Annotated in this window: 37 protein-coding genes; 26 read left to right on the forward strand and 11 right to left on the reverse strand. The window is 68.2% G+C overall.

Going from position 1 to position 41,352, the window contains the following annotated elements; genetic code table 11:
- Positions 1 to 185 precede the first annotated feature (185 nt).
- Complete coding sequence (locus H0X91_RS28980) at positions 186 to 1,451, reverse strand: SGNH/GDSL hydrolase family protein (protein WP_196433567.1); 1,266 nt, start codon at positions 1,449 to 1,451, stop codon at positions 186 to 188.
- 200 nt (positions 1,452 to 1,651) lie between these two features.
- Between H0X91_RS28980 and paaA the strand changes: the two genes are divergently transcribed.
- The 8 genes from paaA (at position 1,652) to H0X91_RS29020 (ending at position 7,905) form a co-directional block, all read left to right on the forward strand.
- The gene (gene paaA, locus H0X91_RS28985; RefSeq protein ID WP_034201096.1) at positions 1,652 to 2,650 is read left to right on the forward strand and encodes a 1,2-phenylacetyl-CoA epoxidase subunit PaaA; all 999 of its coding nucleotides are present in this window, start codon (positions 1,652 to 1,654) and stop codon (positions 2,648 to 2,650) included.
- A 35-nt stretch (positions 2,651 to 2,685) separates the two neighbouring features.
- Positions 2,686 to 2,970: a 1,2-phenylacetyl-CoA epoxidase subunit PaaB gene (paaB, locus tag H0X91_RS28990; protein ID WP_006482881.1), complete on the forward strand. Its 285-nt coding sequence runs from the start codon at positions 2,686 to 2,688 to the stop codon at positions 2,968 to 2,970.
- Between the two features lie 10 nt (positions 2,971 to 2,980).
- Positions 2,981 to 3,784 (forward strand): 1,2-phenylacetyl-CoA epoxidase subunit PaaC, encoded by an 804-nt coding sequence (paaC, locus tag H0X91_RS28995; RefSeq protein WP_196433568.1) that lies wholly within the window; start codon positions 2,981 to 2,983, stop codon positions 3,782 to 3,784.
- Between the two features lie 25 nt (positions 3,785 to 3,809).
- Entirely contained in the window at positions 3,810 to 4,364 is a 555-nt protein-coding gene (gene paaD, locus H0X91_RS29000; protein ID WP_006482879.1) for a 1,2-phenylacetyl-CoA epoxidase subunit PaaD, read from the forward strand.
- Positions 4,365 to 4,366: 2 nt separating this feature from the next.
- Positions 4,367 to 5,455, forward strand: coding sequence for a 1,2-phenylacetyl-CoA epoxidase subunit PaaE (gene paaE / locus H0X91_RS29005; protein ID WP_048992256.1), 1,089 nt, complete (start codon positions 4,367 to 4,369; stop codon positions 5,453 to 5,455).
- Between the two features lie 127 nt (positions 5,456 to 5,582).
- Entirely contained in the window at positions 5,583 to 6,404 is an 822-nt protein-coding gene (locus tag H0X91_RS29010) for a DUF1835 domain-containing protein (RefSeq protein ID WP_012492290.1), read from the forward strand.
- A gap of 13 nt (positions 6,405 to 6,417) precedes the next feature.
- The gene (locus tag H0X91_RS29015; RefSeq protein ID WP_006482923.1) at positions 6,418 to 7,023 is read left to right on the forward strand and encodes a TetR/AcrR family transcriptional regulator; all 606 of its coding nucleotides are present in this window, start codon (positions 6,418 to 6,420) and stop codon (positions 7,021 to 7,023) included.
- A gap of 234 nt (positions 7,024 to 7,257) precedes the next feature.
- Entirely contained in the window at positions 7,258 to 7,905 is a 648-nt protein-coding gene (locus tag H0X91_RS29020; protein WP_006497421.1) for a GNAT family N-acetyltransferase, read from the forward strand.
- Between the two features lie 66 nt (positions 7,906 to 7,971).
- On the opposite strand, the gene H0X91_RS29025 is transcribed toward H0X91_RS29020, so the two are convergent.
- Positions 7,972 to 8,496, reverse strand: a complete 525-nt coding sequence (locus H0X91_RS29025; protein WP_006482889.1) for an Lrp/AsnC family transcriptional regulator — start codon at positions 8,494 to 8,496, stop codon at positions 7,972 to 7,974.
- 214 nt (positions 8,497 to 8,710) lie between these two features.
- Here H0X91_RS29025 and hppD point away from each other — a divergent pair, with 214 nt between their 5' ends.
- Positions 8,711 to 9,808, forward strand: coding sequence for a 4-hydroxyphenylpyruvate dioxygenase (gene hppD / locus H0X91_RS29030; protein ID WP_058902223.1), 1,098 nt, complete (start codon positions 8,711 to 8,713; stop codon positions 9,806 to 9,808).
- A gap of 132 nt (positions 9,809 to 9,940) precedes the next feature.
- Here hppD and H0X91_RS29035 read toward each other — a convergent pair whose 3' ends face one another.
- Positions 9,941 to 10,135: a hypothetical protein gene (locus H0X91_RS29035; protein WP_006482893.1), complete on the reverse strand. Its 195-nt coding sequence runs from the start codon at positions 10,133 to 10,135 to the stop codon at positions 9,941 to 9,943.
- Positions 10,136 to 10,464: 329 nt separating this feature from the next.
- Here H0X91_RS29035 and H0X91_RS29040 point away from each other — a divergent pair, with 329 nt between their 5' ends.
- Positions 10,465 to 14,055 carry an indolepyruvate ferredoxin oxidoreductase family protein gene (locus H0X91_RS29040; RefSeq protein WP_196433569.1) on the forward strand — a complete coding sequence of 1,197 codons (3,591 nt, stop codon included), beginning with the start codon at positions 10,465 to 10,467 and terminating at the stop codon, positions 14,053 to 14,055.
- 148 nt (positions 14,056 to 14,203) lie between these two features.
- Here the strand turns inward: H0X91_RS29040 and H0X91_RS29045 are convergent, their stop codons facing one another.
- Entirely contained in the window at positions 14,204 to 16,474 is a 2,271-nt protein-coding gene (locus H0X91_RS29045; protein WP_006482927.1) for an NADP-dependent malic enzyme, read from the reverse strand.
- A 460-nt stretch (positions 16,475 to 16,934) separates the two neighbouring features.
- Here H0X91_RS29045 and H0X91_RS29050 point away from each other — a divergent pair, with 460 nt between their 5' ends.
- From H0X91_RS29050 to H0X91_RS29080, 7 genes are all read left to right on the forward strand, one after another.
- Complete coding sequence (locus H0X91_RS29050; protein ID WP_006482887.1) at positions 16,935 to 17,621, forward strand: orotate phosphoribosyltransferase; 687 nt, start codon at positions 16,935 to 16,937, stop codon at positions 17,619 to 17,621.
- 240 nt (positions 17,622 to 17,861) lie between these two features.
- Positions 17,862 to 18,458, forward strand: a complete 597-nt coding sequence (locus H0X91_RS29055) for a YbhB/YbcL family Raf kinase inhibitor-like protein (protein ID WP_006482912.1) — start codon at positions 17,862 to 17,864, stop codon at positions 18,456 to 18,458.
- 214 nt (positions 18,459 to 18,672) lie between these two features.
- Positions 18,673 to 19,245 carry a flavodoxin family protein gene (locus H0X91_RS29060; RefSeq protein ID WP_006497426.1) on the forward strand — a complete coding sequence of 191 codons (573 nt, stop codon included), beginning with the start codon at positions 18,673 to 18,675 and terminating at the stop codon, positions 19,243 to 19,245.
- Between the two features lie 191 nt (positions 19,246 to 19,436).
- Positions 19,437 to 20,387, forward strand: a complete 951-nt coding sequence (gene argC, locus H0X91_RS29065) for an N-acetyl-gamma-glutamyl-phosphate reductase (RefSeq protein WP_006481596.1) — start codon at positions 19,437 to 19,439, stop codon at positions 20,385 to 20,387.
- Positions 20,388 to 20,821: 434 nt separating this feature from the next.
- Positions 20,822 to 22,252, forward strand: coding sequence for a DUF2957 domain-containing protein (locus tag H0X91_RS29070; protein ID WP_012492289.1), 1,431 nt, complete (start codon positions 20,822 to 20,824; stop codon positions 22,250 to 22,252).
- Positions 22,253 to 22,400: 148 nt separating this feature from the next.
- Positions 22,401 to 23,642 (forward strand): DUF2957 domain-containing protein, encoded by a 1,242-nt coding sequence (locus tag H0X91_RS29075; protein ID WP_006481600.1) that lies wholly within the window; start codon positions 22,401 to 22,403, stop codon positions 23,640 to 23,642.
- 18 nt (positions 23,643 to 23,660) lie between these two features.
- Complete coding sequence (locus tag H0X91_RS29080; RefSeq protein ID WP_196433570.1) at positions 23,661 to 24,494, forward strand: OmpW/AlkL family protein; 834 nt, start codon at positions 23,661 to 23,663, stop codon at positions 24,492 to 24,494.
- 184 nt (positions 24,495 to 24,678) lie between these two features.
- On the opposite strand, the gene H0X91_RS29085 is transcribed toward H0X91_RS29080, so the two are convergent.
- Positions 24,679 to 25,608, reverse strand: coding sequence for a LysR family transcriptional regulator (locus H0X91_RS29085; protein WP_058902220.1), 930 nt, complete (start codon positions 25,606 to 25,608; stop codon positions 24,679 to 24,681).
- Positions 25,609 to 25,705: 97 nt separating this feature from the next.
- On the opposite strand from H0X91_RS29085, the gene H0X91_RS29090 reads away from it, so the two are divergent.
- Positions 25,706 to 26,989, forward strand: coding sequence for an MFS transporter (locus H0X91_RS29090; protein ID WP_058902219.1), 1,284 nt, complete (start codon positions 25,706 to 25,708; stop codon positions 26,987 to 26,989).
- Between the two features lie 91 nt (positions 26,990 to 27,080).
- Here H0X91_RS29090 and H0X91_RS29095 read toward each other — a convergent pair whose 3' ends face one another.
- Both H0X91_RS29095 and H0X91_RS29100 read right to left on the reverse strand, forming a co-directional pair.
- Positions 27,081 to 27,716: a LysE family translocator gene (locus H0X91_RS29095; RefSeq protein WP_006489505.1), complete on the reverse strand. Its 636-nt coding sequence runs from the start codon at positions 27,714 to 27,716 to the stop codon at positions 27,081 to 27,083.
- Between the two features lie 75 nt (positions 27,717 to 27,791).
- Complete coding sequence (locus tag H0X91_RS29100; RefSeq protein WP_256097636.1) at positions 27,792 to 28,868, reverse strand: NAD(P)-dependent oxidoreductase; 1,077 nt, start codon at positions 28,866 to 28,868, stop codon at positions 27,792 to 27,794.
- On the opposite strand from H0X91_RS29100, the gene H0X91_RS29105 reads away from it, so the two are divergent.
- Entirely contained in the window at positions 28,758 to 29,528 is a 771-nt protein-coding gene (locus H0X91_RS29105) for a Mut7-C RNAse domain-containing protein (protein ID WP_062884169.1), read from the forward strand. The genes H0X91_RS29100 and H0X91_RS29105 overlap by 111 nt on opposite strands.
- 80 nt (positions 29,529 to 29,608) lie before the next feature.
- On the opposite strand, the gene H0X91_RS29110 is transcribed toward H0X91_RS29105, so the two are convergent.
- Positions 29,609 to 29,842, reverse strand: coding sequence for a hypothetical protein (locus tag H0X91_RS29110; RefSeq protein ID WP_006494172.1), 234 nt, complete (start codon positions 29,840 to 29,842; stop codon positions 29,609 to 29,611).
- Positions 29,843 to 30,202: 360 nt separating this feature from the next.
- Between H0X91_RS29110 and H0X91_RS29115 the strand changes: the two genes are divergently transcribed.
- From H0X91_RS29115 to H0X91_RS29130, 4 genes are read left to right on the forward strand one after another with little or no spacing between them, the layout of a single operon-like run.
- Complete coding sequence (locus H0X91_RS29115) at positions 30,203 to 31,408, forward strand: efflux RND transporter periplasmic adaptor subunit (protein WP_062911058.1); 1,206 nt, start codon at positions 30,203 to 30,205, stop codon at positions 31,406 to 31,408.
- A 5-nt stretch (positions 31,409 to 31,413) separates the two neighbouring features.
- Entirely contained in the window at positions 31,414 to 32,112 is a 699-nt protein-coding gene (locus H0X91_RS29120) for an ABC transporter ATP-binding protein (RefSeq protein WP_006484506.1), read from the forward strand.
- Positions 32,113 to 32,133: 21 nt separating this feature from the next.
- A complete protein-coding gene (locus H0X91_RS29125) occupies positions 32,134 to 33,288 on the forward strand; it encodes an ABC transporter permease (protein WP_058902217.1) in 1,155 nt (384 codons plus the stop codon).
- 8 nt (positions 33,289 to 33,296) lie between these two features.
- Positions 33,297 to 34,463 (forward strand): ABC transporter permease, encoded by a 1,167-nt coding sequence (locus H0X91_RS29130; protein ID WP_006484505.1) that lies wholly within the window; start codon positions 33,297 to 33,299, stop codon positions 34,461 to 34,463.
- Positions 34,464 to 34,476: 13 nt separating this feature from the next.
- Here the strand turns inward: H0X91_RS29130 and H0X91_RS29135 are convergent, their stop codons facing one another.
- The 3 genes from H0X91_RS29135 to H0X91_RS29145 form a co-directional block, all read right to left on the reverse strand.
- Positions 34,477 to 35,814, reverse strand: a complete 1,338-nt coding sequence (locus H0X91_RS29135) for a carotenoid oxygenase family protein (protein WP_069353190.1) — start codon at positions 35,812 to 35,814, stop codon at positions 34,477 to 34,479.
- Positions 35,815 to 35,829: 15 nt separating this feature from the next.
- Positions 35,830 to 36,462, reverse strand: coding sequence for a DUF2239 family protein (locus H0X91_RS29140; protein WP_006497438.1), 633 nt, complete (start codon positions 36,460 to 36,462; stop codon positions 35,830 to 35,832).
- A 125-nt stretch (positions 36,463 to 36,587) separates the two neighbouring features.
- Positions 36,588 to 37,319: a glutathione S-transferase family protein gene (locus H0X91_RS29145; protein WP_077055693.1), complete on the reverse strand. Its 732-nt coding sequence runs from the start codon at positions 37,317 to 37,319 to the stop codon at positions 36,588 to 36,590.
- 40 nt (positions 37,320 to 37,359) lie between these two features.
- On the opposite strand from H0X91_RS29145, the gene H0X91_RS29150 reads away from it, so the two are divergent.
- The 3 genes from H0X91_RS29150 to H0X91_RS29160 all read left to right on the forward strand — a co-directional run bounded on the left by H0X91_RS29150 (position 37,360) and on the right by H0X91_RS29160 (position 41,349).
- On the forward strand, positions 37,360 to 38,334 hold the full coding sequence (locus tag H0X91_RS29150; protein WP_048986450.1) for a LysR family transcriptional regulator: 975 nt from the start codon (positions 37,360 to 37,362) through the stop codon (positions 38,332 to 38,334).
- Positions 38,335 to 38,548: 214 nt separating this feature from the next.
- Positions 38,549 to 39,889, forward strand: coding sequence for an MFS transporter (locus H0X91_RS29155; RefSeq protein ID WP_006497441.1), 1,341 nt, complete (start codon positions 38,549 to 38,551; stop codon positions 39,887 to 39,889).
- A gap of 62 nt (positions 39,890 to 39,951) precedes the next feature.
- On the forward strand, positions 39,952 to 41,349 hold the full coding sequence (locus H0X91_RS29160; RefSeq protein ID WP_196433571.1) for an enolase C-terminal domain-like protein: 1,398 nt from the start codon (positions 39,952 to 39,954) through the stop codon (positions 41,347 to 41,349).
- Positions 41,350 to 41,352: the final 3 nt, after the last annotated feature.

Raw genomic sequence — 41,352 nt, forward strand, 5'->3', positions numbered from 1 at the left:
GTTTCCGTTGGCGCGAAAGAGGCGTGATTCTAAGCACCTGTCCCCATCCATGCAAGCGCTTTTGTGAAGAAAGTTTGAAAAAGCCTCCGTGCGCTCACGCGCACGGAGGCTTTGGGCTCGACGGGCCGGGAAGCGCGGACGATCCACCAGCCGTCGGCAACGTTCCTTTCTATATATAGAACGTGTCAGTTGCCGCCCGCAGCAGCCTGCAGTCGCTCAATCGGCACCGCGTCGGCCATCGCCGTGTAGCCGGCGTCGCTCGGATGGATACCGTCGCCGCTATCGTATCGGCGTTGCAGCACGCTCGGGCGCGCCGGATCGCGCAGCGCCGCGTCGAAGTCCACGACGCCGTCGAACCCGCCGCCGCTGCGGATCCACCGATTCACCTCGAGCCGGATCGCCTCGCGCCCGGCCGGCAGCGCCGCCGGCGTGAGTGTCGCGCCGAAGACCTTCACGCCCTGTCGGTGCGCCGTCTCGATCAGCCGGCGATAGCCATCGATCAGCGATGCAGCCGTCACCTGCGTATGCGGGTAATCGCAATCGAGCCCCGCGCGCGGCGGCATCGCCGCGAAATTGATGTCGTTGATCCCGATCAGCACGATCGCCGCCTTCACGCCCGATCGCGACAGCGCGTCACGCTCGAACCGCGACGCCAGCGACGTGCCGTAGCACGCGGAATCGCTGAGCAGCCGGTTCCCGCTGATGCCGAGATTCACGACGCCGACCGAATCGGCACCCGCTGCCGCCAGCCGGCGTGCGAGCGCGTCGGGCCAGCGGCGGTTCCGGTTCACGCTGGAGCGCAGCCCGTCGGTGATCGAATCGCCGATCGCCGCGACGCTGGCGTGTGCGGGACCAGCTTCGACGGCCAGTTCGGTCACCCACGCATATTGGGTGAAGCGGGTGCGAAACGTCGCGGCGCCCGGATCGTTCACGTGATCACCCGGCCCGGACACATAGTTGAACTGGTTCGACACGCGATGCCAGACCGTCATCCGCTGGTTCGGCCCCATCTGGAGGCTGATCGCATACGGCTGCGCGGCCGTCACGCCGATCGCCACCGGGTCGCTTTCGAGTTCCTGGCCCGGCGCGAGCGTCACCGACGCCTTGCCGCCGAACCGGACCGGCACCGCCGCACCACCGGCGAGCGCGGCCCCTTCGCCGGCGCGCGCGAGACTCGCGGCCACGACGACCAGCGGCGCGCGACCGTATGCGTTGCTCACGCGAATCCGCGCCGCCCGCCCCGACACGGTCGGGTAGACGATCTGACGCACGGTTCGCCCGGCCACGTCTGGCGCGCGGTAGAGCGGCGGCGGTGCGGCGAGGTCGGGAATCGGCTGCAGCGCGGTCGCCCACGCAGCGACCCACCCGGCCGGCGCGGCCGACGCTGCAAGCGGCGACACGAGAACGGCCGCACCCAGCACAGCCGCGGCGAAACTGCTTCGAAATGACATCGGCAAAATCCTCATCGGAAAGCGGGCATTGTGCCGCAGAAGATGCCGGCCCCACGTGCGGGGCCGCACTTGCTCCGCTTGATCGCGCCCCGATGTCCCTCGTTTACCCGAGTCCCGCCGCAAATCCACAAGAAATTTATTAACCGACCGGTCGGTTGGTTTATACTTCGCACACACTCAACCGGACGAGAGCCTTCGCCATGTACACGCAATCCCTCGACATCCCCGGCAACGTCGCGCCGCTCGACGCCGCAGCCGAGTCGCCCGAGCAGGCGCGGTTCGATGCGGTGATGGCCGCGGACGGCAAGATCGAACCGCAGGACTGGATGCCCGACGCGTATCGCAAGACGCTGGTGCGCCAGATCTCGCAGCACGCGCACTCCGAAGTCGTCGGCATGCTGCCGGAAGGCAACTGGATCTCGCGCGCGCCGAGCCTGAAGCGCAAGGCGATCCTGCTCGCGAAGGTGCAGGACGAAGCCGGCCACGGCCTCTATCTTTATAGCGCGGCCGAAACGCTCGGCGTATCGCGCGATTCGCTGATCGACGCGCTGCACGCCGGCAAGGCGAAATACTCGAGCATCTTCAACTACCCGACGCCGACCTGGGCCGACGTCGGCGTGATCGGCTGGCTGGTCGACGGCGCCGCGATCATGAACCAGATCCCGCTGTGCCGCTGCACGTACGGTCCGTACGCGCGCGCGATGATTCGCGTGTGCAAGGAGGAGTCGTTCCATCAGCGCCAGGGTTTCGACGCGTTGCTGTCGATGATGAAGGGCACCGACGCGCAGCGCGCGATGGTCCAGCAGGCCGTGAACCGCTGGTGGTGGCCGGTGCTGATGATGTTCGGCCCGAGCGACGCCGATTCGGTCCACAGCAGCCAGTCCGCCAAATGGGGCATCAAGCGGATCTCGAACGACGATCTGCGCCAGAAATTCGTCGACGCGACGGTCGACCAGGCGAAGGTGCTCGGCGTGACGCTGCCCGACCCCGACCTGAAATGGAACGAAGCGCGTGGCCACCACGACTACGGCGCGATCGACTGGGACGAATTCTGGCGCGTGGTCAACGGCGACGGCCCGTGCAACAAGGAACGCCTCGCGACGCGCGTGAAAGCCCACGAGGATGGCGCCTGGGTGCGCGAAGCCGCGCTCGCGCACGAAGCGAAGCGCCGCGCCCGCGCCGAACAGCAGGCCGCCTGAGCGGCCCCCTCGAATTCAGGAATCAGGAGAAAACGATGAACAAGGAATGGCCGATCTGGGAAGTGTTCGTGCGCAGCAAGCAGGGCCTCGACCACAAGCATTGCGGCAGCCTGCACGCGGCCGACGCGACGATGGCGCTGCGCATGGCGCGCGACGTCTACACGCGTCGCCAGGAAGGCGTGAGCATCTGGGTGGTGCCGTCGTCGGCGATCACCGCGTCGGACCCGAGCGAGAAGGCCGAACTGTTCGAACCGGCGGGCGACAAGATCTACCGTCATCCGACGTTCTACACGCTGCCCGACGAAGTCAACCACATGTAACGCCCGCGCCATGACGATCACGCCCGAACACCTCTCCTACGTGCTGCGCCTCGCGGACAACGCGCTGATCCTCGGTCAGCGCAATGCCGAATGGTGCGGCCACGGCCCGATCCTCGAGGAAGACATCGCGCTCACCAACATGAGCCTCGACCTCATCGGCCAGGCGCGCATGCTGTACACGCACGCGGCCGAGCTCGAGCGCCAGCTCACCGGCGCGACGAAGACCGAGGACGACTACGCGTACTTCCGCACCGAGCGTGAGTTCGCGAACTTCACGCTCGCCGAACTGCCGCACTACGGCCCGGTCTCCGGCACCGCGCACGCCGACAAGGACTACGCGGTGACGATCGTGCGCAACTTCCTGTACGCGGCGCTGATGCTGCACATATGGAGCGCGCTGGAGACGTCGACCGACACGCAACTGGCGGCGATCGCCGCGAAATCGGTGAAGGAAACCCGTTATCACGTCCAGCATGCGCGCGAGTGGCTCGTGCGCCTCGGCGACGGCACCGACGAATCGCACCGCCGCGCGCAGGCCGCGCTCGACTACCTGATGCCGTACACACGCGAATTTTTCGCCGCCGATGCGATCGACGACGCGATCGTCGCACCGGGCATCGGCCCGGCGCCGGCCGCGATCGAGGCCGCGTGGCGCGCGGACGTGGATGACGCGCTCGCGGAAGCCACGCTCACGTTGCCGGCGCCGGTGAAGCATGTGACGACCGGCAAGCAGGGCGAGCACTCGGAGCACATGGGCTACCTGCTCGCCGAAATGCAGAGCCTCGCGCGCCAGCATCCCGGCGCGAGCTGGTAACCGGCCCACGCCACGGAGCCCGACGATGTCCGCCCAGACCGCCGCCCCTGCCCCCGCCGCGCACCGCGACGATCCGTTGCTCGCCCGCGCGTGGGACGTGCTCGAAGCCGTGCCCGATCCGGAGATCCCGGTCGTGTCGATCCGCGAGCTCGGCATCCTGCGCGACGTCCGCCGCGCGGATGACGGCCAGCTCGAAGTCGTGATCACGCCGACCTACTCGGGCTGCCCGGCGATGTCGCAGATCGCCGAGGACATCGCCGCCGCGCTGCAGGCCGCCGACTTGCCGCCGCACCGGATCGAGACGGTGCTCGCTCCCGCGTGGACGACCGACTGGATTACGCAGGAAGCGCGCGACAAGCTGCGCGCGTACGGTATCGCGCCGCCGGTCGGCCAGTGCGGCAGCGCCGCGCCGCGGGAGAACGTCGTGCGCTTCGTGCCGCGGCCGGTCGCGGCACCCACCTGCCCGCGCTGCGGCTCCGCGCGCACCGAACGTCTCGCGCAATTCGCGTCCACGGCCTGCAAGGCGCTGTATCGCTGCGTCGACTGCCGCGAACCCTTCGACTACTTCAAACCCTACTGAATATGGCGACCCCGCAATTTCACCCGCTGCGTATCCGCGACGTGCGGCCCGAGACCGCCGACGCCGTGACCGTCTCGTTCGACGTGCCGCCCGAATTGCGCGACGCGTACCGCTTCACGCAGGGCCAGTTCGTCACGCTGAAGACCCACATCGACGGCGAGGAGACGCGCCGCTCGTATTCGATCTGCGTCGGCACGACGGACTACGACCGTGACGGCGAACTGCGCATCGGCATCAAGCGCGTGCGCGGCGGCCGCTTCTCGAACTTCGCGTTCGATACGCTGAAGCCCGGCCACATGATCGACGTGATGACACCGGATGGCCGCTTCTTCACGCACCTGAACGCCGACCACGGCAAGCAGTACGTCGCGTTTTCCGGCGGCTCGGGGATCACGCCGGTGCTCGCGATCGTGAAGACGACGCTCGAACTCGAGCCGCGCAGCACGTTCACGCTGATCTACGGCAACCGCAGCGTCGACGCGATCATGTTCGCGGAGGAGCTCGAGGACCTGAAGAACCGCTACATGAACCGCTTCGTCCTCTACCACGTGCTGTCGGACGATCTGCAGGACGTCGAGCTGTTCAACGGCGTGCTCGACCAGGCGAAATGCGCGGAATTCCTCGCCACGCTGACACCGGCCGACGCGATCGACGAGGCGTTCATCTGCGGCCCGGCGCCGATGATGGACGCCGCCGAAGCCGCGCTGAAGGCGGCCGGCGTGCCGCAGGCGAAGGTGCATGTCGAGCGCTTCGGCACGCCGCTGCCGCAGGCCGGCGCACCGGTCGTCGAGATCACCGACCAGACGCCGGCCGCCGATCTCGAGATCGTGCTCGACGGCAAGAAGCGCAAGCTGCGCTTGCCGTACGAAGGCGTGAGCCTGCTCGACGTGGGCCTGCGCGCGGGCCTCGCGCTGCCGTATGCGTGCAAGGGCGGCGTGTGCTGCACATGCCGCGCGAAGGTGGTCGAAGGCGAAGTGCGGATGGAGAAGAACTACACGCTCGAGGAGCACGAGGTGAAGGATGGTTTCGTGCTGACGTGCCAGTGCCACCCGATCAGCGACAAGGTCGTCGTGAGCTTCGACGAACGTTGAGCGGCATCGCGTCGCGGCGCCCGACGGTTTCTCGCCGTCACACATCTCGCTTACACTAGGGGCCGCCGGCCGGCTGGACATCGCAACGTCCGCCCGTCGGCGGTTTTCTTTTGTTGACGACAGGCCGATGAGTACCATTCATGTGATTCAGGGCGGCACCGCCGCCGCGTCGCTGCGCGAGGCTCTCGTGCAAGCCGGACGCGACGAGCGCGTCGTCGGTTTGCTCGACGATCTCGGCGTCGGGCCACTGAAGGGCGCCGACGAGACGCCCGACACGCGCGCCGCTTTCTGGCAGCACGTGCTCGGCGACCAGATTCCCGACTGGAACGCGGAAATCGAAGGCGAATTCGCCCGCCTCGACCAGCTCGCGATGGATACCGGCCAGGTCGTCGTGTGGCATGCGCCGAGCGTCGGCGACAAGCTGCTGCTGCGCCGCGTCGCCTATCACCTGCGCAACGTGCCGCAGCGCCTGAACGAGGTACGGCTGTCGGCCGCCGACCTCGACGCCGCGCAGCGCGCATCGCTGTCGCGTACCGACCAGGCCTGCGCGACCGGGATGTTCTCGCCCGCGGAACTGGCGCGCAAGCGGCCGGTGGCCGCGCCGATCTCGGTCCTGCGCATCGGCCGCCTTGCGCTCGAGTGGCAGGAGGCGAAGCACCTGAACGCCGAGCTGCGTTATTGGGTCAGCAACACGATCAAGAGCGGCCACTACGCCGATCTCGACGCGCTGATCGTCGCGCGCGCGGAAACCGACTGGCAGCCCGCGCGGCGCCTCGTCGGCAGCATCATGGCCGCCGCCGACCGCGGCGGGCTGTTCGTCAGCGACTCGATCGCGTGGTGGCGCTGCCGCGAACTCGCGGCCACCGGCCGACTCGAGCTGCAGGACGACGCGCCCGCGGCCCTCTCTTCCACGCAGGTGCGCGCGGCCCCGGCCGCCGCGCACCGCTAATCTTCCTTCGACCATGGCCCGAACCCGAGCGCCCGACCACGAATCCCAGCGCGAGCAGATCCTCGACCTGGCCGCCGAGAAATTCGCGCAGACGAGCTACCCGAGCACGTCGATGTCCGATCTCGCGACCGCGAGCGGTACGTCGAAGGCGCGGCTCTATCACTATTACGAGAGCAAGGAAGCGATCCTGTTCGACCTGCTCGATCGCTACACCAAACGGCTGATGCTGATCATCGCCGAGGTCGAGGGTGCGAGCCAGCGGCGCGGCCTCAGCGAGCGCGACGCGTTCGCCGAGCTCGTGCGCGCGTTCCTCGCCGAATACGAGACGTCGCACAGCCGCCACGTCGCGCTGCTCAACGACGTGAAGTATCTGGAGGATGCGCAGCGCGAAATCGTGCTCGACCGCCAGCGCGACATCGTCGCGGCGTTCACGCGGCAGCTCGCGCGCGCGTATCCCGACCGCATCTCGAAGGAAAACCAGACCTCCGTGACGATGATGGTGTTCGGGATGATCAACTGGACCTTCACATGGCTGAAGCCGGGCGGGCGCCTCGGCTACCGCGACTTCGCCGAACAGGTAATCGACCTGATCGAACGCGGGCTGTCGACAGCGGCCTGATGCCGCGCAGCAGCATGCGTTGCGCGGCGGGCACAGTGCGACCGCCCGTCGCGCGTTTCATATGATGAATTTTAAATCCATTAAAAATCAAATAGATAGACGAATAATTAAGCGGATTTAGAATTCACCCTCGGCACAAATAACGTCAAATGCGGGTTTTCCCTTACCTCGGTCGGGTAGAATGCTGTTGCATTGCACAAGCCGCTTGTGCAGCCACACACTGAGGAACCCACGATGAACACGCGATCCAACCGCCGTGCCGATGCTGTCGGCCACGCCGGTACTGCGCCGGTTCTCGTCAGGGAACTGGCTTCCAAAGACCGTGAGCAGATGCTCACCCACTTTCTCTCGCTCGACGAAGAGGACCGCCTGCTGCGCTTCGGCCAGATGGTGCCCGACCACGTGATCGAGAACTATGTCCGCACGATCGATTTCGGTCGCGATACCGTATTCGGCGTGTTCGACCACGATCTCGAACTGATCGGCGTCGGCCACCTGGCCTATCTGCCGGCCGAAGGCGACAAGCGCACGGCCGAATTCGGCGTGTCGGTGCTCGAAAGCGCACGCGGCCGCGGCGTCGGCTCGAAGCTGTTCGAGCGCGCGGCGATCCGCAGCCGCAACACGCACGTGACGATGCTGTACATGCACTGCCTGTCGCGTAACGCGACGATGATGCACATCGCGAAGAAATCCGGGATGCGGATCGAGTACGCGTACGGCGAAGCCGATGCGTACCTGTCGCTGCCGCCCGCCGACCACTCGACGATCATCGCCGAGATGCTGCAGGAACAGGCCGCGGTGTTCGACTACGCGATGAAGCGCCAGGCGCGCCGCACGACGAAGTTCATCGAATCGCTGATACCCGCCGCACTGACGGCCTGACGTCGACGGCGTCGGCCAGCCGGGCCGCGCCTGTGGCGCACCCGGCTCCCCTCCTTTCCCCGCCCGCTAGCGCACCGACCGAATCGGCAACGCCGTCGTTTCCTTGAAGCAGTCGAGCGAAAAGCTCGTCTTCACGTCGATCACCGACGGGTGATGCAGCAGATGCTCCTGCACGAAGCGGGAGAAATGCGCCATGTCCTCGACCTGCACGCGCAGCAGGTAATCCATGTCGCCCGTCATCGCGTGGCACGCGACCACTTCCGGCCAGGCCTGCACGGCCGCGCGAAACAGCTCCGCGTGCGTCGCGCCCGCGCGCGCCGACGTCTCGTCGACCCGGACCGGCGCGAGGCCGCCACGCTTTTCGAGCCGCACGCTCACGTACGCGAGCAGGTCGAGCCCGAGCTTCTGCGGATTCAGCAGTGCGACGTAGCCGGTGATCACGCCGATGTCCTCGAGCCGCCGGATCCGCCGCAGGCACGGGCTCGGCGACAGGTTCACGCGCTCGGCGATCTCCTGGTTCGACAGGCGCCCGTTCTCCTGAAGAATCGCGAGAATTCGCCGATCGATGGCATCCAATTCGGCTTGCGCCATCTTCTGCCCTCCATTGATTATTTTGAGACTGGAAATTGCGCCATCGTAGGCGCGGGCGATCAAGTTCGCAAGTTTCCGCTCGCGGCCGCCCGCTACACTCTGTCGCATGTCTCGACGCGCCGCACACGCTCATTGCGGAGGCGGCCGTCGACATCGAACCAGGCCGAGCACGCGCACGCCGCCCCGGCCGATCGCCCCGCACAGGAGACACGACATGCAGATCCCCAACTGGGACAACCCCGTCGGCACCGACGGCTTCGAATTCATCGAATACACGGCACCGGACCCGAAAGCGCTCGGACACCTGTTCGAACGGATGGGTTTCACCGCGATCGCGCGCCACCGCCACAAGGACGTGACGGTGTACCGCCAGGGCGACATCAATTTCATCATCAACGCCGAACCGGATTCGTTCGCGCAACGCTTCGCGCGCCTGCACGGCCCGTCGATCTGCGCGATCGCGTTCCGCGTGCAGGACGCCGCGAAGGCGTATCAGCGTGCGCTGGAACTCGGCGCGTGGGGCTTCGACAACAAGACGGGCCCGATGGAGCTGAACATCCCGGCGATCAAGGGGATCGGCGATTCGCTGATCTATTTCGTCGACCGCTGGCGCGGCAAGAACGGCGCGCAGCCGGGCGCGATCGGCGACATCAGCATCTACGACGTCGACTTCGAGCCGATTCCCGGCGCGAACCCGAACCCGGTCGGGCACGGCCTCACCTACATCGACCACCTGACGCACAACGTGCATCGCGGCCGCATGCAGGAATGGGCCGAGTTCTACGAGCGCCTGTTCAACTTCCGCGAAGTGCGCTACTTCGACATCGAAGGCAAGGTGACCGGCGTGAAGTCGAAGGCGATGACGTCGCCGTGCGGCAAGATCCGCATCCCGATCAACGAGGAAGGCTCGGACACGGCCGGCCAGATCCAGGAATACCTCGACGCGTATCACGGCGAAGGCATCCAGCACATCGCGCTCGGCGCGAGCGACATCTACCAGGCGGTCGACGGGCTGCGCAGCAAGGACGTGAAGCTGCTCGACACGATCGACACGTATTACGAACTGGTCGACCGCCGCGTGCCGAACCACGGCGAATCGCTGGCCGAGCTGAAGAAACGCAAGATCCTGATCGACGGCGCGCGCGACGACCTGCTGCTGCAGATCTTCACCGAGAACCAGATCGGGCCGATCTTCTTCGAGATCATCCAGCGCAAGGGCAACCAGGGCTTCGGCGAAGGCAACTTCAAGGCGCTGTTCGAATCGATCGAGCTCGACCAGATCCGCCGCGGCGTCGTGCAGGACAAGGCCTGACGCTTGCACCGCGCGGCAGCGGCTCGGCAGCCGGGCCGCCCGCGCGATCCGGCCGCACAAAGAAAAAGGGCGGGAATCCTCGGATTCCCGCCCTTTTGTATTTCGGCGCGGCCCGCAAGCCGCGCGATCGCATCAACGCACGTTCGCCTTCGACTCGGCGGCACGCTCGGCCGACGGCTGGGCTGCGGCGTCCTGGGCCGGCACGATCTGCTGCATCTGCGCGCCGGCTGCCGCCAGTGCGCTCGCGCCTCGCGCGTGCACCGGGCCGGTCATCGAGAAAAACGCGGCGGACACGATCAGGAAACTCTGGATATGACGTGTGTTCATTGCACCTCCTGTAAAACTGCCGGCGCCTCCCCGACTGCGTCGGAACGAACCCACGCGGCCGGGCACCTCCGGCAGGCCGACAAGATTAACGGCATTTGCCCGAAGATCAACGCGGCTTTACATGCTTTTACATGATGTAACGCATCATCCGCCCCGTTTTCGCGGGGCGCCGCCGCGCATTCCCCGCGTTGCAACCGATGGGCGGCGGGTTTGCCCCAGTGCTACCATCCCTTAAAACCGGCGAACATGCCGGCCACTGCAGACGCGTCCAAAAGATGCCGACGCAACCGAAGTTTTGGTGATCCCAGACCGGGTGGAGGAGACAGTTAATGAATGCCCCGCTAGACGCAGACCAACGCGCGTCGCTAGAAGCCGCGCTGAAGTCCGTCACGCTTGACGACAAATACACACTGGAACGCGGCCGCGCGTACATGAGCGGCATCCAGGCCCTCGTGCGCCTGCCGATGCTCCAGCAGGAACGCGACCGCGCCGCCGGTCTCAATACGGCCGGCTTTATCTCCGGCTATCGCGGCTCGCCGCTCGGCGGCCTCGATCTGTCGCTCTGGAAAGCCAAGCAGCACCTGGCCGCCCACCAGATCGTGTTCCAGCCCGGCCTCAACGAAGATCTCGCCGCCACCGCCGTGTGGGGCTCCCAGCAGGTGAACCTGTACCCCGGCGCGAAATACGACGGCGTGTTCGGCATGTGGTACGGCAAGGGCCCGGGCGTCGACCGCACCGGCGACGTCTTCAAGCACGCGAACTCGGCCGGCTCGTCGCAGCACGGCGGCGTGCTGGTGCTCGCCGGCGACGACCACGCGGCGAAATCGTCGACGCTCGCGCACCAGTCCGAACACATCTTCAAGGCTTGCGGGCTGCCGGTGCTGTTCCCGTCGAACGTGCAGGAATATCTCGATTTCGGCCTGCACGGCTGGGCGATGAGCCGCTACTCGGGCCTGTGGGTGGCGCTCAAGTGCGTGACCGACGTCGTCGAATCGTCGGCGTCGGTCGACATCGACCCGCATCGCACCGAGATCGTGCTGCCGACCGATTTCATCCTGCCGGAAGGCGGGCTGAACATCCGCTGGCCCGATCCGCCGCTCGTGCAGGAAGCGCGGCTGCTCGACTACAAGTGGTACGCGGCGCTCGCGTACGTGCGGGCGAACAAGCTCGACCGGATCGAGATCGATTCGCCGAACGCGCGCTTCGGGATCATGACCGGCGGCAAGGCGTATCTCGACGTGCGCCAGGCGCTGACCGACCTCGGCCTCGACGACGAAACCTGCGCGCGGATCGGCATCCGGCTCTACAAGGTCGGCTGCGTGTGGCCGCTCGAAGCGCAGGGCGCGCAGGCGTTCGCGCGCGGCCTCGACGAAATCCTGGTGGTCGAGGAAAAGCGCCAGATCCTCGAATACGCGATCAAGGAAGAGCTGTACAACTGGCCCGACGCGCAACGCCCGCGCGTGTTCGGCAAGTTCGACGAGAAGGATGGCGCCGGCGGCGAATGGTCGGTGCCGATGGGCAACTGGCTGCTGCCTGCGCACTACGAGCTGTCGCCCGCGATCATCGCGAAGGCGATCGCGACGCGGCTCGAGAAGTTCGAATTGCCGTCCGACGTGCGCGCGCGCATCGCCGCGCGGCTCGCGGTGATCAACGCGAAGGAAATGGCGCTCGCGAAGCCGCACGTGCAGACCGAGCGCAAGCCGTGGTTCTGCTCGGGCTGCCCGCACAACACGTCGACCAGCGTGCCGGAAGGCTCGCGCGCGATCGCCGGCATCGGCTGCCACTACATGACCGTGTGGATGGACCGCAGCACGAGCACCTTCAGCCAGATGGGCGGCGAAGGCGTGCCGTGGATCGGCCAGGCGCCGTTCACCGACGAGAAGCACGTGTTCGCGAACCTCGGCGACGGCACCTATTTCCACTCGGGCCTGCTCGCGGTGCGCGCGGCGATCTCGTCGAAGGCGAACATCACCTACAAGATCCTCTACAACGACGCGGTGGCGATGACGGGCGGCCAGCCGGTCGACGGCGTGCTGACGGTGCCGCAGATCACGCACCAGCTCGCGTCCGAAGGCGCGAAGAAGATCGTGATCGTCACCGACGAGCCGGAGAAGTACGACAGCCAGAAGGCGCTGCTCGCGCCCGGCGTGACGATCCATCACCGCGACCAGCTCGACGACGTGCAGCGCGAGCTGCGCGAGATCGAAGGCACGACGATCCTGATCTACGACCAGACTTGCGCGACGGAGAAACGCCGCCGCCGCAAACGCGGCACGTATCCGGACCCGGCCAAGCGCGTCGTGATCAACGACGCGGTGTGCGAAGGCTGCGGCGACTGCTCGGTGCAGTCGAACTGCCTGTCGGTCGAGCCGCTGGAAACCGAATTCGGCACGAAGCGCCAGATCAACCAGTCGAGCTGCAACAAGGACTTTTCGTGCGTGAAGGGCTTCTGCCCGAGCTTCGTCACGGTCGAGGGCGGCCAGTTGAAGAAGCCGAAGGCGGTGTCGGTCGACGGCAGCGCATTGCCGCCGATTCCGGAACCGACGCTGCCGGCGATCGATCGCGCGTACGGCGTGCTCGTCACCGGCGTGGGCGGCACGGGCGTCGTGACGATCGGCGCGCTGCTCGGGATGGCCGCGCATCTGGAAAACAAGGGCGTGACCGTGCTCGACGTCACCGGCCTCGCGCAGAAAGGCGGCGCCGTGATGAGCCACGTGCAGATCTCGCACGCGCCGACCGACATCCACGCGACGCGGATCGCGATGGGCGAAGCCGATCTCGTGATCGGTTGCGATGCGATCGTCACGGCCGGCGACGAGTGCACGTCGCGGATGCGGCACGACACGACGCGGGTGGTCGTCAACAGCGCGCAGACGCCGACCGCCGAGTTCATCAAGAACCCGAACTGGGCGTTCCCGGGCCTGTCCGCCGAGAACGACATCCGCGCGGCGGCCGGTGTTGCGGTCGACTTCATCGACGCGAACCGCTTCGCGGTCGCGCTGCTCGGCGACGCGATCTACACGAACCCGTTCGTGCTCGGCTACGCATGGCAGAAGGGCTGGCTGCCGTTGACGCTCGCGTCGCTCGAACGCGCGATCGAGCTGAACGCCGTGTCGGTCGACAAGAACCGCGCGGCGTTCGACTGGGGCCGCCGCGCCGCGTACGACCTGGCCAGCGTGAAGCAGGCGGCGGCCGGCGACGCCCGGCCCGCGCAAGGCGCCACGGTGATCTCGCTGCACACGAAGAAGGCGGTCGACGCGCTGATCGCGAAGCGCGTGGAGTTCCTCACCGCGTACCAGAACGCCGCGTACGCGTCGCGCTATGCGGCGTTCGTCGACAAGGTGCGCGCCACCGAGCGCGCACTGGCGGACGGCGACACGGTGCAGGAACCGCTGACCGAAGCGGTCGCGCGCAACCTGTTCAAGCTGATGGCGTACAAGGACGAGTACGAGGTCGCGCGGCTGCAGTCCGACCCCGCGTTCCTCGCGCGCCTGCGCGCGCAGTTCGAAGGCGACTGGAAGCTGAAATTCCACCTCGCGCCGCCGCTGTTCGCGAAGACGGACGCCCACGGCCATCTCGTGAAGAAGGCGTACGGCCCGTGGATGATGTCGGCGTTCCGGCTGCTCGCGAAGGCGAAGTTCCTGCGCGGCACGGCGCTCGATCCGTTCGGCCGCACCGCGGAGCGCCGCACCGAGCGCGCGCTGATCGGCGAGTACGAAGCGCTGATCGGCGAGGTGCTGGCGAGGCTGAACGCGGCCAACCGGCCGCTCGCGCTCGAACTCGCGATGCTGCCCAACGGCATTCGGGGCTACGGCCACGTGAAGGAGAACAACCTGCGCGCGGTACGCCAGAAGTGGGACACGCTGCTCGCGAAGTGGCGTTCGCCGGCAGGCGGCCAGTCGCACCAGCAGGTCGCGTAACGCGCGGTCGCGGCGCGGCGTTCGAAGCAGGAACGCCCGCCCGCGCCGCCGCCCGTCGCGGTTCACGCAAAAAAAACGCCACGGAACCCAGGTTCCGTGGCGTTTTTCATTGCGCCGCGCCTGACGCGCGGCACACGCGGGCGTGAGCTTACTTCGTGTTCACGTTCGCGGCGGCAACGGCCGTCATGTTGATGATCCGGCGCACGGTCGCGGCCGGCGTCAGGATGTGGACCGGCTTGGCGGCGCCGAGCAGGAACGGGCCGACCGTCACGCCTTCGCCGCCGACCATCTTCAGCAGGTTGTACGCGATGTTCGCCGCTTCGACGTTCGGCATGATCAGCAGGTTCGCTTCACCCGACAGCGTCGTGCCCGGGAACGCCTGCTTGCGGATCAGTTCCGACAGCGCCGCGTCGCCGTGCATTTCGCCGTCGACTTCGAGGTTCGGCGCACGCTCGACGATCAGCTTGCGGGCCTCGGCCATCCGGCGCGACGACGCCGACGGCGCGCTGCCGAAGTTCGAGTTCGACAGCAGCGCGGCCTTCGGCGCGATGCCGAAGCGCTCGATCTCGGCCGCGGCCTGGATCGTCATGTCGGCGAGCTGGTCGGCGCTCGGCAGCTCGTTCACGTACGTGTCGCACACGAACAGGTTGCGGCCTGGCAGCATCAGCAGGTTCATCGCGGCGAAGTGCTCGGCGCCCTTCGCGCGGCCCAGTACCTGCTCGATGAACTTCAGGTGGCTGTGGAACGTGTCGATCATCCCGCAGATCATCCCGTCCGCATCGCCCAGATGCACGAGCATCGCGCCGATCAGCGTGTTGAACTTGCGCATCGCGGCCTTCGCGACTTCCGGCGTCACGCCGTCGCGCGCGCCGATCTCCTGATACGCCTGCCAGTAGCGGTGGTAGCGCGCATCGTCTTCCGGATCGACGATTTCGAAATCGACGCCGGCCTTCAGCTTCGAGCCGATCTTCTGCAAGCGCATGTCGACGACCGACGGACGGCCGACGATGATCGGCTTCGCGATCTTTTCCAGCAGCACGAACTGCGCGGCGCGCAGCACGCGCTCGTCCTCGCCCTCGGCGAACACGATGCGGGCCTCTTTCTGCTTCGCCGCCGCGAACACCGGGCGCATCACCATGCCGGTGCGGTAGACGGTCGCGCCGAGCTGCTCGCGGTACGCGTCCATGTCCTGGATCGGGCGCGTCGCGACGCCCGAATCCATCGCGGCTTGCGCGACGGCCGGCGCGATCTTGATGATCAGGCGCGGGTCGAACGGCTTCGGGATCAGGTAGTCCGGCCCGAATTCGAGCGAATGGCCTTCATACGCCTTCGCGACTTCCTCGCTCTGGTCGGTTTCCTCGGCCAGCTCGGCGATCGCGCGCACGCACGCGAGCTTCATTTCTTCCGTGATCGTGGTCGCGCCGACGTCGAGCGCGCCGCGGAAGATGAACGGGAAGCACAGCACGTTGTTGACCTGGTTCGGGTAGTCCGAACGGCCGGTCGCGACGATCGCGTCCGGGCGCACGGCCTTCGCGTCTTCCGGGCGGATTTCCGGTTCCGGGTTCGCGAGCGCCAGGATCAGCGGCTTGTCGCCCATCGTCTTGACCATGTCCTGCTTCAGCACGCCCGCGCTCGAGCAGCCGAGGAACACGTCCGCGCCGACGATCGCGTCGGCGAGCGTGCGCGCGTCGGTGTTGGCCGCATAGCGCTGCTTCGACGGATCGAGGTTGCCGCGCCCTTCGTAGATCACGCCCTTCGAATCGGCGACGAGGATGTTCGACTTCGTCAGGCCGAGATTCACCAGCAAGTCCAGACACGCGATCGCCGCCGCGCCCGCGCCCGAACACACGAGCTTCACTTCCGACAGCTTCTTGCCGACGACCTTCAGGCCGTTCAGGATCGCGGCCGACGCGATGATCGCGGTACCGTGCTGGTCGTCGTGGAAGACCGGAATCTTCATTCGCTCGCGCAGCTTCTGCTCGATGTAGAAGCATTCCGGCGCCTTGATGTCCTCGAGGTTGATGCCGCCGAGCGTCGGCTCGAGCATCGCGATCGCCTCGACGAGCTTGTCGGGGTCGGACTCCGACAGTTCGATGTCGAACACGTCGATGCCCGCGAATTTCTTGAAGAGGCAGCCCTTGCCTTCCATCACCGGCTTCGCGGCCAGCGGGCCGATGTTGCCGAGACCCAGCACGGCGGTGCCGTTCGTGATGACGCCGACGAGGTTGCCGCGCGACGTGTACTTCTGCGCGTCGAGCGGATCGGCGTGGATCGCCTCGCACGCGGCGGCGACGCCCGGCGAATACGCGAGCGACAGATCGAGCTGGTTCGACAGCGGCTTGGTCGGGGTGACCGAAATCTTGCCGGGTTTCGGGTTCAGGTGATAAGCGAGAGCGGCCTGCTTCAGTTGTTCGTCCATGATTGACCTGCGAGAGACATGCGGAATATTGACGACTCAGTACACAGCACCTTCGGCCGCGTCTGCTTGAATCGAGGGGATGGTCGACTGCGAGACGGCCCGCGACGCACCGGATCGGCACGCCATCGAACCTTGGCGGATGGCAAGAGGAAAGTACAAAGTACTGAACGATTTCTAAGGGTCGCCTAGTGTACACCCCCTAAATGACGTCCGTTGCTGCGACGCCGCATCTCCGGCATCAGCGCCGGGACGGTCTGCCCCCGTTTGTTTCGCCGGTGGTGAGCCGGGCAGCGAACCCGCGCGAATTCCGCCGAAAACCTGCCTGAATCGGGTAAAATAGCGGGCTACGCGCGCAGCGATGCGGTCGGCCCGCCGATCGCACCCCGGCCCTTCGGGCAGGTTCCCCTTGCTGCGCCACCGGGCCCGCGCCCGCTCCTCGCTCATCACCCAAGGAATGCCCATGACAGGCTACGATCGTCAGTCGATCTCGGATACGACCGCCAAAATCCTGCTCGAAGTGCAGGCGGTGCACTTCAATGCCGAAAAACCGTTCATCTTCACGTCCGGCTGGGCAAGCCCCGTCTATATCGACTGCCGCAAGCTGATCTCGTATCCGCGCGTGCGCCGTGCGCTGATGGAAATGGCGGAAACGACGATCACGCGCGACATCGGCTTCGAGCAGATCGACGCGGTGGCGGGCGGCGAGACGGCCGGCATCCCGTTCGCGGCATGGATCGCGGACCGGATGATGGTGCCGATGCAGTACGTGCGCAAAAAGCCGAAGGGTTTCGGCCGCAATGCGCAGATCGAAGGCCATCTCGAGGAAGGCTCGCGCGTGCTGCTGGTGGAAGACCTGACCACCGACAGCCGCAGCAAGATCAACTTCGTCAACGCGCTGCGCACCGCGGGCGCGACGGTGAACCACTGCTTCGTGCTGTTCCACTACAACATCTTCAAGGAAAGCGTGTCGGTCCTGAAGGACATCGACGTCGACCTGCACGCGCTCGCGACGTGGTGGGACGTGCTGCGCGTCGCGAAGGCGTCGGGCTACTTCGAGACGAAGACGCTCGACGAAGTCGAGAAATTCCTGCACGCACCGGCCGAATGGTCGGCCGCGCACGGCGGCGCGACGGCCCCGAAGGAATGACGCCCCGCCGGCATGCATGCCGGCGCACTGGCTGAACGAGCCGCCTGCTTCATCGCAGGCGGTTTTTTTTCGTCCGTCGCGTTGCGCGCCGACCGCGCGCAATCGCGGGCGCCGGTGTGCGTCGCTCATCGAACCCTAATGCTAGACTTGATCCATCGCCGCCCTCAGCTGCGCGGGCAACATACAACGCCAACAATGCCGGGAGCCTCGGCCCGGCCCACGTGACGGGAGAAGCGCCATATGCGTGTGGATCGCCGGATCACTCCGCCTGCGCCATCGGGTCGCCCTTCTCCGCTCCGTTTCTCCGCCCTCCTGTGCGCCGCCGTCTTCGCGGCGCTGCCCGCGCATGCGGAAGGCCCGTTCACCGTGACGAGCGACGACCTGACGGCGGGCGCCCGCGTGCGGCCCGCGAACGTGTTCGACCGCGGCGACTGCAAGGGCGCGAACCGCTCGCCGCAACTCGCATGGCACAACCCGCCGCCGGGCACGCGCGGCTACGCGGTCACGATCTTCGATCCCGACGCGCCGGGGCACGGCTGGTGGCACTGGGCCGTCGCGGGCATCCCGGCGACCGTCACGAGCCTGCCGGCCGATGCGAGCGCGTCCGGCTTCCTGCGCCGCATCGGCGCGAGCGAGGCGCGCAACGACTTCGGAATCGACGGCTACGGCGGCCCGTGCCCACCGCCCGGCAAACCGCATCGCTACGTGATCACCGTCTACGCGCTGAAAGGCACCGACCTGCGTATCTCGCAAGGCCGCCCCGCGCCGATGTTCGAGCACGAGATCGGCACGCTCGCGATCGGCACCGCGCGACTCACGGTCACTTACGGGCAGTAGGTAAGCGCGCGCCGCCGCCCGTGGCGGTCGCGATTGCCCGCGCCCGCGAATTTCTGTGCGCGGCCTGCGCGCTTTCTTCCGGTCATTTCGGCTTGCTAGACTCGGCTGCACCGGTCGCGGCATCCCGCCGCGCATCCGTCGCGCCGCCCAACTGCGGCGCGTGTCGCGGCGAGCCTGCGGGCCGCCGTTCCCGTCCCTTTCCGGAGAACGCTTCATGTCGAACATCGTCATCGTCTATCACAGCGGCTACGGTCACACGCAGAAACTGGCCGAGGCCGTGCACGCCGGTGCGCAGGATGCCGGCGCCGCCGCACGCCTCCTCGCCGTCGGCGAGCTCGACGACGCGGGCTGGGCCGCGCTCGACGCGGCGGACGCGATCGTCTTCGGCGCGCCGACCTACATGGGCGGCCCGTCCGCGCAGTTCAAGCAATTCGCCGACGCGACCTCGAAACCGTGGTTTACGCAGAAATGGAAGGACAAGATCGCCGCGGGCTTCACGAACTCCGCGACGATGAACGGCGACAAGTTCTCGACGATTCAGTATTTCGTCACGCTGGCGATGCAACATGGGATGGTGTGGGTCGGCACGGGCATGATGCCGGCCAACTCGAAGGCGGCCACGCGCAACGACATCAACTACGTCGGCGGCTTCACGGGCCTGCTCGCGCAGTCGCCGGCGGACGCGACGCCCGATGAGGGCCCGCTGCCCGGCGACCTCGATACCGCGAAGGCGTTCGGCCGGCGCGTCGCCGAAGCGACGGCGCGCTGGGTGGCCGGCGGCCGCTGAGCGCGCCCGGGGCACCCGCCCGCTCGCACCGGCCGCTGGCGTGGCCGCGCAGCGTGGGGGTGCACCAAAGGGACACAAGACGGCCCGCGGGCCGTCTTTTTTTCGCCCCGTGCGGTACAGGCCCGCCGGATGACGTCTTAAAATGGCGGTTTCAGGGCGCCGCGGCTCCCGTTTCATTCAGTGAGAGCGAAATGAGCACCAAAGTTTTTGTCGACGGCCAGGAAGGCACGACCGGCCTCAAGATCTTCGAATACCTGTCGGCACGCAGCGACATCGAGATCCTGCGCATCGATGAAGCGAAGCGCAAGGACGTCGACGAGCGCCGTCGCCTGATCAACGCGTCCGACGTCACGTTCCTGTGCCTGCCGGACGTCGCGTCGCGCGAATCCGCGTCGCTCGTCGAGAACCCGAACACCACGCTGATCGACGCGAGCACCGCGTTCCGCACCCATGCCGACTGGGCCTACGGCCTGCCCGAGCTGACCCGCGCGCAGCGCGAGAAGATTCGTACGTCGAAGCGCATCGCGGTGCCCGGCTGCCACGCATCGGCGTTCGTGCTCGCGATGCGGCCGCTCGTCGATGCGGGCATCGTCGCGCCGACGTTCGCCGCGCACAGCTACTCGATCACCGGCTACAGCGGCGGCGGCAAGTCGATGATCGCCGAGTACGAAAGCGCCGCGCCGGGCGGCAAGCTCGCGAGCCCGCGCCCGTATGCGCTCGGCCTCGCGCACAAGCACCTGCCCGAAATGGCCGCGCACACCGGCCTCGCGAACGCACCGATCTTCACGCCGATCGTCGGCCCGTTCCTGAAAGGCCTCGCGGTGACGACCTACTTCACGCCCGGGCAGCTCGCGAAGCGCGCGACGCCGCAGGACGTGCAGCGCGTGTTCGCCGAGTACTACGCGGACGAAGCGTTCGTGCGCGTCGCACCGTTCGACGCGGATGCGAACCTCGACAGCGGCTTCTTCGACGTGCAGGCGAACAACGACACGAACCGCGTCGACCTGTTCGTGTTCGGCAACGCGGAGCGCTTCGTCACGGTCGCGCGCCTCGACAACCTCGGCAAGGGCGCGTCGGGCGCCGCGATCCAGTGCATGAACCTCAACATCGGCGCGGCCGAGGACGCCGGCCTCAAACGCTGATTCAGCATCGCATGCCATGCAAAGCCGGCCACTGGCCGGCTTTTTATTTACCCGTATCAGGCAATATATAAAAACACCGGATCGCGCATTTACAAATATTTACAAGCTTTCCATTGCGCGATTACCAGTGAATTAATCCAGTCCGTTCTTTATCCAGTCAATCCCGAATAGGGATAAACCGGATACCGTCGATTTAAACGCTGCCGTTATACGCAGGAAGGCGCGGCGCGAGCGTGCCAGGCGTCGCGCAGCCCCCACTCCGGCAGCTTTCGACGGCCCGCCGCGCGTTTTAATTCTTACCAACCGCCTTATCGGGCAAGGATTCAAATTGCCGATCCCGTTTCAATCGCCTTTTTTAGACGGGTTCATCAATTGACAGCAAAAATCCAGGCAGCGACATTAGCTCGCACAATTAAACGATTGGAGACAGCGGCATGTCGCACGCCTTATCGAAGGGGGTGGCAACGGCCTTTGCCATTGCCCCTTTCCTGGTTGCATGTGGTGGGGGGGACTCTGGCGGCGCGCTCGCGCCGATCGATGCGCCCCAATGTTCCGGCTCGAGCTGCGGCACGCAAGGGCCGCCGCCTTCGCAGCCGATCAACGGCGCACTGTGCCCGGCCAACGCGGATATCGTGAAGAGCACGTATCTCGGCGGCGCGGGCAGCGGCGAGATCGTCAGCGTCAACATCGACGCGGTCGCGATGACGTACACGCTCAAGTGGCTCGAATCGCCGATTCCGCTGAAGACGGGCACCGTCACGCCGAGCCGCGCCGGCACGACGATCACCGGCAAGGTCGTCCATCCGCCGACCGGCACGCTGCCGACCGCCGAGCAGACGCGCTGCGCGTTCGTCCTCACGCCGGGCACCGGCACCGCGCCGGACGGTTCGACCTATTCGACGGCCGCCGACTTCAACCAGGCGAACCCGCCGATGCTGCTGGTCGGCATGGGCGTGGCGGGCGGTGGCATTCCCGGCGCGACGGTTCAGTACGACGGGCTGACGATCAGCGTGATCGGCCTCCCCGTATTCCAGAACGTCGGCCAGGTGCCCAATCGCCACTTCGACTTCTACCCGTTCCTCGGCTTCGCGAACACGACGACCGACCTCACGAAGCTGCCGGGCACGTACAACGCGCTGCTCTATCACCTCGTGCCGTCGGGCAACTATGCAACGAAGGGCGTCAACTCCAGCGAGACGTTCGATGCGAACGGCGCGTGCACGTCGAGCGGTTCGGGCGGCTGCCAGACCACCGGCGATCCATGGAAGACGAGCGCGAACGGCGGCTACTTCGACAGCACCCAGGCACCGCAGATCCTGCCGCAAACGAAGCTGCCCCTGATCGGCGCGACCGGCAAGTCGGCCACCGCGCACATGGTGATCGGCCAGCTCAACGGCGCGACGGTGCCGGTAATCGTGCGCACCGGCTACGTGAACCTCGGCACGCCGCCGTTGCACACCGACGCAAAGGTCGACGACGAATCGGGCATCGCGGTGCTCGGCGCGGCGACGGCGATCACGTCGGGCGCGATCGACGGCGGCTACGCGGGCGCGGACTCGAACTTCAAGTACACGGCTGCGCTGATCCGCGGCAGCAACGCGTCGTTCATCAACCCGTCCACGCAGGCCGAGGAAGACGGCTTCACGCTCGACTACGGCCAGGCGACGCCGGGCCTGCTGAACGCGAAGACTACCCCGCCGAGCGGCGCGAGCTACCCGTCCGCATCGGGCGTGGTGATCGCGACGGGCGGCCTGTATGCGGCGCTGATCCAGGGCACGGTGAACGGCGGCGTCACGCCGACGTCGGCGAATTCGACGACGTCGTCGACCCCGTACTTCGGCGTGGGCGCGCAGATCAGCAAGTAGCGATCGAGGACGCGGCGGCCGGCCTGCCGCCGCGCATTGCAGGGAAGGCACGAAGGCGCTCGGCACGGCGCAAGCAGGACGAGCACGACCAACAGAAGCGGCCGACAGGGAGCTGGCCGCCGCACAAAGACAAATCTGGAGGAGCAACATGAAGCGCAACCTCATTCTGGCGGCGGCCCTTGCCGCCCCCCTTCTTTCGGCTTGCGGCGGCGGCAGCGACAATCCGCCCCCGCTCGTCGAAGACCGGCTTTGCCCGGCCACGCTCGACTACAACACCGTGTTCACGGGCGGCGCGGGCAGCGGCGAACTCGCGAAGGTGCAGCTCGACACGACCAAGATGACCTGGCAGGTCACCTATGTCGAATCGCCGGTACCGCAAAAGACCGGCACCGTCGTGCCGACCCGCGCGGGCACCGTCGACAGCGGCACGCTCACGCAGGAAACGCTGCTGCCGACCAACAAGCTGAACCAGTGCGCGTTCCGCCTGAACGGCGCGAGCCTCGACGCGTCGCGTCCGGCGCGCATCTTCGTCGGCTTCGGCGTCGCGGGCGGCACGATTCCCGGCAAGGAGATCCAGTTCGACGGCGTGCTCGGCCAGGCGGCGGTGCCCGACACGAAATTCCCGTACTACCCGTTCATCGGCTTCTCGTCGATCGAAACCGACATCACGAAGGTCGCGGGCACGTACAGCCACATCGGCTTCGGCGAAGTGCCGTCGCAGAAATTCGCGCCGGCGTCGATCGACGCGAAGGTGACGATCAACGCGGACGGCACGTGGACCAAGTGCGACACGACGGGCCAGTTCGCGGGCGGCGCGTGCGTGCAGCAAGGCACGAACTTCGTGCAGTCGGCCGACGGCAGCGGCGCGTTCCAGTCGAACAACTACCGGAGCCAGCTGAAGCCGACGCTGTCGGCCACGCCGCAGGGCAAGGGCTTCATGATCGTCGGCAAGCTGCGCAACCAGCTCGTGCCGATCCTCGTGCGCACGGGTGTCGCGAACCCGAACCCGACGCCGGACAGCAACGGCGTGCCGGGCCTGACCGCCGACGACGAATCGAGCATCTCGATCCTCGCGCCGCAGACGGCGGTGGCGGCCGGTTCGCAGAACGGCGAGTACATCGGCGTCGACAGCCAGTTCGACTACCGGACCACCGCGCTGATCGACAAGCAGGCCACGCTGCTCGATCCGTTCCAGCCGTCGCAGGCGTCGCTCGCGACCGCGCTCGATCTCGACTACACGCAGAAGGTGCCGGGCACGGTCACGACGATCCACACGGGTTCGGGCAGCACGTCGCCGACCGGCAAGTTCATCTTCACGGGTGGCGTGTTCGGTTTCCTCGACAACGCGGGATCGACGCCGTATTTCACGATCGGCGCATTCGTCCAGTAAGCGGAGGGAAAAGCCGTGATGAAGAAAACCCTTCTCTGCGCGGCGGCCGGCGCCGCCGCCGTGGCGCCGCTCGCGGCGCACGCGCAGAGCGCCGGCAGCAACGTCGTCACGCTGGGCTGGTTCCACATCATGCCGCAGCAGAGCAGCACGCCGATGACGACCAACGTCGCGCCGACGCCGATCAACACGCCGCTGCGGCTGCCGCCGTCGTTCACGTCGCCGGGCACCGGGCTGCACACGAGCGGCGCGGACACCGTCGGCCTGACGATCAGCCACTTCCTGACCGACCACATCGCGGTCACGTCGGTGGCCGGCGTGCCGCCGGTGTTCAAGGTGTCGGGCCAGGGCACGATCAAGCCGCCCGGCCCGGCCGGCGCGCTCGGCACGCAGAACATCGGGCTGGGCTCGGTCAACCCGATCGTGAAGAGCGTGCGGCAGTGGAGCCCCGCGGTGATCCTGCAGTACTACTTCGGGCAGGCCACCGCGAAGTTCCGGCCGTTCCTCGGCCTCGGCGTGTCGTACAACTGGTTCAGCGACCTGCAGCTCAACACGAACTTCATCAAGCAGACGCAGGACAACCTCGGCGCGATTCTCGCGGCGGGCGCGGGCAAGCCGGGCACGACCTCGGTGGAAGCGAAGGCGTCGTCGTCCTGGCAGCCGGTGTTCAACGCGGGCCTGCAGTACAACATGACGGAACACTTCGGGCTGGTGGCGTCGGTCACCTACATCCCGCTGAAGACGACGTCGACGGTGACGATCAAGGCGGCCGACGGCTCGGTGCTCGCCGAGTCGAAATCGGACCTGAAGGCGGACCCGATCATCAGCTACGTCGGGATGACGTACAAGTTCTGAGCGCGGCGACAGCCGGCAACGGAAGCGCCGCGACAAAATCGCACGCAAAAAAAAGCCCGCCTAAGTGGCGGGCTGAATCCATATCAGAGGAGACATGGAGGAGACAGTTCCAATGATATCGAATCGGTTTCCGCAATGCAACATTTCCGTAGAGAAAATAAGGATTTTCCCTCGAATGCGGCCTCTAGTCCGCCGTAACGGCACCTGACCCCGTTCCGTTCTCCCGCTCGAGCACCTCGCCCAGCGCGTCGCGCAGCAGCGCGACCGGCCGCATCAGCCGGCCCGGTAACGCGCCGTGCACGATCCACACGTTGATTCGCGTTTCCAGCCCCGCCGTTTCCACGATCCGCAGCGCATCGCGATGCGCACTGCGCGCCAGCGCGTTCGGCGGCGCGATGCCGATGCCGGCGCCGCGCGCGACGAGCGACAACTGCAGCTCCGAGCCGAAGGCCTCGACCGCGACGTCGAACGGCAGCCCGGCCGCGCCGAGCGCGCGGCTCAGCGCCGAGCGCATTCCGCAGCCGTCCTGGCTCAGCACCCACGGAAAACCCGACAGCGTGTCGAGCGACAGCGGGCCGTCCGGCAGCGGGAAATCGCGCGCGGCGACGAGCACCGTCGGCTGCGTGGCGAGCAGCGTCGCGGTCAGCGCGTCGGGCAGCGTCGCGCTCGCCGGCACCATCGCGGTGGCGACGTCGAGCGCGCCGCGCTCGATGCCCTGCACCAGCGCAGGCGACCAGCCGGCCGTCACGCGCAGCGTGAGGCGCGGGAATGCATCGCGCAGCCGGTCGATCGGCCGCTCCAGCGCGAGCTCGGACAGGAACGGCGGCACGCCGATGCGCAGCTCGCCCGACGGCTCGCTGTCCGGCGCGCCCGCCGCCATCAACTCGTCGACCGCGCCGAGCACGTTGCGCGCGAGCGCGTAGACGTCGCGCCCGGCCGCGGTCGGCTTCAGCGGCTTGCTCTGCCGTTCGAGCAGCGGCACGCCGAGCAGCGTTTCGAGGTTCTGCACGCGCCGCGTCAGGCCCGGCTGCGTCAGGTGGAGCTTCGCGGCCGCGGCGACCATCGACCCGCTGTCGACGACCGCGACGAACGCCTGGAGATCACGCGTATTCAAAACAAACTCGCATAATCATGTTAGACATATTTCAATTGTCGCATAAACATCGGGCCCCTACGATGGGAGTTCCTTCGATCTCCCTCCCAGGCTTCCGATGAACTGCCCTGCCCACCGTTGCTCCGCCCCGGTTTCCCCGTCCGTCGCCGCGCCGCCCGTGCTGAGCACCGGCATGACGCTGTTCTTCGCCGCGACGGTCGGCGTGATCGTGATGGACCTGTTCGCCGCGCAACCGCTGACCGGCCCGATCAGCGCGGACCTGCACCTGCCGCCCGGTCTCGCCGGCCTCGTCGCGATGCTGCCGCAACTCGGCTACGCGGCCGGACTCGCGTTGCTCGTGCCGCTGGTCGACCTGCTCGAGAACCGCCGGCTGATCGTCGCGACGCTCGCCGTCTGCGCGGCGGCGCTCGCGCTGCCCGCGTTCACGCAGTCGGGCACCGTGTTCCTGCTCGCGACGCTCGTGGCCGGCGCCGCGTCGAGCGTGATCCAGATGCTGGTGCCGATGGCCGCGTCGATGGCGCCCGAAGCGCAGCGCGGCCGCGCGGTCGGCAACGTGATGAGCGGGCTGATGCTCGGGATCCTGCTGTCGCGGCCGCTCGCGAGCCTGATCGCCGGGTCGGCCGGCTGGCGCGCGTTTTATCTGCTGGCCGCGCTCGCGAACGCGGCGATCGCCGTCGTGCTCGCGCTGCGCCTGCCGGCGCGCACGCCGTCGATCACGGCCGGCTACCGCGCGTTGCTCGCGTCGATGGGGCGCCTGCTCGCCGACGAGCCGGTGCTGCGCCGGCATGCGCTGTCGGCCGCGCTCGCGATGGCCGCGTTCAGCGCGTTCTGGACCGCCGTCGGGCTGCGGCTCGCGCAGCCGCCGTTCGCGCTCGACCTGCACGGCATTGCGCTGTTCGCGTTCGCCGGCGCGAGCGGCGCGATCGTCACGCCGCTCGCCGGCCGCGCGGGCGACCGCGGCCACGGCCCGGCCGCGCAGCGGCTCGCGCACGGCACGATGCTCGCGGCGCTCGTCGTGCTCGGCGTCGCCGGCGCCGGCTGGTTCGGCTTCGATGCGCATGCGCATCGCGGCGTCGCGCTCGCGCTGCTGGCCGGCGGCGCGGCGCTGCTCGATGCGGGTGTCATCGTTGACCAGACGATCGGCCGCCGCGAGATCAACCTGCTGAACCCGGCCGCGCGCGGACGCCTGAACGGGCTATTCGTCGGGCTGTTCTTCTGCGGCGGCGCGCTGGGTGCGGCGCTCGCGGGCAGTGCATGGGCATGGGGCGGCTGGAGCGCGGTATGCGGTGTCGGGTTCGCGTTCGCGGGCGCGACGGCCGTGTTCGGGCTGGTGGCTGGACGCGGGGCCGGCGCGGCGGCGCTGGATCGGCCGCGTGCGTGAGCAGGCAACGCGGTGAAGCGGCTTCCAAAAGCCGAACGCCCCGCCCTCTTGCAAGGGACGGGGCGTTCGGTACGCCGGAGCCGGCCGGGAATCAGTGACGGACCAGCGCCATCATCGCGCCGAAGCCGACGAACAGCCCGCCCGTCAGCCGGTTGAACACCTTCGCGACGCTCTGGCTCTTCAACGTGGCGCCGATGCGCGTGCCGAACGACGCGTAGACGAGATACCAGCTCACCTCGATCACCGCGAACGTGACGACGAGGATGCCGAACTGCGGCAGCGTCGGCTCGGCCGCGTTGATGAACTGCGGCAGCAGCGCGGCCGCGAACAGGATCGCCTTCGGGTTGCTGCCCGCGACCAGGAAGCCATTGCGGAACAGCACCGCGCGCGACGCCGACGCCCCGTGCGACACGGCATCGACGTCGGCCGCCGGCGTGTCGTCCACGCGGGCGCGCCATGCCTTCACGCCGAGATAGATCAGGTAGGCCGCGCCCGCGAAGCGCAACCCATTGAACATCGCCGGCCATGCCTCGAGCACCGCGCCGAGGCCCGCCGCGGATACCGCGAGCATCAGCACAAGCGCGCTCAGGCAGCCGGCCATCGTCGCGGACGAGCGCCGCAGCCCGTGCCGCGCGCCGTGCGTCATCACGAGCAGCATGTTCGGGCCCGGAATCGCCGACACGACGAACACCGTCGCCACGAAAAGCCACCACGTATGCAAGTTCATGACTGCCTCTGCCTGAAAGAATGGAGGAAAACCGAACGGTCGATTATGCCGTGCGCACCGCGTTCCTGTCGCGGGTCAGCGGCCGGCGCGGCGCAGCGCGGCCTCGCCGAGCACCGCGAAATCCTGGTCGCCGCCGCCGTGCGCGAGCGCGTCGAGCAGGCTGTCGCGCACGACGCTCGCCACCGGCAGCGGCACCGACGTCGCGTCGCCCGCCTCCAGCGCGAGCCGGACGTCCTTCAGCCCGAGCCGCGCCTTGAAGCGCGCGGGCTCGTAGCGCCGCTCGGCGATCATCGCCCCGTAGCCTTCGTAGACAGGCCCCGGAAACACGCTGCTGGTGATCACGTCGAGGAAATCGCGCATCGCGACGCCGTGCGCGCCGAGCAGCGCCGACGCCTCGCCGAGCGTCTCGATCGCCGACGCGAGCGTGAAGTTCGCGGCGATCTTCGCGACGTTCGCGTGCTGCGGCAGCGAGCCGAAGCGCCAGGTCTTCTGGCCGATCGCGTCGAACAGCGGCTGCACGCGGTCGATCGCCTCGGCCGGGCCGCCGGCCATGATGGTCAGGCGCGCGGCGGCCGCGACGTCGGGCCGGCCCATCACCGGCGCGGCGACATAGTCGATGCCGCGCGACGCATGCGCGTGCGCGAGCGATTCGGCGAGCGCGACCGACACGGTCGCCATGTTCACGTGGATCAGCCCGCGCGGCGCCTGGGCCAGCAGCGCATCGTCGAACACCGCGCGCGCGGCCGCATCGTCGCCGAGCATCGAGAACACGGCGTCGCCGCGAAACGCGTCGGCCGGCGTGTCGACGATCTGCGCGCCGAATGCCGCGAGCGGCTCGGCCCGCTCGCGCGACCGGTTCCAGACCCGCACCGTGTGACCCGCCTTCAGCAGGTTCGTCGCGATCGCCTGCCCCATTTCGCCCAGCCCGATAAACCCGAGATCCATGTCCTGCTCCTTCGCTCCGTGAAGCCGCGAGTTAAACACAGATGCCGGCGGTCTGCAGCGCCTGCCGCCGGCCGGGCGCGGTGCGATACTGCACGGATGGCGACCGCGACCTTCCGCTTTCACGGCGAACTGAACGCCTTTCTCGCGCGCCCGCAGCGCGACCGGGCGTTCGCGCACGCATGCGCCCGCGACGCGACGGTCAAGCATGCGATCGAGGCGCTCGGCGTCCCGCACACCGAAATCGGCCGGCTGTACGTGAACGACGCGCCGGCCGCACTCGACCGGCCGCTCGACGACGGCGACCGTGTCGAAGTCCTGCCCGAACGCGCCGGGCCGGCGGCCCACGGTGCAACGGGGCCGCCACCGGCGGCATGGCGCTTCGTCGCCGACGCGCATCTCGGCGGCCTCGCGCAACTGCTGCGCCTCGCCGGGTTCGACACCTGCTACGACAACCACTACCGCGACGACGAACTCGCGGCGCTCGCCGAGCGGGAGAACCGGATCGTGCTGACGCGCGACCGCGAGCTGCTCAAGCGGCGTGCGGTCGTGCGCGGCTGCTACCTGCATGCGCAGCGGCCGGCCGACCAGTTGCACGAGCTGTTCGAGCGGCTCGATCTCGCGCCGCACATGCGACCGTTCCGGCTGTGCCTGCGCTGCAACGCGCCGCTGCATCCGCTCGATGCAGCCGCCGCCGCACCGCGCGTGCCGGCCGGCGTCCGGCTGCGGCACCGGCGCTTCGCCGCGTGCGACGTGTGCCGGCGCGTGTTCTGGGAAGGCTCGCACTGGCGGCGCATGCGCGCGGTGGTCGACGCGATGCGCGCGCTGCCGCCCGTCCGGGCCGACGAACCGGGTGAATCCGGTGCCTGAAAAAACAAAACCCCGCATGCCGAAGCATGCGGGGCTGGCCGACCGATGGCCGGCAACGCCGGCCGTGGCGGCAGAACCGCTTAGTTCTGCGTGCCTGCGTCGTTCGTGCCGGCGGCCGATGCGGCTGCAGCCTTCGCCTGGCCCTTCTTCGAACCGTGGTGCTTCAGCTGGTGCTTCGGCTTGCTGTGATCCTTCTTGGCCGGTGCCGGAGCGGCGGCCGACGTGTCGGCTGCCGGCGCGGACGCCTGTGCGAATGCCGAAACCGATGCGAGAGCGAATGCTGCGGCGATGATCGAAGCGAGCGTCTTCTTCATTGTTCTTCCTTTAGCGGAGAAAAAATCAAACGTACCGGTAATTAAAGATGCGAGGCATTCGCATCGGAGCCCCAGGCCGCATGGCACGGCTTGCGCCGTGCCGTCGCGACAAAACCTGACGCACTGGTTCCATAACGCACCGCCTTCGCGGCAAGTTGACACGTTGCTTGCGTCCTCGGGTTTCCCCGGGGGCGCGCTCGTCGGCCGGCGCCGGCCGGCCCGACAGGCCGCCGCCGCACGGCGCCGCAAACCGGCTCGCGCGGCGCCGGAGCGACGCTTATACTGGCGTCCATCCGTCCCTTTCCCCAGAAACCGGATCGCGGCCGGTCACACGACCCCCGCCGTCTCGAGGCGCTCAAATTGCCCGACCACAATCTGGACAAACTGAAAATCGACCGGCGTCCGATCGCCCCGGTGCCGCGCCGGCGCCGCTGGGCGCGCTATGCGGTCGCCGCCGCGCTGATCGTCGTCGCGATCGTCGCCGGCCTCGCCCTCACCGGCCGGCCGACCGTCGACACCACCTCCGTCACGTCCGCCTACCCGTACCAGAACGACACGCAACTCAATGCGACCGGTTACGTCGTGCCGCAGCGCAAGGCCGCGGTCGCGTCGAAGGGCCAGGGCCGCGTCGAATGGCTCGGCGTGCTCGAAGGCACGCGCGTGAAGAAGGACGAGATCATCGCGCGGCTCGAAAGCAACGACGTGCAAGCGTCGCTTGCGCAGGCGCGCGCGCAGGTGCAGGTGTCCCGCGCGAACTTCGGCGTCGCGCAGGCCGAACTGAAGGACGCCGAGATCGCATTGCGCCGCACGTCCGCGCTCGCGCCGAAGGGCGCGGTGCCGGCCGCGCAGCTCGACATCGACACGGCCCGCGTGAACAAGGCGCGCGCGACGCTCGCCAGCGACCAGGCCGCGATCGTGTCGGCCGAAGCGAACGCGCAGGCCGCGCAGGTCGCGGTCGACCAGACGGTGATCCGCGCGCCGTTCGACGGCATCGTGCTCGCGAAGCATGCGAACGTCGGCGACAACATCACGCCGTTCTCGTCCGCGTCGGACAGCAAGGGCGCGGTCGTGACGATCGCCGACATGGACACGCTCGAGGTCGAGGCCGACGTCGCCGAATCGAACATCGCGAAAATCCGCGCCGAGCAGCCGTGCGAGATCCAGCTCGACGCGCTGCCGGACATGCGCTTCGCGGGCCGCGTGTCGCGCATCGTGCCGACCGTCGACCGCTCGAAGGCCACCGTGCTCGTGAAGGTGCGCTTCGTCGACCGCGACGAGCGCGTGCTGCCCGACATGAGCGCGAAGATCGCATTCCTGTCGAAACCCGCGACGCCGCAGGACCGGCAGCCGGTGACGGCCGTGCAGGCGAGCGCGGTGGTCGAGCGCGACGGCCGGCCGGTCGTGTTCGTCGTGAAGGACGACAGCGCGCACGCGGTGGCCGTGACGCGCGGCATGCGGATCGGCGAGCTGGTCGCGGTGCGCGGCGTGAAACCGGGCGACACGGTCGTGCTCGCGCCGGACGCGAAGCTGAAGGACGGCGCGAAAGTGACCGTCGCGAAGAAGTAGCGCGCGTGAACGACGCCCCGCCGCCCCTCGTCGAGCTCAGCCACGTCGCGAAGTCGTACCGGCGCGGCAACCAGATCGTGCCGGTGCTGACCGACATCACGCTCGACATCGGCGAAGGCGATTTCGTCGCGCTGATGGGGCCGTCGGGTTCCGGCAAGAGCACGCTGCTGAACCTCGTGGCCGGCATCGACCGGCCGGACAGCGGCGAGCTGCGCGTCGGCGGCCTCGACATCTCGCAACTCGCCGAGGCGCAACTGGCCGAATGGCGCGCGGCGAACGTCGGCTTCATCTTTCAGTTCTACAACCTGATGCCCGTGCTCACCGCGTTCGAGAACGTCGAGCTGCCGCTGATGCTCACACACCTGTCGCGCCGCGAGCGGCGCGAACGCGTCGAGCTGGTGCTCGACATGGTGAATCTCGGCGATCGCACGAGCCATTACCCGTCCGAGCTGTCGGGCGGCCAGCAGCAGCGCGTCGCGATCGCGCGCGCGCTGATCACGGATCCGGTGCTGATCGTCGCCGACGAGCCGACCGGCGACCTCGACCGCGCGTCGGCCACCGACGTGCTCGCGATGCTGCAGCGGATGAACGCCGAACTCGGCAAGACGATCATCATGGTGACGCACGACGCGCATGCGGCCGGCGCCGCGCGCTCGCTCGTCCATCTGGAAAAAGGGGAGCTGATCGATGGGCACGCCGGCTGACCGGCGGCGGGAGCGCGCGCGATGTATGTGCTGAAGCTGATCGCGCGCAACGCGTTGCGGCACCGGCTGCGCACGCTCTTGACCGTGCTCGGGCTCACGATCGCAGTGCTCGCGTTCGGGCTGCTGCACACCGTCGTCGACGCGTGGTACGCGGGCGCGGCGGCCGCGTCCAGCGGGCGGCTCGTCACGCGCAACGCGATCTCGCTGGTGTTTCCGCTGCCGGTCAGCTACGAGAACCGCATCCGCGGCGTCGACGGCGTGACGGCCGTGGTCCGCTCGAACTGGTTCGGCGGCATCTATCGCGACCCGAAGAACTTCTTCGCGAGCTTCGCGGTGTCGGAGAACTATCTCGACCTGTACCCGGAATTCATCCTGCCGGCGCAACAGCGCGCCGACTACAACCGCGACCGCCGCGGCTGCCTCGTCGGCCGCCAGCTCGCGACGCAGTTCGGCTTCAAGGTCGGCGACGTGATTCCGCTGAAGGGCACGATCTATCCGGGCACGTGGGATTTCGTCGTGCGCGGCATTCTCGACGGCCGCGACGATTCGACGATCACGCGCCAGCTGGTGTTCCACTGGGATTACCTGAACGAGACGGTGCGCAAGCGCACGCCGAGGCAGGCCGACCAGGTCGGCGTGTTCGTGCTCGGCGTCGCGAACCCCGACGACGGCGCGTCGATCGCGCGCAACGTCGACGCGGTGTTCAAGAACTCGCTCGCCGAAACGTTGACCGAGACCGAGCAGGCGTTCCAGCTCGGCTTCGTCGCGATGTCGAACCAGATCATCGCGGCGATCCGCCTGGTGTCGTACGTGGTGATTCTGATCATCATGGCCGTGATGGCCAACGCGATGGCGATGAGCGCCCGCGAGCGCACGGCCGAATACGCGACGCTGAAGGCGCTCGGCTTCGGCCCCGGGTTCCTCGCGTTGATCGTGTTCGGCGAATCGGTCGTGATCGCGGTGGCCGGCGGCGGGCTCGGCATCCTCGCGACGCCGCCCGCCGCGAGCCTGTTCAAGCAGGCGGCCGGCGGCATCTTCCCGGTGTTCAAGGTGTCGACCGAGACGATCGCGCTGCAGGCCGCGTGCTCGGTCGCGGTCGGCCTCGCGGCCGCGCTCGTGCCGGCGTGGCAGGCCGCGCGCGTGCGCGTCGTCGAAGGCCTGCGGGCGATCGGCTAGAGGCGCGCATGGCGATCCCGCTCACCTACATCGCGCGCAACCTGTGGACCCGGCGCCTCACCACCGCGCTCACCGCGGGCGGGATGGCGCTCGTGATCTTCGTGTTCGCGACGGTGCAGATGCTCGATGCGGGACTCACGAAAACGCTCGTGTCGACCGGCGAACCGGACAACGCGGTGGTGATCCGCAAGGGCGCCGAGACCGAGATCCAGAGTTCGATCGACCATCAGCAGGCCAACGCGCTCGAGATGCACCCGGCCGTCGCGCTCGGCCCCGACGGCCGGCCGCTCGTGTCGAAGGAAGCCGTTGTGCTGATCTCGCTCGTGAAGACGTCGACCGGCAAGCCGTCGAACGTCGTGATCCGCGGCGTATCGCCGGCCGGCCTCGCGCTGCGTCCGCACGTGAAGCTCGTGGCCGGCCGCCCGTTCGCGCCCGGCTCGTCGGAAATCGTCGTCGGCAGCGCGATCGCGAAAGGCTTCAGCGGCACGCAGCTCGGCGACCGCCTGCATTTCGCGCAGCGCGACTGGACCATCGTCGGCATCTTCGATGCGGGCGGCAGCGGCTTCGATTCGGAGATCTGGGGCGACGTCGACCAGCTGATGCAGTCGTTCCGGCGCACCAGCTATTCGTCGATGGTGCTGCGCATCCCGAGCGCGGACGGCTTCGCGCGCTTCAAGGCCGACATCGACGTCGACCCGCGGCTGACCGACGAGGCGAAGCGCGAGCAGACCTTCTACGGCGACCAGTCGAAGGCGCTGTCGACCTTCATCAACATCCTCGGCATCACGCTGTCGACGATCTTCTCGATCGCCGCGATGATCGGCGCGATGATCACGATGTATGCGTCGGTCGCGAACCGCGTGGCCGAGATCGGCACGCTGCGCGCGCTCGGCTTCAAGCGCACCAGCGTGCTCGCCGCGTTCCTGCTGGAGGCGCTGCTGCTCGGCTTCGTCGGCGGCGTCGCGGGGCTCGCGTGCGCGTCGCTGATGCAGTTCGCGTCGTTCTCGACGACCAACTTCCAGACCTTCTCGGATCTGTCGTTCCGCTTCGTGCTGACGCCCGCGATCGTCGTGAAGACGCTCGTGTTCTCGCTCGTGATGGGGCTCGTCGGCGGGTTCCTGCCGGCGATGCGCGCCGCGCGCTTGAAGATCGTCGACGCGCTGCGCGCGCAGTGACGCGCGCCGCCGCTCACGCTCGACGTTCGCGCGGCACCCACGCGCCGTGGAACCCGGCCGGCACGCGACGCGGCAGGTGCACGGTCGCGACCGGCCCCGCGTCGATCGCGCGCGCATCGAGGATCACGACGTCGCTCGTATCCGTCGCCGCGCGGTAGACCATCACCAGCAGCCAGCCGTCGTCCTCGTCGGCGCCGCCCGGGCGCGGCACGAACACCGGCTCGCCGTTCTGGTCGCCGGCCGGCACCGCGTAGTGCGTCGTCGTGCCGCGCGCGTGGTCGAAGCGCATCACGCCACGCATTTCCGCGTTGTTCGGCTGCTCGACCGCGTACAGATAGCGGTAGCGGCGCCCCGTGCGGCTTTCGTTGATGCGCGGCAGCTCGATGCCGCCGTCGGCGAGCGGCCCTTCGTCGATCAGCCCATTCGCGGTATCGATCACGTAGCGCCACAGCTCGCCGACCGGGTTGTCGGCGAAGCGGCCCGTGCGCGCATCGAGCCGCAGGAACGACGGATAGCGCACCGCGTCGAGCACGATGCACGATGCGTCGCAGTCGTACGCGTTCACGACGTGCTGGATGAAGCACGGCTCGACGCCGAACCAGCGCACGTCGCCGCCGTGGCGCGGCAGCACGCCGATGCGCGCGGGCCGGTCGTCGTGCCAGCGCAGCGGCATCCGGTGGCCCTGCTGCAGCAGCGAGAAGTCGTAGCCGACGTTCAGGTCGAGCAGCAGGCTGCGGGTTTCGGTGATCGCGAGGTCGTGCATCATCGACGGCGCGCCCAGTTCGATCTCGAGATTGACGCGCGGCACGCCCTGCGCATCCACGACGCCGTAGCGCAGCCACGGAGCGCGCCAGTCCGCGCGGAACAGGATCAGCTCGCCGGTTACCGGGTCGACCTTCGGATGCGCGGTCATCGCGCCGTCGATGCCCGCGTGCCGCGTCGGCGCGCCGAACGAATCGAGCGCGGCAGTGATCGCGAGCGGCGCGCCGCCCTCGGCCAGCGCGAGCAGTTCGCCCGCATGCTGCAGCACGTTCACGTTCGGATTGGTGTCGGGCAGCTGCGGCGCCTGCCCGGGCGCGTGGACGGCCGCCCAGCGCCGCGTGCGCGCCCAGCGGTTCCGGTAGCCGGCCGCGCGGCCGTCGTCGAACGCGATCGCATGCAGCATCGCGGCCTCCGGCCACCACGACAGCATGTCGTTGCCGTCGAAGCGGCCGCCCGGCGGGTTCGGACCGTTGCGCAGCAACGTGCCGTCGAGTTCGCGCGGAATGGCGCCCGTCACGCGCAGCTCGACGACGTCCACTTCGTCGGCGACCGGCGCGAGCGCGCCGCGGTTCAGGTCGAATACGGTCATCGCGTCGGCGCTCCGTCAGCAGTCTTCGGCGGCCGGCGGCAGATCGCCGCGCGCCAGCGCGAGCGCATGGTCGCGCACGTCGTCCGGCCAACCGGCGATCAGCTCGGCCAGTCGCGCCGCATCGTTCGCATACAGCGCCCGCGCGGCTTCCTCGAAACCGGGCAGGTCGCCCGCCATCGCCGACATGAAGTGATACGCGCGCGCCTGCGCGTCGCGCTGCCGGTCGGCCGCCGCGTGCGTGCGCCGCGCGTCCTCGACGAGCTTGCGCAGCGCGACCGACGCGCCGCCCGGCTGTGCGCCGAGCCATTCCCAATGACGCGGCAGCAGCGTGACCTCGCGCGACACCACACCGAGCTTCGGCCGGCCGCGGCCGCGCTGTTCGGCGGCGCCAGCGCCTGCCGGTTCGCCAGCGCCGCTGGACGCGTCGGCCGCCGGCGCCGCATAGCGCGCGCGGATGTCGTCCGCCGTGCCGCGCAGATCGAGGTCGATCGAGCGGCCCGTCGCGTCGTCGAAGATCAGGATCGTGCCGGGCATCGCGTCGCCGGCCGCCTGCCGGACGGCAAGCGCGACCGTCGCGAGCGGACCCGACGCGAGCCGCCGGTGGCCGTCGAAAGCCGTGTACGAAGGAAGGAGTGTGGAAGAGGTCATCGTGGTCGCCCGCAGGCTGGAATCGGAATGACGCTATTTTTATCCGGGTATTAATTGGATGTCAATATTATCCGGGTAAAAACATGGGGAGCCGATTCCGCCTTGGGGGCGACCGAAGTAGCCGATCACACCACCCGCGCCGACACCACGATGCCGCGCGCGCTGGCCAGCGCGTCGTCGAGCGACACATGTCCTTCGAACGCCGACGACGCCGGCGGCAGCAGGTCTTCCTCGATCGCGTGCGCGAACTGCACGCCGGCATCGTCGGCGAGCCGCGCGCGCAGTGCGGCGACGCGCGGGAACGCATCAGGCTCGAACACCGCGTGATAGTCGGCCCAGCGCGCGATCCCGGTGAAGTACGCATCGGCCAGCGTGCGCCGCGCGCCCAGCAGCCACGGGCCTTCGCCGCGCTCGAGCAGCGCTTCGAGCTGACGGTGCGCCTTCAGCACCTTGCCGCGACCGTACGCCTGCAGCGCCGCTTTCTCGGCGCCTTCGGTGTCGTGTTCGTATACGTACCAGAGCGCGCCGAACGCGTTGAAGAACGTCGTGTTCAGCCACGCCAGCATCCGGTTCAGCCGGTCGAACGCCGCGCTGCCCTGGCGAAACGCGAGGCCGCTGTCGAGCGCCTGCGCGCCGATATGGCCGAGGATCGCGATGCTTTCGGTCAGCACGTCGCCGTTCGCGGTGACGAACGCCGGCGTTTCGGCGACCGGGTTCAGCGCGAGGAACGCGTCGCTCGTCACGGCGCCCGGCATCGTGATGCGCGACAGCCGGTACGGGCGGCCGGTCCATTCGAGCGCGACGATCGAGCCGAACGAGCAGCCGGCGGGAATACCGTAGAGAAGGATCGGAGACATCGGGACATTCCGTGAAAGTTGAACGAGCCGTCATGCTCCCATGGCGAACGATGGCGCAGTAGCCGCTAAAATCGAAACCCTTCGTTTCTTCATGTGGACGCTGGAAGTGAATCTGAACGATCTCTACCTGTTCGTGCAGGCGGTGGATGCCGGCAGCATGTCGGCGGCCGCGCGCCGGCTCGACCTGCCGAAATCGACGGTCAGCAAGCGCGTGGCCGAGCTCGAGCGCACGCTCGGTGCGCGGCTCGTGCATCGCACGTCGCGCAGCTTCCGGCTCACGCCGGTCGGCGCCGAATTCTTCGAGCATGCGCGCGCGGCCGTGATCGAGGCCGACAGCGCGCGCGACGCGGTGCTGCGGCAGGCCGCCGAGCCGGCCGGCGTCGTGCGGATCACGAGTTCGGTGCCGGTCGCGCAGCACATCCTCGCGCCGTGCCTGCCGGCGCTGGCGATCGCGCACCCGAAGCTGCTGCTGCAGATTCATGCGAGCGACCGACTCGTCGACATCGCGCAGGAAGGCTTCGACATCGCGGTGCGCAGCCATTTCGCGCCGCTGCCCGATTCCGCGCTCGTGCAACGGCCGCTCGCGGCGTCCCCGATCGTCGTCGTGGCCGCGCCGGCCTATCTCGCGCGGGCCGGCACGCCCGACACGCCGGCCGATCTCGCGCAGCACGACGGGCTCCACCCGGGCCCGCAGCCGTGGCGGCTGCAGTGCGGCGGCAACGCCGTCGACGTGACGCCGCGCCTGCGGCTGCAGGCCGATGAATCGACGCTGCTGCTGCAGGCGGCGATGGCCGGCCTCGGCCTCGCGTGCCTGCCCGACTGGATCGCCGGCGCCGCGCTCGCGTCCGGTACGCTCGTGCGCGTGCTGCCCGGCTGGTGCGCCGGCACCGTCACGACGACGCTGCTGATGCCGCACCGGCGCGGCCAGCTGCCCGGCGTGCGCGCCGCCGTCGAGTTTCTCGCGCAGCACGTGGCGCGTCACCACGGCAGCGGCCCGGACGACGCGCGCGCGTGACCGCATGCGTCCATTCGATCGATTCAAATGCTGAATCGATCAAGTCAGCAATTGGCATGAAAGCGCAAATTTCGACATGACAGAATGGCCCGGACGCCCCGCCTGCCTCGGCGTCCGGTGCCCGGTCTCCCGCCGGCGGCATCGATACACACAACGCGCGCACCGACGCGCGTGCCGCACGACGGTACCTTCCGCCCTTCGGAGGAGACGAGTCATGAATCCGCTTCACGCGCTGCCGGCGTCCGCGTCGGCAACGGCCCGGCGCACCCGCGTGCGCTGGCTCGTGCTGGCCGTCCTGTTCGCGGTCACGACGATCAACTACGCGGATCGTGCGGCCATCGCGATCGCGGGCCCGGCGCTGGCCCGCTCGATGCACCTGACGCATGTGCAGATGGGTTTCATCTTCTCCGCGTTCGGCTGGTCGTACGTGGTCGCGCAACTGCCGGGCGGCTGGCTGCTCGACCGCTTCGGATCGCGCATCGTCTACGCATTCAGCATCTTCTTCTGGTCGCTGTTCACGCTGCTGCAGGGCGGGATCGGCTTCTTCGGCGGTGCAGCCGCGTTCGCGCTGCTGTTCGGGCTGCGCTTCCTGGTCGGCGCGGCCGAGGCGCCGTCGTTCCCGGCCAACAGCCGGATCGTGTCGACCTGGTTCCCCGCGCCCGAGCGCGGCACCGCGTCGGCGATCTTCAACGCCGCGCAGTACGCGGCGACCGTCGTGTTCGCGCCGCTGATGGGCTGGCTCGTGCACGCGTTCGGCTGGCAGTCGGTGTTCGCGGTGATGGGCGTGCTCGGCTTCGCGCTCGTGCTGGTGTGGAACCGCACGATGTACGACCCGAAGGATCATCCGGGCATCAATCGCGCGGAACTCGACTACCTGACCGAAGGCGGCGCGCTCGTGAACATCGACCAGGCGATCGGCGGACGCGACGGCGGCCCGTCGCTGCATCACGTGAAGGCGCTGCTGAGAAACCGGATGCTGGTCGGCGTGTACGTCGCGCAGTACTGCATCAACGCCCTCACCTACTTCTTCATCACGTGGTTCCCGGTCTATCTGGTGCAGGCGCGCGGGATGTCGATCCTCAACGCGGGGCTCGTCGCGTCGATCCCGGCCGTGTGCGGGTTCCTCGGCGGGATTCTGGGCGGCGTCGTGTCCGATGCGCTGCTCAGGCAGGGCCGGTCGCTGTCGGTCGCGCGCAAGGTGCCGATCGTGATCGGCATGCTGCTGTCGATGTCGATGATCGTCTGCAACTACACCGATTCGCACGTGCTCGTCGTGGTGTTCATGGCGCTGTCGTTCTTCGGCAAGGGGCTCGGCGCGCTCGGCTGGGCCGTCAACGCCGACACCGCGCCGCGCCAGATCGCCGGCCTGAGCGGCGCGCTGCTCAACACCTGCGGCAACCTTTCCAGCATCACGACGCCGATCGCGATCGGCTATATCGTCGACCGCAGCGGCTCGTTCAACGGCGCGCTCGTCTATGTCGTCGCGCACGCGCTCGTCGCCGTGATCTGCTACCTGTTCGTCGTCGGCGAGATCCGCCGCGTCGAGCTTCAATGAACGGCGCGGGCCGCGCCGGCGCGTCCGGCGGCCCGCACGCCACCGAAACCAGGAGCGAACCGATGTCCGAACCGAGCCGTGCCGGCACCCCGCGCGTCACGCGCATGCAGGTGATTCCCGTCGCCGGCCGCGACAGCATGCTGCTCAACCTGTGCGGCGCGCATGCGCCGTACTTTACGCGCAACCTCGTGATCCTCGACGACAGCAGCGGGCACACGGGCGTCGGTGAAGTACCGGGCGGCGAAGGCATCCGCCACGCGCTCGAACGCATGACGGATCTCGTCGTCGGCCAGTCGATCGGGCGCTACCAGGCGACGCTCAACGCGGTGCGCGCGGCGCTGTCCGGCGCAGGCGCCGGTGCCGGCCGCACGATCCGCCACGAAGTGACGTCGGCCGGCGAGGCGGCAGTGCTGCGCCAGCCGCACGAGATCAACCTGCGGCTCGACAACGTGATCACCGCGATCGAAGCCGCATTGCTCGACCTGCTCGGCCAGCACCTCGACGTGCCGGTCGCGGCACTGCTCGGCGAAGGTCAGCAGCGCGACGCGGTGCCGATGCTCGCGTATTTGTTCTACATCGGCGACCGGCGCCGCACCGATCTGCCGTATCGCGACGAGGCGCAGGCGCCGGACCCGTGGTTCCGGCTGCGCAACGAGGCGGCGCTCACGCCGGCCGCGATCGCGCGGCAGGCCGAAGCCGCGGTCGAGCGCTACGGTTTCGCCGATTTCAAGCTGAAGGGCGGCGTGATGGCCGGCGCCGACGAGATGGAAGCGATCGCGGCGATCAAGACGCGCTTTCCCGACGCGCGCACGACGCTCGACCCGAACGGCGCGTGGTCGCTCGACGAGGCCGTCGCGCTGTGCCGCGGGCAAGGCCACCTGCTCGCGTACGCGGAAGATCCGTGCGGGCCGGAAGGCGGCTATTCGGGCCGCGAGGTGATGGCCGAATTCCGCCGCGCGACGGGGATCCCGACCGCGACCAACATGATCGCGACCGACTGGCGACAGATGGATCACGCGGTGCGGCTGCAGGCGGTCGACATCCCGCTCGCCGATCCGCATTTCTGGACGATGCAGGGCTCGGTGCGGCTCGCGCAGCTGTGCCGCGACTTGGGACTCACGTGGGGTTCGCACTCGAACAACCACTTCGACGTGTCGCTCGCGATGTTCACGCATGCGGCGGCGGCCGCGCCCGGCACGATCACCGCGATCGATACGCACTGGATCTGGCAGGAAGGCGATGCGCGGCTCACGCGCGAACCGCTCGCGATCGTCGGCGGCAAGGTGGCCGTGCCCGAACGACCGGGGCTCGGCATCGAGCTGGACATCGCGCAGGTCGGGGCTGCGCATGCGCTGTACAACGCGGTGGGTGGTACGGCGCGCGATGATGCGGTCGCGATGCGGTATCTGGTGCCGGGGTGGACGTATGACCCGAAGCGGCCGAGTTTGGGGCGGGTCTAGGGC

The sequence above is a fragment of the Burkholderia sp. 9777_1386 genome, from assembly GCF_015712265.1.
Classification (GTDB): Bacteria; Pseudomonadota; Gammaproteobacteria; order Burkholderiales; family Burkholderiaceae; genus Burkholderia; species Burkholderia cenocepacia.

Bases quoted from the DNA above. Each gene is read 5' to 3' on its own strand.
- H0X91_RS29090 (WP_058902219.1), top strand. From the start codon at position 25,706: ATGAACTGCCCTGCCCACCGTTGCTCCGCCCCGGTTTCCCCGTCCGTC.
- argC (WP_006481596.1), top strand. From the start codon at position 19,437: ATGAGCACCAAAGTTTTTGTCGACGGCCAGGAAGGCACGACCGGCCTC.
- H0X91_RS29145 (WP_077055693.1), bottom strand. From the start codon at position 37,319: ATGTCTCCGATCCTTCTCTACGGTATTCCCGCCGGCTGCTCGTTCGGC.
- H0X91_RS29045 (WP_006482927.1), bottom strand. From the start codon at position 16,474: ATGGACGAACAACTGAAGCAGGCCGCTCTCGCTTATCACCTGAACCCG.
- H0X91_RS29080 (WP_196433570.1), top strand. From the start codon at position 23,661: ATGAAGAAAACCCTTCTCTGCGCGGCGGCCGGCGCCGCCGCCGTGGCG.
- H0X91_RS29040 (WP_196433569.1), top strand. From the start codon at position 10,465: ATGAATGCCCCGCTAGACGCAGACCAACGCGCGTCGCTAGAAGCCGCG.
- H0X91_RS29055 (WP_006482912.1), top strand. From the start codon at position 17,862: ATGCGTGTGGATCGCCGGATCACTCCGCCTGCGCCATCGGGTCGCCCT.
- paaC (WP_196433568.1), top strand. From the start codon at position 2,981: ATGACGATCACGCCCGAACACCTCTCCTACGTGCTGCGCCTCGCGGAC.
- H0X91_RS29135 (WP_069353190.1), bottom strand. From the start codon at position 35,814: ATGACCGTATTCGACCTGAACCGCGGCGCGCTCGCGCCGGTCGCCGAC.
- H0X91_RS29060 (WP_006497426.1), top strand. From the start codon at position 18,673: ATGTCGAACATCGTCATCGTCTATCACAGCGGCTACGGTCACACGCAG.
- paaE (WP_048992256.1), top strand. From the start codon at position 4,367: ATGGCGACCCCGCAATTTCACCCGCTGCGTATCCGCGACGTGCGGCCC.
- H0X91_RS29140 (WP_006497438.1), bottom strand. From the start codon at position 36,462: ATGACCTCTTCCACACTCCTTCCTTCGTACACGGCTTTCGACGGCCAC.
- H0X91_RS29025 (WP_006482889.1), bottom strand. From the start codon at position 8,496: ATGGCGCAAGCCGAATTGGATGCCATCGATCGGCGAATTCTCGCGATT.
- hppD (WP_058902223.1), top strand. From the start codon at position 8,711: ATGCAGATCCCCAACTGGGACAACCCCGTCGGCACCGACGGCTTCGAA.
- paaB (WP_006482881.1), top strand. From the start codon at position 2,686: ATGAACAAGGAATGGCCGATCTGGGAAGTGTTCGTGCGCAGCAAGCAG.
- H0X91_RS29035 (WP_006482893.1), bottom strand. From the start codon at position 10,135: ATGAACACACGTCATATCCAGAGTTTCCTGATCGTGTCCGCCGCGTTT.
- H0X91_RS28980 (WP_196433567.1), bottom strand. From the start codon at position 1,451: ATGTCATTTCGAAGCAGTTTCGCCGCGGCTGTGCTGGGTGCGGCCGTT.
- H0X91_RS29010 (WP_012492290.1), top strand. From the start codon at position 5,583: ATGAGTACCATTCATGTGATTCAGGGCGGCACCGCCGCCGCGTCGCTG.
- H0X91_RS29100 (WP_256097636.1), bottom strand. From the start codon at position 28,868: ATGCTTGACCGTCGCGTCGCGGGCGCATGCGTGCGCGAACGCCCGGTC.
- H0X91_RS29160 (WP_196433571.1), top strand. From the start codon at position 39,952: ATGTCCGAACCGAGCCGTGCCGGCACCCCGCGCGTCACGCGCATGCAG.
- H0X91_RS29130 (WP_006484505.1), top strand. From the start codon at position 33,297: ATGGCGATCCCGCTCACCTACATCGCGCGCAACCTGTGGACCCGGCGC.
- H0X91_RS29020 (WP_006497421.1), top strand. From the start codon at position 7,258: ATGAACACGCGATCCAACCGCCGTGCCGATGCTGTCGGCCACGCCGGT.
- H0X91_RS29075 (WP_006481600.1), top strand. From the start codon at position 22,401: ATGAAGCGCAACCTCATTCTGGCGGCGGCCCTTGCCGCCCCCCTTCTT.
- H0X91_RS29110 (WP_006494172.1), bottom strand. From the start codon at position 29,842: ATGAAGAAGACGCTCGCTTCGATCATCGCCGCAGCATTCGCTCTCGCA.
- H0X91_RS29150 (WP_048986450.1), top strand. From the start codon at position 37,360: ATGGCGAACGATGGCGCAGTAGCCGCTAAAATCGAAACCCTTCGTTTC.
- H0X91_RS29070 (WP_012492289.1), top strand. From the start codon at position 20,822: ATGTCGCACGCCTTATCGAAGGGGGTGGCAACGGCCTTTGCCATTGCC.
- H0X91_RS29125 (WP_058902217.1), top strand. From the start codon at position 32,134: ATGTATGTGCTGAAGCTGATCGCGCGCAACGCGTTGCGGCACCGGCTG.
- paaA (WP_034201096.1), top strand. From the start codon at position 1,652: ATGTACACGCAATCCCTCGACATCCCCGGCAACGTCGCGCCGCTCGAC.
- H0X91_RS29105 (WP_062884169.1), top strand. From the start codon at position 28,758: ATGGCGACCGCGACCTTCCGCTTTCACGGCGAACTGAACGCCTTTCTC.
- H0X91_RS29015 (WP_006482923.1), top strand. From the start codon at position 6,418: ATGGCCCGAACCCGAGCGCCCGACCACGAATCCCAGCGCGAGCAGATC.
- H0X91_RS29155 (WP_006497441.1), top strand. From the start codon at position 38,549: ATGAATCCGCTTCACGCGCTGCCGGCGTCCGCGTCGGCAACGGCCCGG.
- H0X91_RS29050 (WP_006482887.1), top strand. From the start codon at position 16,935: ATGACAGGCTACGATCGTCAGTCGATCTCGGATACGACCGCCAAAATC.
- H0X91_RS29095 (WP_006489505.1), bottom strand. From the start codon at position 27,716: ATGAACTTGCATACGTGGTGGCTTTTCGTGGCGACGGTGTTCGTCGTG.
- paaD (WP_006482879.1), top strand. From the start codon at position 3,810: ATGTCCGCCCAGACCGCCGCCCCTGCCCCCGCCGCGCACCGCGACGAT.